37 protein-coding genes and 1 tRNA gene (1 of these 38 running past the window's edge) are annotated in these 57671 nt (G+C 52.0%); 14 read left to right on the forward strand and 24 right to left on the reverse strand.

Annotation, left to right across the window (positions count from 1 at the left end):
• Window positions 1–658: 658 nt before the first annotated feature.
• The gene (locus tag BM477_RS07380) at window positions 659–3163 is read right to left on the reverse strand and encodes a choice-of-anchor M domain-containing protein (protein WP_075362030.1); all 2505 of its coding nucleotides are present in this window, start codon (window positions 3161–3163) and stop codon (window positions 659–661) included.
• A 279-nt stretch (window positions 3164–3442) separates the two neighbouring features.
• Between BM477_RS07380 and BM477_RS07385 the strand changes: the two genes are divergently transcribed.
• From BM477_RS07385 to pulA, 3 genes are all read left to right on the forward strand, one after another.
• Window positions 3443–3718, forward strand: a complete 276-nt coding sequence (locus BM477_RS07385) for a hypothetical protein (RefSeq protein WP_143230249.1) — start codon at window positions 3443–3445, stop codon at window positions 3716–3718.
• Between the two features lie 109 nt (window positions 3719–3827).
• The gene (locus BM477_RS08305; RefSeq protein ID WP_143230250.1) at window positions 3828–3968 is read left to right on the forward strand and encodes an SIP domain-containing protein; all 141 of its coding nucleotides are present in this window, start codon (window positions 3828–3830) and stop codon (window positions 3966–3968) included.
• A 372-nt stretch (window positions 3969–4340) separates the two neighbouring features.
• Window positions 4341–10664 carry a pullulanase-type alpha-1,6-glucosidase gene (gene pulA / locus BM477_RS07395; protein ID WP_158024409.1) on the forward strand — a complete coding sequence of 2108 codons (6324 nt, stop codon included), beginning with the start codon at window positions 4341–4343 and terminating at the stop codon, window positions 10662–10664.
• Window positions 10665–10864: 200 nt separating this feature from the next.
• Here pulA and BM477_RS07400 read toward each other — a convergent pair whose 3' ends face one another.
• From BM477_RS07400 to BM477_RS07425, 5 genes are all read right to left on the reverse strand, one after another.
• Window positions 10865–13150: a DUF7507 domain-containing protein gene (locus tag BM477_RS07400; RefSeq protein WP_143230251.1), complete on the reverse strand. Its 2286-nt coding sequence runs from the start codon at window positions 13148–13150 to the stop codon at window positions 10865–10867.
• Window positions 13151–14181: 1031 nt separating this feature from the next.
• On the reverse strand, window positions 14182–17307 hold the full coding sequence (locus BM477_RS07405; RefSeq protein ID WP_075362034.1) for a type I restriction endonuclease subunit R: 3126 nt from the start codon (window positions 17305–17307) through the stop codon (window positions 14182–14184).
• An 11-nt stretch (window positions 17308–17318) separates the two neighbouring features.
• Window positions 17319–18575: a restriction endonuclease subunit S gene (locus tag BM477_RS07410; protein WP_075362035.1), complete on the reverse strand. Its 1257-nt coding sequence runs from the start codon at window positions 18573–18575 to the stop codon at window positions 17319–17321.
• A 70-nt stretch (window positions 18576–18645) separates the two neighbouring features.
• Complete coding sequence (locus BM477_RS08210) at window positions 18646–19890, reverse strand: restriction endonuclease subunit S (protein WP_084543799.1); 1245 nt, start codon at window positions 19888–19890, stop codon at window positions 18646–18648.
• Window positions 19887–22469, reverse strand: coding sequence for a type I restriction-modification system subunit M (locus BM477_RS07425; protein WP_075362036.1), 2583 nt, complete (start codon window positions 22467–22469; stop codon window positions 19887–19889). The genes BM477_RS08210 and BM477_RS07425 overlap by 4 nt, the downstream gene beginning before the upstream one ends.
• Window positions 22470–22628: 159 nt before the next feature.
• On the opposite strand from BM477_RS07425, the gene BM477_RS07430 reads away from it, so the two are divergent.
• Window positions 22629–23300 (forward strand): hypothetical protein, encoded by a 672-nt coding sequence (locus BM477_RS07430; protein ID WP_075362037.1) that lies wholly within the window; start codon window positions 22629–22631, stop codon window positions 23298–23300.
• A gap of 75 nt (window positions 23301–23375) precedes the next feature.
• Here the strand turns inward: BM477_RS07430 and BM477_RS07435 are convergent, their stop codons facing one another.
• The 6 genes from BM477_RS07435 to BM477_RS08315 form a co-directional block, all read right to left on the reverse strand.
• The gene (locus tag BM477_RS07435) at window positions 23376–24278 is read right to left on the reverse strand and encodes an Abi family protein (RefSeq protein ID WP_245792893.1); all 903 of its coding nucleotides are present in this window, start codon (window positions 24276–24278) and stop codon (window positions 23376–23378) included.
• A gap of 1005 nt (window positions 24279–25283) precedes the next feature.
• A complete protein-coding gene (locus BM477_RS07440; RefSeq protein ID WP_075362039.1) occupies window positions 25284–26024 on the reverse strand; it encodes a hypothetical protein in 741 nt (246 codons plus the stop codon).
• Entirely contained in the window at window positions 26017–26694 is a 678-nt protein-coding gene (locus BM477_RS07445) for an ATP-binding cassette domain-containing protein (protein WP_075362040.1), read from the reverse strand. The genes BM477_RS07440 and BM477_RS07445 overlap by 8 nt, the downstream gene beginning before the upstream one ends.
• Window positions 26691–27464, reverse strand: coding sequence for a site-2 protease family protein (locus BM477_RS07450; protein WP_075362041.1), 774 nt, complete (start codon window positions 27462–27464; stop codon window positions 26691–26693). The genes BM477_RS07445 and BM477_RS07450 overlap by 4 nt, the downstream gene beginning before the upstream one ends.
• Window positions 27442–28410, reverse strand: a complete 969-nt coding sequence (locus tag BM477_RS07455; protein ID WP_075362042.1) for a radical SAM protein — start codon at window positions 28408–28410, stop codon at window positions 27442–27444. Before BM477_RS07455 ends, BM477_RS07450 begins: the two co-directional genes overlap by 23 nt.
• Window positions 28411–28468: 58 nt before the next feature.
• Window positions 28469–28573: an epipeptide YydF family RiPP gene (locus tag BM477_RS08315; RefSeq protein ID WP_075362043.1), complete on the reverse strand. Its 105-nt coding sequence runs from the start codon at window positions 28571–28573 to the stop codon at window positions 28469–28471.
• A 282-nt stretch (window positions 28574–28855) separates the two neighbouring features.
• Here BM477_RS08315 and BM477_RS08660 point away from each other — a divergent pair, with 282 nt between their 5' ends.
• Window positions 28856–29053 carry an Abi family protein gene (locus tag BM477_RS08660; RefSeq protein WP_084543800.1) on the forward strand — a complete coding sequence of 66 codons (198 nt, stop codon included), beginning with the start codon at window positions 28856–28858 and terminating at the stop codon, window positions 29051–29053.
• Between the two features lie 616 nt (window positions 29054–29669).
• Here the strand turns inward: BM477_RS08660 and BM477_RS07470 are convergent.
• Complete coding sequence (locus BM477_RS07470) at window positions 29670–33872, reverse strand: discoidin domain-containing protein (protein ID WP_075362044.1); 4203 nt, start codon at window positions 33870–33872, stop codon at window positions 29670–29672.
• A 306-nt stretch (window positions 33873–34178) separates the two neighbouring features.
• Here BM477_RS07470 and BM477_RS07475 point away from each other — a divergent pair, with 306 nt between their 5' ends.
• The 4 genes from BM477_RS07475 to BM477_RS07490 all read left to right on the forward strand — a co-directional run bounded on the left by BM477_RS07475 (window position 34179) and on the right by BM477_RS07490 (window position 39680).
• Window positions 34179–36248, forward strand: a complete 2070-nt coding sequence (locus tag BM477_RS07475; RefSeq protein ID WP_143230253.1) for a hypothetical protein — start codon at window positions 34179–34181, stop codon at window positions 36246–36248.
• Between the two features lie 227 nt (window positions 36249–36475).
• The gene (locus BM477_RS07480) at window positions 36476–37315 is read left to right on the forward strand and encodes a potassium channel family protein (RefSeq protein ID WP_075362046.1); all 840 of its coding nucleotides are present in this window, start codon (window positions 36476–36478) and stop codon (window positions 37313–37315) included.
• A gap of 464 nt (window positions 37316–37779) precedes the next feature.
• On the forward strand, window positions 37780–38697 hold the full coding sequence (locus BM477_RS07485; protein ID WP_075362047.1) for a sulfite exporter TauE/SafE family protein: 918 nt from the start codon (window positions 37780–37782) through the stop codon (window positions 38695–38697).
• Window positions 38697–39680, forward strand: coding sequence for a hypothetical protein (locus BM477_RS07490; protein WP_075362048.1), 984 nt, complete (start codon window positions 38697–38699; stop codon window positions 39678–39680). Before BM477_RS07485 ends, BM477_RS07490 begins: the two co-directional genes overlap by 1 nt.
• 1644 nt (window positions 39681–41324) lie before the next feature.
• On the opposite strand, the gene BM477_RS07495 is transcribed toward BM477_RS07490, so the two are convergent.
• The 3 genes from BM477_RS07495 to BM477_RS07505 form a co-directional block, all read right to left on the reverse strand.
• Window positions 41325–42320: a DUF5692 family protein gene (locus BM477_RS07495; protein ID WP_075362049.1), complete on the reverse strand. Its 996-nt coding sequence runs from the start codon at window positions 42318–42320 to the stop codon at window positions 41325–41327.
• Window positions 42321–42735: 415 nt separating this feature from the next.
• The gene (locus BM477_RS07500) at window positions 42736–43830 is read right to left on the reverse strand and encodes an AAA family ATPase (RefSeq protein ID WP_222842297.1); all 1095 of its coding nucleotides are present in this window, start codon (window positions 43828–43830) and stop codon (window positions 42736–42738) included.
• A gap of 466 nt (window positions 43831–44296) precedes the next feature.
• Window positions 44297–45868: a YfcC family protein gene (locus BM477_RS07505; RefSeq protein ID WP_075362051.1), complete on the reverse strand. Its 1572-nt coding sequence runs from the start codon at window positions 45866–45868 to the stop codon at window positions 44297–44299.
• A gap of 250 nt (window positions 45869–46118) precedes the next feature.
• Here BM477_RS07505 and BM477_RS07510 point away from each other — a divergent pair, with 250 nt between their 5' ends.
• From BM477_RS07510 to BM477_RS07520, 3 genes are read left to right on the forward strand one after another with little or no spacing between them, the layout of a single operon-like run.
• Window positions 46119–47015, forward strand: coding sequence for an ABC transporter ATP-binding protein (locus BM477_RS07510; protein ID WP_075362052.1), 897 nt, complete (start codon window positions 46119–46121; stop codon window positions 47013–47015).
• The gene (locus BM477_RS07515) at window positions 47015–47812 is read left to right on the forward strand and encodes an ABC transporter permease (protein ID WP_084543801.1); all 798 of its coding nucleotides are present in this window, start codon (window positions 47015–47017) and stop codon (window positions 47810–47812) included. Before BM477_RS07510 ends, BM477_RS07515 begins: the two co-directional genes overlap by 1 nt.
• A complete protein-coding gene (locus BM477_RS07520; protein WP_158024413.1) occupies window positions 47712–49157 on the forward strand; it encodes a hypothetical protein in 1446 nt (481 codons plus the stop codon). Before BM477_RS07515 ends, BM477_RS07520 begins: the two co-directional genes overlap by 101 nt.
• A gap of 15 nt (window positions 49158–49172) precedes the next feature.
• On the opposite strand, the gene BM477_RS07525 is transcribed toward BM477_RS07520, so the two are convergent.
• On the reverse strand, window positions 49173–49553 hold the full coding sequence (locus tag BM477_RS07525; protein ID WP_075362054.1) for a hypothetical protein: 381 nt from the start codon (window positions 49551–49553) through the stop codon (window positions 49173–49175).
• On the reverse strand, window positions 49537–50685 hold the full coding sequence (locus BM477_RS07530; RefSeq protein WP_075362055.1) for an amidase domain-containing protein: 1149 nt from the start codon (window positions 50683–50685) through the stop codon (window positions 49537–49539). The genes BM477_RS07525 and BM477_RS07530 overlap by 17 nt, the downstream gene beginning before the upstream one ends.
• 626 nt (window positions 50686–51311) lie before the next feature.
• Here BM477_RS07530 and BM477_RS07535 point away from each other — a divergent pair.
• Entirely contained in the window at window positions 51312–51758 is a 447-nt protein-coding gene (locus BM477_RS07535) for a hypothetical protein (RefSeq protein ID WP_143230255.1), read from the forward strand.
• A 451-nt stretch (window positions 51759–52209) separates the two neighbouring features.
• Here BM477_RS07535 and BM477_RS07540 read toward each other — a convergent pair whose 3' ends face one another.
• From BM477_RS07540 to BM477_RS07565, 6 genes are all read right to left on the reverse strand, one after another.
• On the reverse strand, window positions 52210–52596 hold the full coding sequence (locus BM477_RS07540) for a hypothetical protein (protein ID WP_075362057.1): 387 nt from the start codon (window positions 52594–52596) through the stop codon (window positions 52210–52212).
• Between the two features lie 357 nt (window positions 52597–52953).
• Window positions 52954–53238: an HNH endonuclease gene (locus BM477_RS08665; RefSeq protein WP_084543803.1), complete on the reverse strand. Its 285-nt coding sequence runs from the start codon at window positions 53236–53238 to the stop codon at window positions 52954–52956.
• Window positions 53144–53899, reverse strand: coding sequence for a DUF2785 domain-containing protein (locus tag BM477_RS07550; protein ID WP_075362059.1), 756 nt, complete (start codon window positions 53897–53899; stop codon window positions 53144–53146). The genes BM477_RS08665 and BM477_RS07550 overlap by 95 nt, the downstream gene beginning before the upstream one ends.
• A 106-nt stretch (window positions 53900–54005) precedes the next feature.
• A tRNA-Gly gene (locus tag BM477_RS07555) sits at window positions 54006–54079 on the reverse strand.
• A gap of 221 nt (window positions 54080–54300) precedes the next feature.
• Window positions 54301–55413 carry a DUF5692 family protein gene (locus BM477_RS07560; RefSeq protein ID WP_245792894.1) on the reverse strand — a complete coding sequence of 371 codons (1113 nt, stop codon included), beginning with the start codon at window positions 55411–55413 and terminating at the stop codon, window positions 54301–54303.
• An 80-nt stretch (window positions 55414–55493) separates the two neighbouring features.
• Window positions 55494–56465: a hypothetical protein gene (locus tag BM477_RS07565; protein ID WP_425425756.1), complete on the reverse strand. Its 972-nt coding sequence runs from the start codon at window positions 56463–56465 to the stop codon at window positions 55494–55496.
• 245 nt (window positions 56466–56710) lie between these two features.
• Between BM477_RS07565 and BM477_RS07570 the strand changes: the two genes are divergently transcribed.
• Window positions 56711–57671, forward strand: partial view of a DUF5692 family protein gene (locus tag BM477_RS07570; protein WP_075362061.1) — the 5' portion only. It continues 401 nt past the right edge of the window; only the first 961 of its 1362 coding nucleotides appear in the window; the start codon lies at window positions 56711–56713; its stop codon lies beyond the right edge, outside the window.

Raw genomic sequence — 57671 nt, forward strand, 5'->3', positions numbered from 1 at the left:
CCGCGGTGGTGTGGGGTGTTGTGCGGGGGTTTGTGTGCTGTGCCGCGGTGGTGTGGGGTGTTGTGCGGGGGTTGGTGTGCTGTGCCGCGGTGGTGTGGGGTGTTGTGCGGGGGTTGGTGTGCTGTGCCGCGGTGGTGTGGGGTGTTGTGCGGGGGTTGGTGTGCTGTGCCGCGGTGGTGTGGGTGCTACGCGGTGATGCGAGTGTGTACTTTAGAGCCGATTGTCTGTGAAATTGTGTGGGATTGTGCCACACAGTTCTGTTTTTGTGTGGGAAAAGACCAGAATTTGCCTGAATTTGGCTAGTTTTTGGTTTTTTTGCACACAGTATCGAAATTGTGTGGGATTTTGCCACACAAAACCGGATGGGAGTGGCTGTTTCGCACACAATTCTGGCCAGGAGGCGGTGTGGGGTAATTTCAGTTTCGTCGAGTGTGCACCTTAGTGTTAATTGTGCACTGTGTAAGGTGCACATTTGTTGCTAACGGTCACAGTCGCTGTTTTGTGTACAGATTTGGTTGAGTGATGGGTGTTTGAGTAGGACAGAATGGTGGGGTGCAACAATCTATTGGGAAAATAGGTCGCAGCACAGATAAAGAGGTGGTGTTTCGAGGACGAACCCCGAAACACCACCTCTTGTTGCTATCTGATCAGATACCTACTAGCTCAGCAGTTGCTTGCGCCGGTAGAACAATGCGCCAAAACCGGCCAACAAAAGCAGTGCTGCCAGACCGCCAACCGTTGAGATGTTTCCGGCGCCGGTCTTCGGCAACCCAGAAGCAGAGCCGCCGGCGCTCACCGGGGACTCGACCGTGGTGGAAGGCTCAGCAGTCACAGTCGAATCCGGTGTGGAACTATTCCCGTTTTCGGGGTTGGTTTCAACTGTGGGCTCGCCGGTACTGTCGGGTGTCGCTTCGGGGTTGGCCTCAACAGTAGTTTCGGCGGTAGCTTCGGGGCTCTCCTCCGGGCTGGCCTCAACCGTGGCCTCGGCGGTCGCTTCAACACTAGCCTCCGGAGTCACCACCGGGTCGCCGACCTTCCAAGTGTAGGTAGCGACCGGAGATCGGACTGTCTTACCGGTGACTAGGTGGACGCCCTCGGCCTGCACCTTCATGACATAGGTGCCAGGCTTCTCGAACAGCCAGTTGACGTGCGCATGCCCGGGCGTGGGCTGAACGATTGAATCTCCCAGGTTGAGTTCGAAGTTACCTTCGGTCGCAGGGACGGAGCGGAAACCCGTCGCCAGCGCAGTAAGTGTCGGGACAATCCCGCCACCCAGCTCATCATTCTGGAACAGGAAGACCCGTCCAGGCCCCTCAACTCCCACAAATTTCAGGCTGATTTTATCGAAGTCTGGCCGCACATCGTTGGTGTCCCAGCCGGGGAATAGCTGCGTGTTCTGCTTGTCGCCACTTTGGGAAAGGAAGTACCCTTCGGGCGCCAGCTGCTGCCGGTAGGCCTCCGGAATCTCCAGCTTGGCGTTCTCACCGACCCGCAGGGTCAGATTCTTGGCCGGCCGAATCATGCCCAGCCCGGTGACGTCCTCTTTGGACTGTAGCTTCAGCTGGCCGCCCTCGGCACTGACATAGAACAAATCCACATGGCCGTGATCCAAAGTGACGGGATCATCCGCTGAGGGCGGGGTTGGTTCCGTGGTGCTTTCAGGGGTGGACGAGGGGGTGTTCCCCGCATCGTCGGTGTGGTCAGAGGCGTCAGCTTCGTCAATCTCATTGCTGATGGTGGATAAGTCAGGCTGATCTTCCTGGTCGGTCTGCGCATACCAGGTGTAGATGGAGGGGCGAGACTCGAACGGTTGGCCATGGTGTTTACCAACCACCTTGACGGTCATCTGGTAGAGACCTGGGTGGCTGAAAATCCAGGTGAAGTGTTTGTGTCCGCTGGGATGAATATCCAGTTGGGAGCCAGGATTGATAATGAAGGAGCCGTCCTGCAAATCTGCGGCAGCAACACCGGGCGTCAAGGTTGAGTGGAACAGCGCCACTTTGCCGCCGGCGGGTGCTTTAATGTTCACGAACTTCAGCGACAAGTCACTGTACCCGCGCCGAGTGTAATCATTACTAGACCAGCCCGGATACAGCATGTAGCGGGCGCTAGTGTTGGGGGAGACATAACCGCTGGAAAGCTCTGCCGGCAGGTTGTTCCACTTGAGCTGGTCGGTGTACCAGTCGCGGCCCATCATTAAAATCGCAGAGTCTGCTGGGCGCAAAACTGAGCGGCCAGTGATGTCTTCTTTCATCTGCAGATTCAAACTGCCGTCAGTATTGGTGTTGACGTAGAAAACGTCCAGGTGGCCGCTGTAGAGCTTGCCCATGTCTTCGGGACGGGTCGGTGTCCGTGGGGTGGCGACGTCATGGTCGTTCCCGTCGTGGTCGTTCCCGTCGTGGTCGTGTCCGTCGTGGTCGTGTCCGTCATTGTCGTGCCCATCATGGTCATCCCCATCATGGTCAGCCGGCTCTCCCTGGTTGTTGGCCGCAGAGACAGTGTCAGCATGGTTTTGAATGACTCGCAGTTCCAGGGTGGAAGCGGCGGATCGGGCGGGATTCTCGCCGGTGCGCTCCACGAACGCTGTCACGTGGTAGTCGCCAGCCCTAGTAAAGAACCAGTCGGTGGCGATGCGTTTTTGTGGGAAAGAGATCGCGGTGCCGGCGGTCATCTCGTATGCGTCGTTGTCTAGGACGGCACTCCTGTCCTCGGTGCTCCAAAGGTAAACTTTTCCGGGCCCGGTGACTTTTGTGATGTTGATTTTGAGGTTGGGTAGGTCCGCGTCGTTGAAGGATTCAGCGGATAGGTCGGGCCAGAAGCTGTCGCCGGTATAGTAGCCGAAAGTCTCCGGGACTTTGGGAAGGTCTAGTTCGTGATCTTCTGAGAAATTTGTGTCGTCGTCGAATAGTAAACGGCTGGCGTCCAGACTGAGTGTGCCGCCTTTGATGGTGGAATGGTTGTGCTCGGCGGTGCGGTAGCCGCTGCGCAAGGCGACTCCGTCACCGTCGGGGATGACGTTGAAGGCTTGGGCGGTTTTGCCACTGGTCGGGGCGATGTTGATGCGGTCCGTGGCGAGGCTTTGGCCCACGTTGGGGCCAGCTAGTGCCAGCGCTACTACGCTGGCGATCGAGGCTGCCGCTAAACGGAGTTTTGTGAGTTTCATTCGTTTTTCCTGCTGGTGAGTTGGAATGGTGCCGAGGGTGTGTTCGGTGTGATTCCTCGACAATAAATACTGCTAACGCTAATGATAGCCATTTTCATTAATGGGTGTCTAGTGGTATCTGATTGTGTGACACTGCAGTCTTTTCGGAGTGACACGCCCTCGGTCCCAAAAATGCAACCAAGGCAACCCTTACTAAAGTCCTATTCTTCTGCCATAATGTGCATAACTGTCTTAACGAATGTGGTGACCGCACGGCCCGACCGGAACGAAAGACAGCCGATGGATAAAGGTGTTAACGGCGTCATGATGAAGCTGCTGTGGGCTGAGGATATCCACTGCATCGTGACAAAAACGGGGATGTATGCGGGGACGATGAATGCGTTGCGTGTGAGCTCGCCGGAGTTTATTCGGCAGGATTGTCCCGCGGAGGGCGACACTTTTGAGGCCGCCTATTACGGCTCGAAACCCTTCGACGTTCCGGAGCTTGTGCCCCACGGATTTGTTTTCGTTGCGGATGCGGTCGGCACCCCCTACCTGAACGTGTTGAGTGTGTAGCTACGGCAGTTCCCCGTCAAAGTGTGGATGCTGGACTGGCATGACAGTGACCATGAGATCCTGATTGAGCCGCGCGAAAACCTGACCGTCGAATGGGTGCCAACCATACCTGATTTGCGAGTCCAAAGTGCTGCTGTCCACCCGTCGCTACCTCTTCAAAGAAGTAGGCGTGGACAAAAACGACATGTACGTGCACGCCTACTGGGTGCAGGGTAAAGCCATGGGTAGCAGCCGCGACACCTCCAAGTAGGCGGGTGCCGTAGCAGCGCTACCCCCTTAGTAACACCAATCGCCGCTCTCGTTCAGTCGTATGTCTTGCCCAGCCCTGTCCCCGCAAATGTTTCCCAAATTGAAACAATAATGCCCCGCAATCTCCTTGCGGCTTCGTGTGAAAACTTCTAAAGTTGTACCTAACCAACTTTACGCAAACGTTTTCGTAACTGGCTTGGCTGTATGGCTGGCCTGTGAAGAAGCAGACCCAGTATCGAGAACCGTTGCGTTAGGAATTACTGCTATTACGGTCCAACGAAGCAGTTGCGACACCCGAGGAGGATTTTCGGTGGAAATCAGTATGCGTGCATTTCACTCCAGCACGCGAAACAACTTAAACGCCTGCCGCAGCGTGAAGAAACTTCTGGCAACCACGATTGCCGGCTTCGCAGTAGTGGCTTCTTTGATTACTCCGACTCAAGCGGCAGCGGCGCCTGGGTCAGTGCTGCTGACCGGTAGTTTTAACAGTGAGCTGACCGGGGATGCCTGTGCGGATTGGACTACTGATTGTGTGGCTTTGGAGCTGGAACCAGCCGACGAAAGCGGCAGTCTCTATGCTTCCACTTTTACTGTCCCGGCGGGCACTTGGCAGTATAAGGTTTTCGCCCAGAATCAGTGGTACACCAATGATCGTGACGGGGTAGCTGGCCCGGACAACAATATGCAGATTAAGCTGGATAATGCGACGCAGTTGATTTTCCAGTGGGATAAGAAAACTGGGCATATTGGTTTGAAGCCGGTCACTCCGGTTGATCGCCCGTACACTCCCGCCGAGGATGACGCCCTGTTCAAATCCCCCACCAAGCAGGGTACTGGCGAAAACTTCTATTTCGTCCTCACTGATCGTTTTGCTAACGGGGACCCCAGCAACGATAAGGGCCAGATTCCTAGCGATAATCCGCTAGAGACAGGCTTCGACCCAACCAATAAGGCCTTCTATCATGGCGGCGACATTAAAGGCATCATTGATCGTTTAGATTATATTCAGAATCTGGGGGCGACCGCGATATGGTTGACGCCCTCGTTCAAAAATGAGCCAGTCCAGGGCGAGGGCGAGGATGCTTCCGCCGGATACCACGGTTATTGGATTACTGATTTCAACACTATTGATCCCCATTTGGGTACGAATGCGGAGCTGAAGCAGCTGATTGAGAAAGCGCATCAGCGCAACATTAAAGTCTATTTCGACATTATCGTGAACCACACCGCGAACCTGATTGAGTTCACTGACCACAGTGGCGACAAGATGCAGGTCCCTTACCGTTCCATTCAGGATTTCCCGTATAAGGATGCTACGGGTCAGGTGTTTGACATTACGAAAGTTGCGGGGGATAAAACGAAGTTCCCGCAGCTTGATCCGGTGGTTTCTTTCCCGTATCGGCCGAAGCGGATTCACCCGATTAAACCCGACTCTCTGTCCGATGTGACCTTGTACCACAACCGTGGCAACGGCACCTGGAAGGGCGGCGAGGATTTCACTTTCGGTGACTTCTACACCCTCGATGACATCATGACGGAGAACCCTAAGGTCGTTGACGCGATGACGGAAATCTACTCCAACTGGGCGAAGTTCGGCATTGATGGCTTCCGGATCGACACCGTAAAACATGTCAATTTTGATTTCTGGAATCAGTGGGGCAAACCGGTTCTACAGGCCGGGCAGCAGCCCAATCCCACTAAATCTGACGACAAGTTCTTCATGTTCGGCGAAGTTTACAATACTGACGTCCAAGATTTATCGCCCTATGCGCGTAACACTCCGATGGGTGCGACCTTGGATTTTGCTTTCCAAAGTTCGGCTCTGGGATTCTTGAAGGGTGGTAGTGCAGAAGGTTTAGCTAACTTCTTCGCGGCGGATGATTTCTACACGACTCAGCATTCTTCCGTTTTAGATCAGCCTACCTTCCTCGGCAATCATGACATGGGCCGGGTCGGCTACCTGATTAAAGACCAGTCAAACCCGGAGAAACGCTCCCAGCTGGGTCATGAGTTGATGTTTTTCACTCGCGGACAGCCGGTCGTCTACTATGGTGATGAGCAGGGTTTTGCCGCGGAAAATCATGGTCAAAACGGCACCGACAAGGAGGCTCGCCAGTCCCTGTTCGCCACGCAAGTGGATGAGTTCGCGAACCAGCACCTGCTCAATGGTGAAGTGTTAGGGAAACAGGATCGTTATGATGAGAACTCCACCCTCTACACCACGATTGCTGAAGTTTCTAAACTCCGCCAGCAGCATCCGGGTTTGCGTAATGGGCAGCAAATCAAACTCTATGCGGATAATGGGCCTGGCGTTTACGCTTTCGCGCGGGTCGAGGGTTCACAGAAACTTGAATACGTGGTGGCGGTCAATAACACTGAACAGGCCAAGCAGGTCAGTTTCAGGACTCTAACGGCAGACGCCTCTTACACTCAGATTTACGGTCCCGCCACGACTTTAACAGCCGCCGGGGAGGACTACCAGGTGACTGTGCCGCCGTTGAGCGCGGTCGCTTTCCAAGCTGATCGGACGGTCACACCAATTTCGGCTGCCGACCTCTCAGTGCAGGTGAACCCTGATAACGGCATGGCCGTGAACGGTAATATTCGCACCTTAGACGGTCAGCCTGACACAAAGTTCAACATGGCGGCAGTTTCGGCAACAGTGCCGGCTCATCGTTGGAGTGAAACCTCGTTCGCGTGGAGAACCCTCGGCTCCGATAACAGCCAGTGGCATGAGCTGGGCACGGCAACCGGGCCGCATCCGCGAGTTTTCCATGACGTGAATGCGCTGCCGGCGGGAACTCTCGTGGAGTATCGTGCGGTGACTCGTGACGCGGCAGGTAACCTAGCGGCGGATTCATCCTACGCGTCGGTGAAACTGGATCAGACCAGCATTGATTTCCAGGTTGAGGAAAACCATGATCTGGTGGTTAACATTCCCGGTTCGCACAGCGATGAGCTAGGCTGCGGCGCAGAATGGAAACCAGACTGTGCCGCTACGCAGCTGCGTTTAGATCCGCTTTCTGGCTGGTTTAAGGGTACTTTCCGGGTTCCGGAGGGCAGCTACCAGTACAAGATCGCGCTAAACAACGCGTGGGACGATGATTACGGTTGGAAAGACGGCAAACGTAACGTCTACAAGGGCGACAATTCGCCTTACACAGTGCCCGCTGGTGGCCGAGATGTCACTTTCTTCTACAACCCGAAGACCCACGAGTTCTATAACACGATGCAGTCGCAGCGGCCTTCATGGACTTTGCCGGGCACTTTCGGGGAGGCTCTGCAATGCCCGAACGGGAACTGGGATCCTTCCTGCCAGGCCACATTAATGAACGACCCGGAAGGCTCAGGTTCTTTCACTTTCCAGACTTTGCAGATTCCGGCGGGGCCGCAGCAGGTCAAGGTAACGAAAGACTTTACCTGGAACGGGGCACCCCGTCCCACGTGTGTGGGCGAGGGCGTGGGCACTTCCTCACCTGACGGCAACTGCACTTTCACGGCGAAGGCCGGTCAGCTGACGGTGTTCACGTGGACGCCGGGGACGAATGAGCTGCGGATTGAGTCTAGTGACCCGACGGAGTACGTGCAGTATCAGGCGCAGTGGCTGGATTTGGCGACTTTCGCCTGGCCGAAGGAGCTGGGAACTGATGGTTCATGGGAGTTGTTCTGGGCTGCGAACGGCGGCATGGTGGCTGCCGGAAACACGGTTTCCGGGGCGGACGGCCATGTGGCTTTGGTGCGGGCCGGCCAGGCTGGGGTGCTTCCGCGAGAATTGCGGGTTCAGGACCCTCATTTGGCTGACTATTACGCTTTGACCCCGGACGCTTCCGCCACCCCGGCAGGTCAGATGGGTGACCCGAAAGAGATGCTGAAGGGGCAGGTCATGGTGTTGTACCGTGACGCGGCTGGTATCCCTAGATATTTCGCGGGCGTTCAGGTGCCGAGGGTGCTGGATCGTCTCTACGCCGAGCAGGCCACCCAGCGGGCTCAAGGTTTGAGTTTTAACGAGGGCGTGCCCAGCCTTTCAGTTTGGGCGCCAACGGCGAAGAGTGTGCAGCTGATGCTGTTTAATGAGCCAGCCCATGATGGTGACGCTGTTTCAGAGGCTGAGGTGCAGCGGATGCCGATGACTCAGGAAGCTGACGGCTCATGGACTGTGACGGGTCAACGTGACTGGTTGAATCGTCCCTATAAGTACGATATTGAGCTGTATATTCCTAAGAATGCGGTCAGTGAATCTGACTTGAAGGCCGGCATTGTGGGTGACCGGGTGGTTCATAATGAGGTCACTGATCCGAATTCGGTGGCGTTGTCTGTGGATTCGACGCATTCAGTGATTGCTGATCTTTCAGATGAGCAGTGGAAGCCTGCCGGTTGGGAGGCGTCGAAAGCTCCCTCGGTCAAGAATTTTGCGCAGCAAAACATTTACGAGCTACACGTGCGGGACTTCTCCATTGCGGATCAGAGCGTGCCTGAGGCGCAGCGCGGCACTTACGCTGCTTTTGGGATGAAGGATTCAGCTGGCATGAAGCATTTGCGTGAGCTGGCGAAGGCCGGCATGAACACGGTTCACCTGCTGCCGACCTACGATATTGGCTCCATCCCGGAGCGTAGGACAGCCCAAGCGAAGCCGCCGATTCCGGCTTTAACTAAGCCCTCCAGCAGTGAGGGGCCGCAGGCGGAAATCGGGAAGGTCCGGGGCCAGGACGGCTTCAACTGGGGCTATGATCCATTGCATTATGGGGCTCCCGAGGGTTCCTACGCTTCGGCAGGTAACCAGTATGGGGCGCGTCGTTCCATGGAGTACCGGACCATGGTGACTGGCTTGCATGAGGCCGGCTATCAAGTGATTTTGGATCAGGTCTTTAACCATACTTTCGATTATGGGCAGAGCGAAAAGTCGATTTTTGAGCGGGTTGTGCCCGGCTATTATCATCGGCTGGATCGTTTCGGTGAAACCATGAAGACGCCGTGTTGTTCAGAGTTCGCTACCGAGCACGCGATGTCCGAGGATTTAATGGTTGACACGATCGTTGATTGGGCGAAAACCTACCATGTTGATGGTTTCCGTTTTGACCTGATGGGTTTCCATTCGGTAGACACCATGAAGAAGGTTCGGGCTGCTTTGGACCGATTGACAGTGGCGCAGGACGGAGTTGATGGGTCCCGCATGTACCTGTACGGTGAAGGTTGGAATTTTGGTTCTGTCGCTAATGATTCGCACTTCTTGCAGGCGCGGCAGGGTAATTTGGTGGGGACCGGGATTGGATCTTTCAATGACCGGTTGCGTGATGGCGTGCACGGTCATGGGGACCATAAGTTCGCGCAGGGTTTCGGTAACGGTCTGGGCACTGACAATAATGAGCATGAAACCCGGAGTCTGGCGGAAACCCAGGCGGATGTGAAGCATAAGGCTGACCTGATTCGGATGGGTTTGGCCGGTAACTTGCGTGATTTCTCTTTCGAGAACTCTGATGGTGTGGTGCGCCGTGGTGACCAGATGAACTATGGTGGGCAGCCGGTTGGTTTCGCCGCGCAGCCTTATGAGTCTGTGAACTATGTGGATGCGCATGACAATGAGACTCTGTATGACATTAATGCGTGGGGTTTGCCGAAGAATAACACGACGATGGACACTCGGGTGCGAATGAACACTGTGTCTTTGGCTCCGGTGGCTTTGGGGCAGTCGCCTATGTTCTGGCATGCGGGTACCGACATTTTGCGGTCGAAGTCGTTGGATCGTAACTCTTATGATTCGGGCGATCATTTCAACCAGATTGACTGGTCGTTGCAGTCAAATAATTTTGGGGTTGGTTTGCCGCCGCGTTGGGATAATGAGAAGTTCTGGAACGATCAGCGTTACATTCTGAACGATGAGCGGATTACTCCTTCCGAGGAGGCCATGCGTACGGCTCACGCGCAGGCTTTGGATCTGTTGCGGTTGCGGGCTTCCAGTCCCTTGTTCACTTTGGGTAGCGCTGATTTGATTAAGCAGAAGGTTTCTTTCCCGCTGGCGGGGGCGCAGTCTGTGCCTGGTTTGATTGCCATGCATATTGCGGATCCTACGCAGTCGTTGCCGGCTGGGACCGGGTTCTCTCTGTTTGAGGCGGTTTCAGTGGCGACCACGGAGGTGTCTTCGGATGTTGATCCGGAACGTGATCATTTGCTGGTGGTTTTCAACGCGTCGCCTGACACCATAACGAAGGCTGTGCCGGAGTTGGCGGGTGTTGAGATGCGGCTGTCCCCGGTGCAAGCTGCCGGTCAGGATGAGGTCGTTAAGGCAACTACGTGGGATGCGGCTTCCGGGACGTTTAGCGTGCCGGGGCGGACCGTGGCTGTGTTGGAGGCCCCGCATGTCGAGGAGCCGACGGTTGAGGGCTCGGTTGAGCCGAGTGCGGAGCCGACGGTTGAGGGCTCGGTTGAGCCGAGTGTGGAGCCGAGTGTGGAGCCGACGGTTGAGGGCTCGGTTGAGCCGAGTGTGGAGCCGACCGTGGAACCGACTACTGAGCCTACGGTGGAGCCTACGGTCGAACCGACTACTGAGCCTTCTCCGGGTGGCACTGACGCTGGTGTTCGTGGCTCTGCTGCTGGCAAGGGTGGCTTGTCTAAGACCGGTGTGGATGTTGCTTTCTTTGCTGGTTTGGCACTGTTGCTTGCTGGTTTGGGTGTCTTGGCGGTTCGTCGCCAGAATGCTTGAGCTATATAGTTAGCAACTAGAAAAGAGTCCCGTCAGCATCGCTCTGGCGGGACTCTTTTGCTGTCACGAGAAATCTTCAACCACTGCTGATCTATCTCCTGCAGACCCCATGCGTTCAACTGGTTTCCTAGTTGTGTGTGGGTTATTCTCTGGAATGGCCCGTCGAGTTCATTGTGAAGACTGCTCAGCTAACTAACTGATTAACTGGCATTACGCCGACGAAACAGGATGAGCCCCGTTCCAATGGTAATCCCGGCGAACACTGTATATAGCGTCGCAGTGAGGCTGGTAGAACCGGTCTTGGGTAGCTGTCCGCCCGGTGCTACTTCTGGGGTTTCCTCAGTGGTGCCTTCGGCAGTAGCTTCGGGGGTGGTGTCCGGCGTCGGTTTCACGGTTGGAATAATCACGGTTGCTTCAGCTGTATCTGCCACTTCAAGGTTGCCCGCGGCCGCGGTGACAGCCGCGGTATTCACCACGGTCTGCGACTGATTCTGCATTTCGATGGCGGAGGTGGTGGAGGCGTTAATGCTCTCGTTCGGAGCCAAAGTGCCCTGCGTAGCGACGTTTGCCCAGTCGTAGGTGATGCCGCTGATGCCGGTCAGGGTGTCAGTAATCTCTACATTGGTGAGAGGGCATTTGCCAGTGTTCGTAATTGCGAAGGTCCAGTTAATCTGGTTTGCGTTAGCATCGAAGGCGCCCTGTTTGGTCAGTTCAATCCTCGCCTTCCGCAGAGGCGCAATCCGCCAGTCGCCGTTACCTGCCTCGTTCCATGCGGCGATACGTACCAAGTAGTCCTTAGCTGGGTCTAGGTTTTCGAGGGTGTAGCTCTTAACGATGCTGCGGTCGCGCTCAATCAGATTCCAAGTAGCGCCGTTGTCTTCAGAAAGTTCAATACTGTAGTCCAGTACGTCTGATTTCGAGTCTGCTGCCCCCGGGGTGTCAGGGGCGTCTACCCAGGTAACGGTCGCCGACTGATAGTTGGAATCAACATACTTGGCGCTGGCCTGATCGATCGGGTTCGGGGTCATGCCGTAGACCTGCACTCTGGCGTTGTCGGTGCCCTCCCCAATGGTCACATACATGAAGCCGTTCTTATCGAAGTCAATGCCACGGGGGATAGCCATGTTCGGGGTGGCAACCGTCTTGCTGGTTTCTTGCTCGTTGGCATCTGCGGTGGAGCCGTTGATCCACTCGCGAATGAAGTTGCCGTCCTTGTCGAATTCTTGGATTGCGCTTTGGCTTTGCGACCAAGCGAACATGTGACGGTATGTCGGGGATCCGGCGACATCGTTTACGAACGGTCCGAAGGTGACATCGCCCTCGTTAAAGCGTCCTTCGCCAACGAACTGGGTGACTGTGGTGCCGTCAGCGGCACGTTTTTCAATGAAGGGGGCCATGGTGTTCTTGTCGTCGTCGCGGAAGTTCACTAGGGATAGGTAAAGCGAGCCGTCCTCGGGGTCGGATGCGACACCGTAGGGATTAATGTAGCGGTTGCCGTTCGCATGGGGCGCGAAGGGGTGAGTGAGCCCGCCGGTCATGGTCGGGTTATCGAGCTTAATTTTTGGCAGCGGCGTGCCGTCAGGTGCGAAGACCACTAGGGTGTCATCCACCTCAGCGTTCGCTAGTACGCTACCGTCGGGGCGGGTCGTGAGTGAGACCGAGTATCCGGAGTTGAAGTTGCCGGGCGTAGTGCTGCCGGTAACCCAAGTGCCGGCCACGCCGGCGCCCGCAATAATGGTGCCATCGGGGGCGTAGCGTTTGATACGGTTCGGGTTTGTCGCATTGTTGGGCTGGCGGGATTCGGAGTCAACAACCCAGGTTGTGCCGTCCTTGGTGAAGGTGATGCCGCGTGGGCCGTGCACTAAGTTCGGGATCTGGGCAGAAACGTATTCGTTCTGGTGGACGGTACGGTTGGCTAGTTCGACGAACTGTTTGCCTATTCCGTAGTTGCGATCTGCTGGTTGGACATTGTACTTGCCGTTGCCTTTGTAGTCAGTGGCATCTTCTTGGTCGGTACCGGTGGGTGCGTACTGGAAGACGCGGGGCGTGCCGGCTTGGCCTTGATTGAGGAATCCGAGGCCGGCAGCGGAGCAGGCGAAGCGCCCGTGGCAGACTTTACCACTGTCGGATACCCAGAGGTCCCCAGTGACGGGGTTGACGCCCACGCCGTAGTTGTAGGTTACGTCGCGGCAGCCTACTGCTCCTTCGCCGCAGGGCCTGACGTCCGCGCTATTGTTGTCAGTTACGTCTCCGTTTCGGGAGATGTAGGTTGGTCTGCTGTTTCGGGTTTTCACGTCACCGATGAGGCCCCATTTGCCGGAGCCTTCAGCTTTTCCGGCAGTGTAGTCGAGGGAAGTGCGCCAGCCGGTTTCTTCGTTGGGTGCGGCACAGGCGGGTTCAGCGAGGGCGGTTGCGACAGGGGCAAGTGCTAGGCCGGTAGCTGCTGTCATCGCGGACAAAGCTATGAGTGTTTTTCTGATATTCAAGATTTTGCCTTCTTAGATTGGGGTTATTCGTAATCATCTGTGGGACGACTTGTTTTGGGTCTGCGTTGGCTTGTGCAGCCTCGGCGTGACACCTTCAGGTGTGGGACGTTAGTCATGAAATTGAGTGAATCCTTAGTGTCAGAGTACATGACAAATGTTGCGCTTGTCTAATTTCTAGGGTAATGAGAAAGGCTTGCAATAGTGTGGGTCTGTATCCAAAAGTGTCAACTAAAAATTTGGGTTGGTTTTGGGGGGGGCGAGGGTGTGCCGCAGTGCTCCAATCAATCTGTGCAAAATAAATGCGCAAAAAATAAAAAATCAGTGGCGCTGGGGTGGAGGGTAGGAAAACCTCGGCAGGGATTTTTCCTAGAATTGGGTTATCCTCCCACCGGGGTGAGAGGATAACCAAGTTAGATATGCAGACAACCACTGCCATCGGAAGCTCAGCCCGAGGCTAAGCTAGGGTACTTAGTTGCTAGCCCGAGGCTAAGGCCAAGTACAGTTGGAGACTATCTTGGCTATTATTCATTGTCAAAATGTTAATTCTATCGGTTCTCGTGTCGTTGAATGAATCTAACATGAGTACGCGACGTAAACGCGCGCTTACCTGAGCTTTGGGTGTATTAATCTTGGAGATAGAGACTCGCGGGTCTTCTCTGAGATGCCGTCTTTCGTATGCTATTGCGCCAGCAACGATATTCGCAAGCTGAAGTAAATCAGTAGCGCGCGAATCGAGTTCATACGCAGTTACGATTTGCTCTCTCCCAGCATTTCGAGAATGTCAAAATAGAACTTTAGTGATGATTTATTGAGACTGGAAAACTTCATTTCCTTGTCGTACTTGTTCATGCCTGAGTGTTTGTCTCTAATGGCTCTGATTTGACGAGCTAATCGGGAGGGTTTTCTCGTTTTTAAGTATGCAATCCCTCACGGCTATTTTTTTGAGCCAGACTCGTCTATGTAGATAGAATTAACAAGACCTTCTTTTAGTTTGATTCGTTCTGCTTCTGCGTGCATTGTTTCTCCGTGTTTCACTGGTCAAACTCTTCTGGCAGTTCCCCTTCTAGCAGGAACTGTTTCAAGATTTTGTCTACTTCAATGTTGACTTTGAAGGGCGGCAGGCTGATGCCGCGTGTTTTGCTGAAGAATTCGCGGGCAGCGGTCTTGTTGACGGTTTCTTTGAGGTCGTCGTAGCGGCCGAATTCGTTGAGGCTGCTGCCGGTGGTGGGTGTGTTCATCAGTTTGGTGAGTTTGTCTTCGTCTATCCCGAAGGCGGCGACTAGCTGTTTGACTTGGTGGTTTTGGTGGGCGTACTGGTATTCGTTGATGTAATCGCGGAAGGTTTTACCTTCTACCAGTTGTACTTCCCCGGCTTCAATGTCGTGGATGAGTAGGCGCGCATATTTTTGCTCTTCCTGGCTGAGTGTAGCGAAGGATGAGAACAGTGGGTCTAGCAGTTCGTCTAGTTCTTCCCTGGTGGCTTTGTCTGTGGCCAGCGCTTTCAAGTATTTTTTGAAGCGAGAGTCCAGGTAGTCGCTGTCGATCCGGTCGGTGTCAATTTCGGTGATGTGCCGTTCAATATCGAATGGGACGGTATCGGGGTCGGACTTGGCGCGGTCTAGTTCTTTGTATCGTTGCAGTAGAATCTGGTAGGTTTCGTAGTCGCATTCGACGGTGATTTCTCTGCGCGGCTTCTTGAACTTGTAGGTGAGTTTTTCCCAGTAGAATCCTTGAATCAGGGCGGCTTCCAGGTGGCTGTGGAAGATGACGAAGAGGCGCGCAAATTCTTTGCAGTCGGTGATGCTTTCCGGCAGCTTTGAGTAATCTGGGATGCCGGCGCTGGTGAAGATTCGTGTTATCTGCCGGAAGCCTTCATTCATGTGCTCTAGGTGCTGGTCTAGCTGTTCCACGAAGATTCCGGGCTTGTTGTTGCCGGAGTATAGTTCGAAGGCTTCCTCGATTTTCTGTTTCATGGTGTACGGCTTGCGGTAGTACACGATGGAGCCGAAGGGTTTCTCCCCGGGCGCGAAGAGCCGGTTTGTGCGGGAGAATGCTTGCACAATGTCCACGTATTCCATGACTTTGTCCAGATACAGGGTATTCAACCATTTGGAGTCGAAACCGGTGAGCATCTGGTTTACCACAATCAGCAGGTCCACCTGTTTTTCGGGTTCGGTTTCGATGCGCTGGTAGGGGCGTTTGTGCGCCAGGCGGGCGGCAACATCTTTTTTGAACCTGTAGTAGCTGCTGATTGTGTAGTCCTGGCCATAGCGTTCATTGTAGTCTTCTAGGATTTCAATCAGGCCGTCTTCTTTGAAGTCGATTTCTCCGCTGTTGTCGATGTTGGCGTCGAAGAGCGCGGTGGTTTTGATGTGTGGGTAGTTCTCTTTGAGGATGCGGTAGTATTCGATGGCTTCGGGGATGGAGCTGACTGCTAGGATGGCATGGAATTTGGAGTTGCGGCTGAGCCGCGCCCAGTTGTCGTTAATGTTTTTGGTGACGGCCTGGTAGTGGTCTGTCTGCTGGTAAAGGTCGGCTTTAACGTAGTCTTCGATGCCTTTAACATAGTCGCCATTATTCATCTGGGTTCCGGCCATGGGGACGGCTTTGGTGTCCATGAAGTGGTAGTAGATTTCCAGCTGGTCCGGGTCGGTGATGGGGGCGTCCTCGTCGCATACTCCGGCCTGGATGCGGGCTACTTTTTCGCGTAGGTCTTTGGAGCGTACCGTTTCGACGAGGGTGGGGTCGAAGCCGAGGACGTTTCCGTCTCTGATGCCGTCAGCGATGGAGTAGCGGTGTAGCTCGTCACCGAAGATGGTGGCGGTGGTGGAGTGCTTCCGCTGGTTTTGCATGTGGATTGGGGTGCCGGTGAAGCCGAAGAAGACGGCCCGCGGGAAGGTTCGTTTGATGATGGCAAGCATTTCTCCGAAGGTGGAGCGGTGTGCTTCATCCACGATGAATACGACACGTTTTTTGTTGATTTCGCGTAGGTCTGAGAGTTTTGCGCTGTCCTCATTGTTGACTAGGCTCATTTTTTGGATGGAGGTCACGATGAGGGTGTCTTGGGGTTTGCTGGATTTGAGTTTGGAGATGAGGACATGGGAGTCTTCGGTTTCTTGGACTTCCTGGGTGGCTGCCGCGAAGCCGCGGTATTCCATGAGGGATTGGGTGCCCAGTTCGATCCGGTCCATGAGGAATACGACTTTGTCGGCGTCTTTGGAGTCTGCGATTAGTTGCGCGGATTTGAAGCTGGTCATGGTTTTGCCGGAGCCAGTGGTGTGCCAGATGTATCCGCCGAGTTGGTTTCCTTCGCCCCATTTGATTTTGCTGACACGGTCGCTGATGCGGCTGGCGGCATAGTACTGGTAGGAGCGCATGACTTTGAGCATACCGTCGGTGTCGTCCGCGACAGTGTATGCGCCGATCAGTTGGTGGACCATGGGGATATATAGGAAGCCGGAGACGATGTCTTCCCATTTGTTGACTGGCTCATTGTTGAAGTCAGCCCAGTGGAAGTAGTAGTCGGGGTTGAATTTTCCGTCTGGTCCGGGGTTGGCAAAGTAGATGGTTTCTTCGGGGCTCATGGCGACGAAGATTTGGACGAGGGAGAATATGCCCGTGAAAACGCCTTCGCGGGAGTATTTGGCGATCTGGTTGGCGGCCTGTTTGGTGTCAACGCCGGTGTGTTTGAGTTCGAGGTGGATGACGGGCATGCCGTTGATTAGTAGCATGAGGTCGCCGCGCCGGTTCGGGAAGTGCCGGTCGGTAGCGAAGCGTGGCTGTTGCACAATCTGGTAGGTGGATTGGCCGCCGGAGATTTCTAGGGGGTCAAAGATTTTGAGACTGATTTCTTTGCCCTGGTGTTCCGGGTCGGCAGGGTTGTCGCGCTGAATGGAGATGGTTTTGCCGTTAATGAAGCCGTTTAGTTTGAGAGGGGTGCGCAGCTGCGTGACTTGTTCAAGGATTTGCGCCATCTCTGTTTCGGTGAGGGGTGCGTCGTTGAGGCGGTCGCGGGTGTTGTTGTTTTGGAACAGGATGTTCGCCCAGTTGTTTATCAGGTCCTGCTCTGTCGGGTTCTGGATTAGTTCTTTCCACCCTTTGGTGAGCAGGGCGGCAACTACCGCATTTTCAAACTCAGCCTCATTAGCAAAAACCATGGCGTTCTCCCTTAAACAAACATTTTCTCAAGCAGGGCTTGCTTCAACTCTTTCAGCTTATCAACCCGCCGGGACTGAAACTCAATCCGCTCATCAAGCGTCTTAAAGAACTGGCCGATAGCCTGTTGTTCCGCCATACTCGGTATGGGAATCTCTATTTGCATGACTTTCGCTTTTGAGATGTTGAAACGAGATATGCCTTGAGCGAGTAAAACTATTTTCTTTCGGAAAGAACTGGAGCGAAGCAAGGGAGCCATAAAGTAGGGGTTGAACTGTCCTGCATGACGGTAGCTGAAGCAGAAACTGTTCAGGTACAGGTGTTCTTGATTCCCTACCCATACGCACGACATCCCAACCTCTTCTGGAACTTCGGAAGAGACGGTAAATAAAATATCACCGTATTTAATCTGGTGTTGGCTATCGTCAATTTCTATGGGTTCTGTACGATTTGGGTCTGCTATAGCGTTGTCGAAAACATTTGTATAGGTAATATATCTACCTTCGCCATGCCCAAAATCTGCTTTGCTCTTACCAGACAAGCCACCGAAAGCCGTTCCGTTATCTCCTAGTGATTTGTATGTCCAAGGTTCGGTGAAGCCGGGGAAGCGGAGTTCGGGGACGGTTTCCCCCTCACGGGGGAACATTTTCTCCAGCATCGCCTGCTTTAGTTCAGTCAGCTTTTCATATTTCCGCTGTGTTTGAGAAATAAGTAAGTCAAGGTGTTTATACGTTTCACCGATTAGGAGTTGTTCTGCGCCAGTAGGAGCATATACTTGTTGATTCTCCAAATCGCGTTTGCTTAGGTTCCCAATAGCACCATTTCCGCCTAGCACATGAGTATTTATGAACTCCGTGTACCAAGGAGAACTCAGAAGCGAGTTGACGAAATATGGTTTTGAGGCCGTTGCTGCTAGCATGAATCCACCGTGGATTGCGCTGTCTCTAGCTAATCCGTTAATTATCGCGTGCTTACCCACTAACCTATTTGATCCGTTGGCAGAGGTAATCAGAATGTCGCCACTTTTTACGCACTCAATGGTGACGCTTTCTTTGGTGACTGTGACATCGTCGTCGTGTAACGTGAAAGTGTCTTCAATGATATTTGAAGAACGTAAAACTCTTACACCCTCAGATTGCACATCGCTCGGTCTGTAGGTTAGGCCTCTTCTGATTTTTGCAATGTCCGAGAACAGTTGTTGCTGCCACGGATTGGTGAAGCCTTTGAAACGGAGGGCAGGAACTTGCGGGGGGGGGGTGCTTATGCTCATACTAGCGTCCTGTATGGTGACAGTCCTGGGTTGTGTCTCCTACTGGGTGCAAAAACCATTAGATTCTCCCTCATACGAACATTTTTTCAAGCAGGGCTTGCTTCAACTCTTTCAGCTTATCAACCCGCCGGGACTGAAACTCAATCCTCTCATCAAGTGTCTGAAAGAACTGACGAATTTGTCTCTGCTCGTTTATGGATGGGCAAGCAATCAGGGTTTTAGCGATATCACTATTGTGTAAGTGGACGACAGATTTTCCTTGAGCCCTTCTTATCAACTGTTTTTGCGGACTTCCCGAAGACAGAGTAATTGCTAGGAATAGTGGGTCAACCTGGCTTCCCGGTTTTAGGATATTCAGGTCGCCTCCAATGGCAGCTCCACTAAGATTCAACATAGATGCAACTGCAATATCTTTTGCAGTTTCTCCAGATGAAGGAATAAGTACTTCTCCGCCTGAGGAGAACACGGCGTTGTCTGTGGGATCCACATAGGTATCTAGTGAAGAAATCTGATATTGATAATTTGTGTACAGCCTTCCATACAGCACCACAGGAATTCCAGAGTCTCTTAGGTCGCTCTTGGAGAATCCTGAACCTTTACTGAAGGTACATAAATCAGAAACTTGATACAAGTCCCACGGATTGGTGAAGCCGGGGAAGCGGAGTTCGGGTACGGTTTCTCCCTCACGAGGAAACATTCTCTCCAGCATCGCCTGCTTCAACTGCACCAATGCTGCATATTTTTCTTTGTTAAGACTTATCAGAAAGTCAAATTGTTTGTGGAGGGTAGATACAAGCTTTTGCTCCTCGTGCGCGGGGATAAGAATAGTAAACCGCTTAATTTTTTCAGCATTTAGATTGGACTGCGTTCCCGTTGAGATCAGAGGTTCCCACTCACTATTCATTGCTGCCAAACTCAAACGAGTATATGCAAAATCTCGTAATACGTGGTCCGAAAACACCATATTAAAAAACGCTTGGCTGGTGGCAAGGTCTGTCTCAGTGATAGCAACTTTCCCGACACTAGCGTACATGGCAAGAGAAATAGATCCTTTGGGAACTATCCAAGCCGCACTGTTCTCTAAACCTGCCTGTGTAATAGTTTTTACGGTTGAACGTACATACCTTCCGGAAATATCCGAGATGCCAAGAAATGGAATTGGTCCACCATAGTAATCGGAGATAGCTGAGGACGGAGTGCCCCCAGAACCCGCAAGGTCGTACAAATCTGAAAGTTTCTTAGAGTGCCATGGCTCGGTGAAGCCTTTGAAACGGAGGGCAGGAACTTGCGGGGGGGGGGGGGGGGTTATGCTCATACTAGCGTCCCGCTCAGCAGCAGCTTCAACTCCTGCAAAGCCTTCATATCGGTCTCTGAACCGGTCAGCATATCCAGCATCCCGGAAAGCTCACGCTCAGTTTCAGCAATCTGAGTTTCCAAATCCGCCAAAGTTGTCTCATACTTCTTCGCTAAAGCCTCGACCCGGCTAATCAGCGCCTTCACCAAAGACTCCGGCAGACTCTCCAAGCCCCGCAAAATAGGGTCAATCCACTTCGCTACCAGCAGCTGCTCCACCTGCTTATCCGACAGGTCTTCAATAGTCTTAACCGTCAGCTCCTCCAAAGCAACCGACTCTGCCTTCAGCCTACGATCAATCTGCTTCTTCAAAGAAATCAGACGCGCAGCCTCCCACAGCGTCCACTCCGGTGTATCCTCTTCCGGCTCCGACTTCCCCAAAGCCTTCGCCGCCTTCAACACTGCAGCATTAACGAAGCCGTCATTACTGTCATTCAAAACCTCAGATAAATCCTCCCTGTCAGACTCAGACAGATCCTCCAACAACTGCTGCAGTTCAGACTCCGCCGCTACACCCTCGGCACCCAAAACAGACAAAGCCTCAGCCTGCTCAGAAAGCAACACACTCTGCACCAGCTCAAACGGGAAAATCCGGCCCACCCAGCCGTCCTGAACCTCCACATCCCGGCCCTGCTTCTTCTTCACCACCAGCCGCGGATCAACCCGACGGAAAACACCCTCGCCCTCCGTCTGAATCATCTCAATATCCACAGCCACCGACGCCAAATCATCATGCAGCAACTGGAAAGCCTCATACGGGTCAACCAACGGCAAACCACCCAAACGAGCAAACAAATCCGCCGTCAACACATCCTCCAAGGTGGAAACCCTCACCCCGGAGCGGCCCGCCACCAGCTCAGTATGCAGATACTGCGGGAAATCAGCGAAAGCCGCAACGAAAACATCATTAAAAGCAGTGACGCTAGGATGCTCGCGGACCAGCGCGGAAACATCCTCAGCCCGCAAATGAGAATAACCATCCGAATCCGCCGCAAACAAAGCCTCACGCAAACCCGGGAACGCCGCCCAATAATCCGAAAGCGCATCCAACTCCGCGGCAGGAACCCCACCAAAAACAGAAGAATAAACATCCCACGACTCCGACGCCGCAGAAGAATCAGCATAGCGCGGAATATTCAGATTATAATCATTCGCCCGAATCTCATCACGAGACACCACCCGCGCAAACTTCGGCACATCCTGGCGGGCAGCCACCGCATCCACCACCCGGCGAATATCCGATGCGCGCAACATGTTATTCTTACCGACCTTCGCGAAACACTTCGACGCATCCACAATCAAAGTATCCGTATGGTCACGCTTCTGCCGCAAAACCATGATGATAGTCGGAATGCCAGTGCCATAGAAAATATTGGCCGGCAAACCAATAATCGCATCAACATGATTACCCTCAACCAGATTCTTTCGAATCTGACCCTCCTCACCGCCACGGAACAAAACCCCATGCGGCAAAATGATCGTCATAATGCCATCCGGCTTCACATGGAACAAATCATGCAGCAAGAAAGCGTAATCAGCTTTACTCTTAGGCGCCAAACCAAAACGAGCATAACGCGGATCGCTCTCCTTATTCTGTGGATCCCACTGCTGAGAATAAGGCGGATTAGAAACCACCGCATCCACATACAACGGCTCATAAGTATTCGTCGGATCAGCCTCATCAAAATAAGGCCAATCCTCTTCCAAAGTATCCGCATTCCGGCACTCAATATTGTCCGGCTTAATCCCGCGCATCACCAGATTCATCCGGGTCAGATTGTAAGTATTCTGCTTCAACTCCTGCGCATAATACTTAATCTTGTCCGCATCATCCATGTGCTTTGCGACCGCGCGGCCAATATTCAGCAGCAGCGAACCCGAACCACTGGTCGGGTCATAAATCTTGATCTCCTCACGGTCACGCAAATGATCCGCAATGATATGGCTCATCAGTAAAGAAACCTCATGCGGAGTGTAGAACTCGCCCGCCTTCTTGCCGGCATTCGCCGCAAAGTTAGAAATCAAGTATTCATAAATGAAACCGAGGACGTCGTAGTCAGACTTCGAATCCATTGGGATCTCATCGATCAAATAGAGCAGATCCCGAGCCGACTTCGTTTGCGAAGCAGCGCTTTCACCCAGCTTAGACAGGCCGGTTTCCAAAGTGCGGAAAACCCCAGAAAACACCTTCTTATAATTGTCCGCCACATTCCGGGAGAAAGCTGAAAGTGCGTCGCGCACATTACTGATATCAAAATCCGGGCCGGACTCAATCCAAGTGGAGAACAAATGCTTATGCTCAATAAAGTAACCGAGGTTTGACTTCACATACTCAACAGTGTCATGCTCAGACTCCAACAGGTAGGTGGCCATATCCGCGTCAGCTACATCCTGCTGGCGCATGAAACGCTGCTCCTGCTCAGACAGGTACTTGTAGAAAATGAAGCCCAGAATATAGTCCTTATACTCGTTAGCTTCAATCTTCGAACGCATTCGGTTCGCTGATTCCCAAATCTTAGCTGCAAGCTGCTGCTTATTCACAGATCCACCCGGTTTCTATTCGCTACATGACTTATTGTGTCGTTCCAAGAATACCGGCAGGGCACCGGGGCTGGCGGTAGGCAGGGCGGATTCATGACTAGTTAAATGTCCCGCGGCTTTCGTAGCATGTAGAACAGCCCTAGTAAAAAGGAGAGTGTCATGTTTGAAAAAAGGATTGACTACCCGTGTGCAATATCGGACTTCACAGAGGAAGGTGAGCAGGCGGCACTGGATTGGACTCTTAGACAACTGGAAGCTGGGCAAAAAATTACATTGTGGGTCAAACAAAAGAACGTGATAAGTAGCAACGCTTTTCTAATTAGATTGTCGCAAGATCCACGATTCATAGTGTCAGTTGCTCGAGGTGGGAGTTTGCATGCAGAGGGGCCAGTACTGGCAATATACCCAAGGTCTACTGATCTAGGGCTTATTGTTAGCGGGCATGGAGTCACGGCGTTATGCGTGGTGACATGGGAGGATAGTCTGGATACTTGGGCGGCAGAAACAAAATCTGAGGTTTTACACTCAGTAGTTTTTGAGCCCGATTACGATGAAGAGGATGAGCCGGAGTTGAATTCGGAAATCACGGAACGATTGGAGAGAATATCGGGAAGACTTAATCTGAATAATTCAATCTTAGGAGGATACAACAAAAAATATGTTGTTGCGGCTCTCCTAGAGTTGCACGATGCAGGGTTTATACTTCCTCCTGGCCGCCTTGCTGAATGGGCGGCAGCTCATGGCTGGGGTGGTGAAAATCCTAAGCGGTTAAAGGAACTTGCTAATAAAATTAACGGTGGAGTACGTCCCAGACCGCAACGCGGCTGGTAGCTTCTTCAACCTCATTCGAGATAACCTTCTGTGAAAACTCAAGCATTTGCGTTTTCAAGAACGACGGGATGAATTCTAGAAACTTCCATTCTGGCTTGAACTAGCTGATTGCCAGAGCGGAGTAGTCTGCCAGTTAGATGGCGCTCCTAGCCGGGAAAACGGGACAAACCTGTTATCTGGGTAGGTTGCCAACAGTGCCGGTAACTGGACAGCAGGGGACAACTCAAGTTTAAGATGCAGGTATTGAATCATACTAAGTTGACCAAACACGCGGTTCTTGGCATCTTCAAAAGTGGTCAGTAAGACGTTAGGATTTGGATCATCTTTTCGATTTAATTTGGGCTTGATGTCGTATACGCGATTGAATACGCGTGCGTGGTGTGCAGAGTAATTACGGAGAATATTCAACGATTTTAGCCAAGACTGAAGCTGAGGTGAAGACAGGCCGCATGAGTTGGCAATACGATTTTGAGTAATGTTAGGCGACATGGCGTATAAATGGGATAGCATCCCCCAGTCCATTACTTCTACAGCCGCCCAAATAGGAAGTTTTCCATCATACTTTTCGTTGTGATGACTCACGAAATCTTCTTTTGAACGTCGAATCTGGGTTCTATATTTCTGTATCCAAAGATCGTAGCGTGTATTCCCCTCTTCCCCGCTGCGCTGTGTTGCTTGAGCGCCCAACAGGTCAGGACACAAGTGAATCGTTGGATTAATCCTACCTAATTCGTGGCCCAGCATCGTTCGTATCGCCATTTCCACGGGCGCCAAAGAAGAAAAAATAGCGTTCCGAAGCTTCTCATCAAAATCATAAAGTTCTGTGACTATACCGAAGGAGGCGCCGTCTTGAAAAGAATCCAGTACTACGCGCCTCTCAGAATCAAATCGTCGCATTGGATGCCAGTACCCTGAAAGGCGATAATAGTTTACCCGACACAAGAATGCCTCTGCTGCGGCAAGATCAGGAATAGTCATCCCTCGATCTTGTAATAGGGCTAGTTGTTCAGAAAAAGTCTTGAACTCTTTTGTGTTGGGCGAAGAATTTCTCATATGACCAATATAAACGAAGACCGGCCCTGGACCCCCATAAATGGGTGGCGGAACCGGTCATGTTGGTTTCATTATATTCAGTAGAGAACTAGTTTTACAAGCGATAAGGCGCTGTTCTGTCCAAACTGATACCTATAGCACTAAGAATTGGTATAGCAGTGTATAGGTGAGTTTTCGGTTTAAGCGGTCGAACAGCTGTTATTAGGAGTGGTAAAGGAAAGGAATCAACTGGCTCGCCGTCAGCCAACACCTTCACTGATACAACCCCGGCATCGGGCTCAATCGTGGGTTCCACACTTAATTCCACTGCGGGTCTCACACTAGCATGTACCTTCAGATTCCAGTACCAGTCACCTTCGGTAAGGGTCATTCACGGGCCCGGGCGGCAATCTGCACGGTTTCTCACCAGCCAGAATCGAGTAGATTCTCGGAGCCGCCACTCAGCCGAAAGATAACCAGCCGGGCTGATTAGCGGCTACTGGTAGAATGCGGTATTCAACCTAGAAACTGAAAGAATCGGAGGAACCCATGGATGATATGGAAGAGTTCAAGTCCAGTCGCCGCTACCGGATGCTTTCCATTGCGCTGGTGGTGTGTGGTGGTGTGGTGTTTGTTGGTGGGTGTGTCGCGTAGTGTTGTTTTGGGGGTGGTTTTTGCGGCACAATGCGTTTTTAGCGCAAACCCATACCAAATCTGCTGTATGTGGTCATCTGTTGTGTGGTTGGGTGTTGGTTTAGGTAGGCCGATTGGGATGCCAGTTTGGTTTTATGGACGGTTTAGCTAGAGTTGAACTAATCCGATCTGCTCGCCCCACCCGTTACGCTGTGGGTTTATCGAAAATGTAATTCTTGTCGGACTTTAGTTGAAAGAGTCGGATAATCTGCGTTTTAACAATCGACAAATGACAGTAAGGGATGATTTTGGCACTCTCTATACGGTGGATTCGATATGTCGGGAGGTGTTGCCGCAAAATGTCTCAAAAACTAGGACTATGATAATGGCGACAACATTGAAACTAAGTGTGATTGCCGTAGCTCCAATTGGTGGGTTCTCGATAATCACAGGGATTGCTGTCACATACAGTGGAAGACCATTATATGCATCGCTAACACCAATAAACCATGAATCTATAGACGTGTGGGCAGCACTAATTAGTGTAATAATGGGCAGCGCAATAACTAAAATCCATCCGAAACCGTAGACTGTGAGTTGGAGTCCAAACCAACGGATATTCCTAACCGATCGTGCCAATACCCAACCCCAGGCAATGAGTGCGGCTACGGATAGTATCTTAACCCCCATGGCGCCGATAGCTTGAGAAAGACTAAGGTGTGCGCTCTGACTACCTCCCCACAGGTATCCAGAAAGTGTCCCCATGCCAATCAACGTGTACCCAGTAAATAATGGTATTATTTTGAGGAGCATCTTCTTCAAAGGAGTCAAGGTAGACAGCTGCAGGAGTGTGTCACCCTTTAGAGCAGCATACGAGAATACCTGACCACAGGAGTATATAGCCCATGCACTTGAGAGCAAGATAACTGAGAAAATCCATACAACATCTGCAATCGAATTGTGACTCCAAGCATGTGTTACCAATGCTGCCCCCAATAGTATGAGGGTTACTGTCATGAACACCGTGTGCTTACGAAACTCTACTGCCCATTCAGCCACCGAGAATCGCCTCCTTAACCATATTTTCAAGATTTGCGCGATCCTCTGCACTTGCGATCTGCTCTTGCAGAATGAGTTTACCGTCATGGAGAACCATGCAGGAATCAAAAAGATCTTGAAGCCCGAAGATAAGGTGGGTGCTCAATATAGTGACAGCACCGGGAGGCAAATATGCTCGGATGATTTTTACAAGTGCGTCACGTGTGACTGGATCGACTGCTGCCAGTGGCTCATCGAAGAGATAAACGTCGTTATCACGCGCAAGCATTAGGGAAAGGGACAACTGCTCACCCATTCCTTTAGATAGTGCATTCACGCGTTTACGTTCGTCCAAGCCTAGTTCATCAATGAGGGTATAGGCGCGCTCAATAGAGAAATCAGAAAAATAGCGAGCCATAAGGGTGATGCATTCTTCAATGCGTAGGAAACCGTATAGGTATGGGGTATCCGGAAGAAACACAGGGGCGGACTGACCATGGCGGCGCCGCAATTTTCCCGATGAGATTGGAGACAGTCCCGCTAAAGCTCGAAGCAATGTAGTTTTACCGGCACCATTCTGACCAAATAGACCAACAATGCCGCTGCTCTGATCTAACGAAAATGATATAGGTGATAGCGAGAACGATCCGCTCTGCACAACGATATTCGAGGCGGCAAATACCTCTCTCATAATCCCAACTCCAGATAGAATGAAATAACCATATAAATACCATAAATTGTAACGATTACCCAGCTTAATATGCGAATGGCTCTAATCCATTTTGGGTTTCGTGTGCGTTCACGAAATTCATTCACCTTACTTAGAGCGAGCAATACGCGAAAGCCGTCAGAACTTAGAACTGGTAACGCGTTTGCCATCAGTGTGACCACAGCAAACTCAAGTGATACATTTATGTCAGCTGATTGCCAGAATCGGTAATTCAGTACAAAAAGAACAACGTTTATTGCAAGATTTATCCAAATGCCGGCACAATGTACAACAACCTTGTCAGTCCACAGCAACAGGTTGGACTTATTCATGCGCACATAGAATGCAGGGAGAATCCCATAGTGTAGTTTAAATCCCACTTTATCAAAAGTTTGCCCGCATATTTTTAGCGCAAAAATATGTGCGCATTCGTGAATAAACACACTCGCGATAATGTAGATAGTGAAGAGTAATGGAAATCTATGAGATACATCTGTGGTTTGACCGAAGAAAGAAAATACCATATTTGTAATAAGCAATAAGATGCCTGAGATTACTGTTCCCCATGCGAAAACGGTAGAAAATCTAGCGATTACATCGACTGCGTTATTGCGTATACCTGCGGGAAGTTTTTTGGTAGGTACTTGAAAGTATCGTCCACTCGCTTTGTCAAAGATGACCGTAATGTCTGAGCAAATCAACAGCTCACCACTATGGTCCCGAATTCTTTCAGCAGTCGGTCGGGCAAACATCAAAGGTACTCATAGTTACGGCTTCGATTACGAACTTAGCAGCCATATTCAATGTTTCAGCATCGCTCAACATCAAGGCACATATTTCACAAGGGGAAACTGCGTTTTCGATTTTTGCAACTTTGGCACGAGGATTCACCCGAACCATAAGATCCCGTAGCCACGAAAGACCAAACTTTTGAATTGCGGCAAGAAGTGCATTACGTTCTAATCTACGAATAAACTCTTCATGAGACACCTCTCCAACTTGACCAAGTGTCATATCCGTATCAAAGATCGGTGGCGAGCAACATGGGTAGACAAAACCATCATGGTGATAAATCAGCTCATATCCAGGGCACCGTAAAAGAAACGAGTCAATAGGACGTCTTATAATCTGATCCGAAGGAATGTTTCTTCCGGTTCCGCATGGAACGACAGGGAATCTAGTAATCTTTACTCCCAGTGTTGCTTCTCCAAGTTGTTTAAGGAGATCAAATCCATCATCATCCCGGGATACACACATGTTCAATATACATGGAATTCGACTCTCTTTAGCTGCCTGCAAGGCATTGCGAATTCGATTTGCCTTAATGTAAGGTGCGTGGTAGCCATCCCAACTTATCGTCAGGTGGCTTAAGCCTGCACTCTCAAGACCTTCAACAACTTCTCGGGCAGAAGATTCGGTAACACCCCAAAATCCATTAGTAGTCAAAGTGGTCTGTTTCCCTGCACTTGAAACAGTTTTAATTAAGTCAAAAATACGTTGCTTCCTAAGTAGGGGTTCTCCGCCCGTGAAACCTACCTCATAGACATCGGCATGTGCGATAAGGTCATCAATGACTTTGTTGACAACGTTGTCTTCGATACTTAGACGATTGGTCGGCGCGCTAGAGACACAGCAGTGGCTGCATCTTGCGTTACACGTTCCAGAAAAATTTATTCCAACGCTCTGCGGTTGTCGCATCAGTTACCTTTAAAATGTCTTCACTTGACGGCTAGTATTTTATTAGTTTTCGGCAACGTTAGCCGCTACCTAGAATCCAGTTTCCTCCCTTCTTAATGAAGTACCAGAGATCGTCAACTACAGCTAGCTCAGCAACGGTTTCCTCAATTTCGATGATCGGCAAGTCTTGGCGACCAATATGACTGACGCCCGGTTCTCTACGTTAGACATCGCATGAAGGGCCGGAGAATGATGCGTTGGGCACTGTACAGAAAGGTCTTTCGGTAGAGGTATGAAAGTAGGGTTAAGTGCCTCCTAAACATAGTTGCGTACCTAGATTTCGCTATCAACTGGATAGAGAGAATACTACGTTTGAAAGACAGATAAGCCGCCCATGTGCTCTATGGGAGTCTACAGAATAAAGTGAAAGACTGGATGAGTTCAAACCACAACCCTCTTTTCCGATATTTCCCGGCTGTACCGAGGCTTACCCTACGACACCCAAAAGCAGATTGCAGAAAAGTTTGGTATCTCGATCAATCTAGATAGCTTCCAGAGGGAGATGCGGAGGGAAGTCATCAGGAAGCGTCCTTTGGCAAACTGGCTAGAGCAACTCACCGTGGTGAGGAATGCCTGTGTGCGCCACTCAAGAGTATGGAATTAATCCTTTGTGCCAGCTGCTATGTCCAGAATCAGCGTAGTTAATAGATTGGAGGCTTTACCATCAGGGCAAAGTGAAAGAATCTACGGTTCCCTAACTATGATCGCGTTTATTCTAGAAACCATCTCTCCGGGAAGTACCTAGAAATACAAGGTAAAAGAACTTCTGGCTGAGAATTTTCTGCGGCTTCCAATGGTTTCGGCGAATAGTTTAGGTCTTCAAGCAGGATGGGAATCGACAGAGTTATGGACAGGCCCACGGGACAGTAAAACTAGAGGATCGGTGTATCTGTTTTGGGAACTTAGGTCTAGAGTCGGCGGCGATAGTTATTCGCGTACTGCTCATGTAACTAATCTAAATGAAGATCGGCCCTGGACCCCCATAAATGGGTGGCGGAACCGGTCATGTTGGTTTCATTATATTCAGTAGAGAACTAGTTTTACAAGCGATAAGGCGCTGTTCTGTCCAAACTGATACCTATAGCACTAAGAATTGGTATAGCAGTGTATAGGTGAGTTTTCGGTTTAAGCGGTCGAACAGCTGTTATCAGGAGTGGTAAAAGAATGGTCCCGCCATCGCTAGGATGACGGGACCATTCGCTATTTGTTAGCTACACCGTTTAGCCTTCGAGACTGCGCTTGCGCAGGTAGACCGCGGCAGTACCAGAAAGTAGGGCCAGCAAACTACCGATAGCCAACAGGACAGTAATGTTGCCAAGGCCAGTATTTACCAGCAGACCGGCGCTTGCTTTGCCAGTCTCGCCGGTTTTGCCCGGAGCAGCAAGCATAGAGCCTCCAAGCCCGCCAGTTTGTGGATTTACCGTGGCACTGCTGCCAGATTCCGGTTTGAGGCTGGGCGAAACGCTCCCCGCTGCCTTCACCCTCCAAGGCAGTTTAATCACCTGAGGAACAGCCGCATCCAACTGGGTGAACTGCAAAGAATGCTCACCTGGAACAAACTTAGCGGCAGTCTCTGCACTGACGGTCAGTTTGGCGCGATTATTCTTAACCGCGACAGTCCCCAAAGTCACAGGATTAGAATGAAGCACAACCGCCCAGGTTGAATCCGCAGGCACATTGGTGAAGACCAGCTCCAAGGAGACGGCCTCACCCTGTGTAAAGGAGTTGACCGGTTTGCCGCCCGCCAGCAGCATTACGGACGCCGTGCTTGCCGAGGGTTCAGTGGTTGCCTCAACTGTCGGCTCTGGAGAAGGCTCCAGCGTGGGTTCCATAGTGGGCTCAACGCTCGGCTCCGCAGTTGGTTCAGCAGTGGGCTCAACGCTCGGCTCCGCAGTCGGTTCCACCGTGGGTTCCACACTTGGTTCAACCGTCGGCTCAACGCTCGGCTCCACCGTATCCGCAACAGCCGCATCCACCGTCAGGTTCCAGTACCAGTCCCCCTCGGCCAATGTCATCCGCGGACCCGGGGCGGCAGCAATCTGCACGGTCGTTTCGCCAGCCGGAATCGGGTAGGTTCCCGCAGCAATCGCGTTACCATTACGCAGGTACTGCACCGCACCGCTGGTATCAGGGATTGTGAAAGTATCGTGGCCGGTGCCCGGCTGATCATCCACAGTCGGAGCTTCAGGCGTCACCATCTGCCAAGCGCCGCGCACATCAAACTCTGCGATAGACGCAAAAGGCCGCCCATTCTGTGCGCTCCGCGCAGTGAAACGAACATAGCCTGCAGCGACCTCATCGAATGGCACGACCTGCGGTTGATTACCGCTGAACTCGCCCTCGGCAACCTGCCGCCACTCTTGGCCATCAGCGGAAACCTCGACCAGATACCCGGCGACAACCCCATTCGCGGGGAAAACATCCTGGCGAGGCACGTAACGAACCCCGTCAATCATCGCATTACGCCCCAAATCAACGGTGAAACTGTGCGGCATTGCGACCGGGCTGGGACTATAGTCCGAATGCCACAAGGTTGAAACATCACCATCAATGGCATGTTCCGGATGCCCCGAAGCGCCACCTTGCTCGCCGTTCTCCTCAAAATCTGAAGCCGAGGCAGTCCAGCCGTCACGCTCCAACCAGAGGGCGCGCCCCAACGTGCCGTACGCGGTCAGCTCCGCGGCAGCCGCGAAAGGCTGGCCGTTAGCGGACTCCAAAGACGTAAAACGGAAGTACTGGAAATCGCGCATCCCTTCAGGAATATCAACCGACTTCGGATCCTTCGACACCGGGAAGCTCCCATTCTCCACGACGGTTGTCCAGTCTGTGCCGTTCACCGAGGTTTCCAGCTTGTACCGTTTCACGTCACCGTTGGTGCCGCCCCCGCCGCGAGGCACATATTCAACCCGCTCCACACTGTTCACCCGATCCATGTTCACAGTAATCGACTGCGGTAGAGTCGGGGAAATGCCGCCACTGTACTGCGTGTGCCAGATCGTGGCAGGATTACCGTCGATTGCTTTCGAGGCGGGAGTCTGCTCTGAGGAGGTTTCCTGAGAGGACGCGGTAGCAGCCCAGCCAGTCTTAGGAATCGGCGTATAGTACGGGTTAAGGACCGGCTTGGTGGACTCTGTTGGCTCATCGGTTGAGGGGGCACCATCAAACAGCATCACCTGGAAAGGCTGCAACTCAATATAGTAAGGAGTATCAGCGTCCGCCACGAACCCAGAATGCTGGCCGTCACGTTCCACAAACTTGAAACGGCTAGCTTCACCGGCGGGAATCTCTAAATCGCGGGCCGCCCGGAACTCCAGGAAAGCCGGCCGCGCACTAGGATTACGAACCATTAAAGTCGCGGCAGTCTCATTATTGTCTGGCCCTGCCTGCTGAGACCATGCGGCAACGCCGTAAGCCTCAGAAGAGTACGGGTCGCCACCCACCCAGTGGGCGTCCGTCAATAAGGCGGTACGCTCCCGCGACCATTTCGCGTTCTTCGCTAATTCGTCAAAGAACCAGGCGGCGTTCTCTTCACCGACGGTCGCCGGATCAACCAAGGTGTTCCGAATATACATTTCCTGCAATCCCAAACCCATTCCGAAGAATCCTCGCAAATCGGCGGCTAAAGCCTGACGCACGCTAGCGGAAGAAAGATCCGTCGGCTGGTTCGGAATCTGACCATCCTTCCGGTCAGAGAAAATCACGCCATGATTCATAATCGTGTTCAAGGGCACCAGTGGAGCCTCGTTAATGAAATTCTTGTAAACTTCACCGTCACGATAGTTCACATACTTTTCCTGAGAGTTCCCCTCACCAACCTGGCCGCTATCGTTACCATCACGGTACAGCGAATCGCAATACCACAGCCAGTATGGGGAAGCCCAAATCCCGATCGTATTATTCACCCACACGTCCGGATTTTTTGCCCGCATCGCATCAATCAGCTCCAGCAGAGCCTCATAGGAGCGCAACTCTGAAGCGGGCGCGCCAGACAGATAAAGCCTGCCGCCTTGCGCAATCCCATCGAACTTGAAACCGCGCACACCCTCGTCAATCATAGAAAGTACGCGACTCTTGAAATATTCAAAATATACGGGATCTTTCAAATGCATTTCCTGGCCGACCGTGGACCAAGGCTTATTCGGATCATTTGCGCGAACCTTATCGTTACCAATATTTCGGCGGCGAGTAGCAGACTCACCGTACCCTCCGAAGGGGCTCATCCAGACGGATAGGTGCGCGTTATGCGTCTTCATGACTTCCTGGTCGCGGGCGAAACCATCCGCGAACTCCACCGGGTCGAACTGCCACACGTTCAAGTTGGACTCATCCGCCTGGGCGGGGTCGCGCAAATAATCCCAGCCATCATCCACCCAATAGGAGTCTACTTTCGCGCCTCGCTTCCCCATTTCTGTGAAGAATAGGTTCTCTGCGTGCAACATTTCGTCATGCGCCATTGTCAGCTTCGTCGCACCCGGCTTCAAATCAAACCAGGATTGGAAATGCAGAAAGGGGCGACGCTGACGGGCTTTCTCACGCTCCACATAGTAGGCGAATGCGCGCCGCAACTGCGCTGGCGGGGTCACCCCGAAAGCGCTGGAAACTTCCCACGGAGCGTCTGCTGTGAGGTCTTTCGCACGCGGTAAGTCCTGAATCGCGCGAGTCCCTGAAATGCTGCTTTGTGTGAGGGGGCTTTCGCCGCCAATCCAGCCGGTTTCTTGGCCGAGGGGTCCAGCGGTGATGACAGCGCCCTGATCATGTCCGGACAGCTGCCCGGTCACTGTCGCTTCAGTGAGGCGAATCTTTGTAATGTCAAGGGCAGTGGCGTCAGGGTTAGTGATGGTGAGACGCTGACGAACATAGTTTGAACCATCGCGAAGCTCTGCCACATAGTTTAGGGTGACGGTTTTGCCGTCTGCGAAAGTTAGCGTGTAACTACGGGTCAGGGCTTTCCCAGAAATTGTGTTCGCCAGCTTACCTGAACGCTGAGTTTCGGGGGTAATATCCGTGACCCTGGGGCCGCCGGCCGGGGTGGCTTCGCTGAGGTGATAGTCGCGGCCACCATAGGTGATGGTGAATGCGTTGCTGAAAGTAATCGGTACTGGCGTGCCGGTTGCAGCATTCGTTAGTTCGGTGAGGGCAACACCGGAAGCTAGGTCCAACACTGCCCGAATCGTGTTGTTTGAAAGTACCGCTTGCTGTCCGTTCAAAGTGATGTTGGAAGCGCTGATCGTGGGCCCCGGGTAGGTGATTGCTTTGGCGCCTGGTTCTGCGGTGGTTGTGATCGCGGGGTTGCTGGCTGCTGCGGTGGCGGTGGTCGGCTGCGTGGCAAAGCTGGAAGTAGCGAAGCTGGCAGGGGTGCCGGTTGCGCCTACTAAAGCTAATGCTAGCGTGACACCGACGAGACGAAATAACCTCGTATTCATATAATCCTCACATGAAGATATAAGTTGTTTGCAATATTCCTTGCCCTTATTTTGGGCGAATAGATTGTGGTGATTCAGTAATTCAGCTAGAACTGCTTTGTTCTGGGAAGTAGATGAACAACCGTCTCCAATTATATTTGGTGTCGGGTGATATGACAACAGTTTCCTAGTTTAGAAAGGGTTTTGTCTTTCTTTGCTGGGGTTGTTTTGGGCTGTGCGCAAAATCGCTTTCGACTGTTTAGAAGATACGGGAAATTACCAATAATATTAATTTAGGTTAGGTAAACCTAACCTAAATTGACTTGCGTGGTTGTCTATATTGATTGGAACATGATGAAGCTCAACAAACATCTGCTCGCTGCTTTCGCTGCGGTATCTCTGATGATTGTCCCCGGGGTAGCGCCAGCCAGCGCTGCAACATCCTCGGAAAATGGATTCTCCATCACCCTGGAAGAAGTGCGTGACGGGAATAGCCGACACCTCGAATGGCGCTACGACCAATGCGTGCCCACCGCTGGAGAAACCGCGAAAGTGACATTCTCCTTAGCCAAAGAGGGAACCAGCATCCCGATTGGGGAGAGCACCCGGCTGGAGCTGGGCGCGGAGGAAGCCGGCACCTACACCTTGAATGCGACCTGCAAATACTCCGCTTGGTTGGCCCCTGAGAAGCGGCGCGTCACCCTCACAATTGATGCCCTGCCCGCGCAGCCGGAAGTTGAACCCGCGCAGCCGGAGGTTGAACCCTCCCAACCGGGGAACAACACCAACGAGAACGAGGGGCCCTTCACCCTCTACTTCGACCAAGCAGGTGAAGCTGACGAAGCGAAACTTACTTGGCGAACAACTGGTTGCCGTGCCCCGCAAGAGCCTGAAATCTCCCTCAAACGTGACGGACAAACAGTAGATATTGTCGGGCTCAAAGAACTCCCACTGAAAGACCAGCCAGCCGGAACCTACACTATGACAGCTAAATGCTCTCCGGAATGGCTGGCACCTACCGTCCTCACCAAATCCGTTACCGTCACAAAAACCGCTGATGAAACCCCAGCAGAGCCGACACCTCCAGCTACCAATTCTGACCTGGTGATCGAATCTGCAGAATTTCAAGAATCCCCCGTGGGTAGAACCTTTTCCTGGAAGGCGACAGGCTGTTCTGCTCAAAACGAGAGGTCAGTAAAAGTCAGCGTCCTCTTTAACGGACATGAAACCTCGTTGCTTAAATCGTCCCGGACGGAAACCGTAAACGCCTCGCAATGGCCCACCGGAAACTACACTGTAGTCGCCAAATGTGTCAGCCTTAAAGACCAATCAGTTTTGCAAACCCTGCAGAAAGACGTCACTTTAGGGCGCTCCAACCTGCCCACAACTTTTGCGGGGAGGGCGCTAAACTACCTGATTCCGCGCCCAGGAGACCGCGTCCAGATTTCCTCATATCCGACCCATAACGCATTAATTTTGAAAGACGGCACCAAAGCCGAACCTTTCAAACCGGGTGAAGAAGTAAAAATCTCCTTCGCTTTCAATGATGCTGAACCCCTGATTGAAGGGCCAACCCTCACCGCAGATCAGGACGGTCACGTCGAAACAGATTTGTGGATTCCGCTGAAAAGCGGCGCCCAGAGCTTCACAATTTTCGCGGTCGGTCAGCAAAGCAACTCCCAGCTTGACTATCGTTCAGTGATTGCGCCGCACTCTGGGCACGGAATTTCGGTTGCCGAGGTTCCCGGTAAACCACGCTCCCTGAAGGTCGTCTCCTACCAGCCCGAGGGTTCTGCTGCTGACAGAACCTTCAGCAAAAACACAACAATTAGCCTTGAAGTAGTGGATTCGGAGGGGAATACTGTTGCGACTATCCCGGTGACCACGACAGCCGCGGGCACCCTCGATAATGAGATTCAACTACCTAAATCGCTGACAGTGGGGCGTTACACGATTTTTGCGCCCACAGTTTTGCAGGCTCGCGGTGATTATGCCGCCTACTTCTATTTCAAGGATGGTAAAGCCTGGGCGCAGTGGGAAGAACCCGCGAGTGAGCCAGCGCCCCAGGTGATTCCGGCTTTGCGGCTGGTTCCAGCGAAGAAGGTGATTCCGGCGCTGGCGCTTACTCCGGCAAAGACAGTCAATCCTGCCGCAGGTCTGGCTCCTGAACAAGCCAAAACTTTGATAGAAAAAACGCCTGCTGCTGTGACTGCGGGGGCCACGGAAACTGCGGAGACTACGACAACCGCGCCGGCCGCAGACGTGCAGACTGCCCCTGTCAATGAGACGGCTTCATCCCAGTTGGCGAAGACCGGTGTGAATCTAGCTGAGGCGTTGGTCTTTCTGGTGCTGTTCGCGGGAGTGGGTGTGGCCTTGACCGGCGTCCGCAGGGCCTAGCGTCCGCAGGGCCCAGAATAAGAAAAAGCCAGAAAAGTTGTGGGAGTGACTCTGTCGCTCCCACAACTTTTTAACCCCCCGATCTTGCTCAGTCGTTAAAATGATTTATCCCAAAGCGGTGTGGGCTTGCGGTGCATCCCTGACGTTCGACCCCTAATGTTCCTTGCCGTCTTGCTTTCTGCCATAATTTGGGTGAATGGTGCGGCGCCAAGCAGGAGGCGAAATTGATGAAATCTCGAAGCAATAGGGGAACTTTTGAGAGCTACGCTCGAAGGTCGGAGCCGCTGCTGTTGGCGGCTGCGGTACTGTTTTGTGTGGTTTATGCGTGGCCGATTATTGACCTTGAGTTGCGGCCTGGGCTGCGTGATTTGTGTTTTTTAACCCAGTGGGTGATTTGGGGTGTCTTCCTGCTGGATTATCTGTTTCGGCTCTATTTGGCGCCGCAGCGTGCCGCTTTCGTCAAAGCGAATCTGTTTGATTTGGCGATCATTTTGTTGCCGATGTTTAGACCGCTTCGGCTACTGAGAGTGCTGGTGCTGTTGAGGTATCTTGGTAAAGAGGCGGAAGCAAACCTGCAGGGGCAAGTCGCTTGGTATGCGGTGAGTTCCGCTTTCATGGTCGTGTTTATTGGGGCGCTTGCGGAGCTTAGCGCGGAGCAGCAGGTGCCTGGTGCGGTGATCGTGGATTTTCCGACCGCGCTATGGTGGGCGATTACGACGGTTACAACTGTCGGCTATGGCGACACGTATCCGGTTAGTCTCGAAGGCCGGATCGTTGCCGTCATGCTGATGCTTTACGGGATTGGCTTGCTGGGAACGGTCACAGGCATGTTGGCGTCGTGGCTGGTGGAGAAGGTTGACGCCGCTGATGCTTTGCGTGATTCTTTCCGTGATGAGGAGATTGCCGAGGATTCGCGCCAATCTATCGCAAAGTTAGAGGCTGAGATTTCGGCACTTAGAGCTGATCTCGCAGAACTGGTCGCCCTTTCTGGAGGCCGAGTGGGCGGCGTCGCCGATCCGAGTGGTGTTGAAGGGTCTGGCTCTGTCGAGAACTCCCCCAAGAATTAGCCCGGCTGCTTTTACTAATCGACAGTCCCCGACATCCAGAGTAGTAGTGTGTTGCAAAGTGTTGTTTGAGGGTTGTTTTTGGGGCACAGTGCGTTTTTTTGCAACACAGCGGTGTTGGGGTAGTTGTAGTCTGGCTGGTGGCTGGTGGCTGGTGGCTGGTGGCTGGTGTGTTGCAAAGTGTTGTTTGAGGGGTGTTTTTTGGGGCACAATGCGTTTTTTGCAACACAGCGATTTGCTGATGCAGCACTGGAGCGGTCGTGGCGATAATCGCACCCCACAGCCGTCTAAGAGTGACAGACCCCTCGGCACCCCGCAAAACTGTGCGCCCCAAAAACCTTGCGAACGCACGGATACCCGCCCGCAACGAAAACTCGCCAACCCGGATCTTTCGGCCGAAACCACCAACAAAACCTCCCACTATAATTTTCTAGTTTGTAAAACAAACTATGAGTGAGGAGACTCCAATGCAATACGTTTTGCTAACCCTCATCGGGGTTGCAAACCTAATTTTCATTGTTGCTTTCGCGAAAGATCTATACCGGAAGCGAGCAACCTTCCTGAAAGAACCCGGAAACCCGGTCGCACAAAGCATTAGTTCCGCGATTATCTACTTTTTCTCAACTTTCGGAATTTCTGATTTTGCGATCTCGACTGTCCTCTACCGCAAAATGAAATGGGTCAGCGACCGTCGTCTCCCCGGCACGCTCAACACTCAGTGCGTAATCCCCGTCGCGGTGATGGCATTCGCCTACATTTCCTCAGTTGAAGTCGGGATGCGGACGCTCTTTACCCTTGTTATCGCCCAAACCGTGGGCGCCTACATTGGCCCGCGCTACGTGGTGAAACTACCAGTGAACGCGATCCGACTATTTATCGCAACCGGCCTAGTGGTGGCCTCCGCGGTCATCACCGCAACCCAGCTAGACTGGATCCCCTCAAACGGTACCGCTACCGAACTTTCACTACCCAAGCTGCTGATCGCAACGATTCTAATGTTCATCTACGGTGCGTTAAACAATGTGGGAATCGGCTCCTATGCGCTCACCATGGTGACTATTTTTGCGCTGGGTATGAACCCTGTCGCAGCTTTCCCCATTATGATGGGTGCCTGCGCGGTATCCGTCCCGATCGGTTCCACCGAGTTCATTCGCCTTGATTCCTACTCTACGAAGATTACGTTCATTTCCGCAATCTTCGGCGTGCTCGGCGTGCTCTGCGCCGTATTCCTGGTGACGTCGTTGCCGCTTTACTGGATTAAGTGGATTGTGGTGGCGGTGCTACTGTACTCTGCTATCACCATGTTCATGGCATACCGAGAGAACCGGGAAACCACCAAATCGCCCGAAACTGCAACCACTGAAACGAAGGAGCCGGTTCTGTAATGATTATCCTCTCCGCAGCAGAGATTGAAAAAACGCTCACCATGGAGTCAGCGATTGTGGCCTGCAAAGACGCCCTCGGCTACCATGCGAAAGGTGAAGCGACTGTACCTTTGCGTGTAAACGTGCCGGTAGAAGCGCACCAAGGCCAGGCCCTTTTCATGCCGGCTTCCGTGCCTGCTGCCGACAGTTTGGGCATTAAAATTGTTTCGGTTTACCCGAATAATGTGGCGCAGGGTCTTCCTGCAGTGCCCGCGCAGGTGATTATGATGAACCCTCGGACCGGCCTGGTTACCGCGATGCTGGAGGGCACTTCCCTCACCCGGATTCGTACTGGCGCGGTGCAGGGTGCGGCCACGGACGTGCTGGCGCGACCGGACGCCAACATCGGTGCGCTGATAGGTACGGGCGGCCAGGCTTCCGGCCAGCTTGAAGCAATGCTGACGGTCCGCGACCTGGAGCTAGTGAAGGTGATGGACGTAGACTTTGCGCGCGCGCAAGCATTCGCGTCGGCAGAATCCACGCGTTTGAGCCGCTTTGGGACGAGGATTCAGGCGGTTGAAACATCCGCGGAAGCGGTGCAGGATGCGGATATTATTACGGCTGTGACGATTTCAAAGACCGCCGTGTTTGATGCTGAGCTGATTAAACCCGGCGCCCATGTGAACGGGATGGGATCATACACGCCGGAGATGTCGGAGATCCCCCAGGCGCTGGTCCGCTCTGCGGGTCTGGTCGCTATCGATACTGCCGATGCTTTAGCTGAATCAGGCGATTTGATTAATCCGATTAATGCCGGTCAGCTCAGCGCGGAGGACTGCGTGCCCTTGGGTGAGATCATTAATGGTGTGCGTCCGGGGCGTCAGAGTGAGGAGGAAATTACTTTCTTCGAATGTGTTGGCTCTGCAGTGCTTGACGTAGTGTGCGGTCAGCGAGTTCTGGAACAAGCCGAAGCGCAAGGCATGGGACAAAACATTCAGATTTAATCAGCTCACCGCCTGTGTGTGCGAAAATGCCGGGGTAGCTTATTGTTCGCTGCCCCGGCATTTGCTTGCTTACGAGACTGGGTTTTAGCTGGCGTAGGATTAGTCTTTAACTTGCAATCTCTATATGGTGCATGTGATTTCTGACATAGCTACCATTGTGGTACTGAAAGCAGTATGTTTGTTACTGGTTTCGGATTACGACTATGATTTGATGACTATATAGACATAATGAACATATGTGTAAAGAATCTATGAGTCTTATACAGGTTTCCGCAAGTGCCCATATTGTTGAGTGGCCATTGAATTAGCAGTGTTGGGCAGGTAATTGCGGAGGTCATCTTGATTGTTGAGGGAAGCTTTATGGTGCATGATAGTGCACTCACTTTACGTTAGATGGATGAGGGTCGGCTGGAATTGGCATACAAAATGAGAGTTTCTCGTTCATGAACGATATTCAACTGCTCATCATAAAGCACAGCTGAGTCATGTTTTCTTTAACTTCTCTTATATTGGTGCTCGCAGTGCTACGTTTTATCTCGGATGAACTGTTTGTTCAGTAAATTTGTGGACCGTGAGTCGTGTTGTTGAGTGGTGCCTTGTCGGCTTACTCGCTAGATTCCATCATTCGGTTGATTGTTTTGTGAGTGGACTCTTGCTTTTCCTGCACCGAAGTCACGTTGGTGATTAGGAGCTGAGAATGTGATGATGTTGATAGGGTACCTTTTCGTTGCCTACCTAGTCTCCAACTATTGTTTTTAGGCCCCGATTCATATAATAGTGTTGTTTTGTTTGGTATTCTTTCGGGTTATGTAGTACCCACATTCGCTGGGCTAGGGTTAATGGTGTCGAATGCTCACTCCACTAACTCTCTATGTCAAAAGCTGCACTCCTTATTAATGCTTGGGCATAGTGTCTGACTGCAACAACATCGATGGTTGTGTTCTTGATTAGGTTATTCCGTTTCCTTGGTTTTAATGTTCAATGGGTAATCGTAGTAAGCTCAAGTGAGGTAGCCGGAACATGTATGCAACACTGTTGCCGATTATGGTGGTTGGATTAAAAGCGGACACCATGAAGGTATTAATGGTTGGGTTATTCAACTTCGTAGTCAGAGTAGTTTATTAATCGGCAGGGTGGATACTATCTGCATGCAGAATCAATTTCTCAGATTAAATAACCACAATTGGCCCTAAATGATAGGTGCTTGTTAACCCGGCTAGTCTGGTTGACTGTTTCGTAAGGGAAAGGTCTGTAATGATGTTGCAGGGTGCGGCCGTGTCGGGACTTGCTGGGATATATTTGAATCCCAATATCGTCGATGAGCGTTACTTCCTAATTTGGATAGCCCGCCAATCTTCGACTCGTGCGGGATTTTATGGTAGATACAACTAATTATGCTTGTCAAAAGGATTTTCCTCTACGGCATTTCCTTGGCAATTGAAACGATCGATGGCGCTGAGACCTCCAATCCGACCAGTTTTCTTCATTCTAGGACACGAAGCGTAGCCACTTGTCAATGAGTTATTCCAGATGGCTGGAACCGCTCAGGTAAGAGCAAATTTCTGACAGCGTACTCTGGCGTGTACACAGCAGGTGAGGTCAGGCTCCACCAATGGTCCTAACCTCACCTGCTTCACTGAAGAACTACCTCTTTAGGTGCTTTTTCTTTTCAATTTCTGGGTATGCAAGCGCGGCGGGCGAAGGGATTCCCTCGACATCAATATTATCCGAGTAAATCTTCTTATAGGAGCGAGAATCTGTGTACAACTCGCCACGGATTGGATTCCGACGAGTCTTCACGATCATCCGAACCTGGTAGACAGCGACAGCGACATTGGATATGAATGCAAGCATTGAGACAATCCAGTACATGGTTGGATTGTGTGTTGAATGGATCGCGTACTGTCCTTCGGTAAAGAAGTTCGGGAAGGTCATTACAATCATCATCCAAATCGCCAAAGTTGCAGCACGGGCTTGCAACCAGCTCCCCGGCTTTATGAAGAAGGCCGGTATTGTGCAAGACAGAAGTAGAACTAGGCCGCCGTAGACCGCCCGGTCGGTGACCACGTTGTACAAGTATGCGAAGTTCCACAAGTCGTACGCTATAATCCAGAACCACATCATATCTGGCCAAATCATGTCTCGCTGACGACCCTTGCTGATAATGATTCCATACCAGCCGCAGATGGTCAGGATGTTAAGAATACCTGCGATACTGTTAAAGAAATTCCAGCCACCGCCGATATAGGTCATTCCATCGATAACTGTTTCTTCCATGCCCATTATCTCAAACTCGCGTACAACAGCTTCCATGATATTGATAGCGAGGATGGCTGGTGGAAGCACATAATACCATTTGAGTTTCTGTACTTTCGGAAAGAATCTTAGTCCCCAGAAGATGATGCAGCCGGCCAGTGCTGAATAGACCTTGGCCCACTGGAACCAGTTTGCTGTACTTGCCCCAGAACTGGGACCTGAGGTGGTAGGCCAGACGAAGACTGTCAAAACTATGGGCAGAATGATAAATATACTTAGGCCTGTCCATTTGTTAAAACGAGCCAATTCGTTCAGAAGCATTAGCAGAATCAAAACTGCTAAAGCCATTCCCCATGCTTGTATTGGAACTGATGCAAATAACATGTCATTTTCCTTTTCCTGAAGATGTGAAACTGTGCGTGATTTACTTCCGCTCTCTTTCGTGCACAACTCGAAAGAGTACTCTGGTCGTCTTTAATCAGAGTGTTTTCAATGTACTCCATAATTGTTAAATAGGACATATTTAAGTGTTGCAAATAGGTGTCAGTTTCTTTTCTGCATATTCTTCGTGGTGGTCATGTTTGTTGAAATATAGCCGAAAAGTGAGGTTTCAAGCAATTTGACAGTGCTTGTTTCTGTGAGAATGGGGGGATTGGGATGGAAAAATGGCGTTAGCGGTAATTAGGAATCGTGAATATAATTAAATTTAGGGGCAAATTACTAGACCAGTGTTCTATCTGTTTGCTGAGTTGTGTTGGAATCTATTCAAATTGGTCCTGTTTATCTCAAAACTGCCCAGTCAGCTGTAGTTTTCCCGCAAATATTCCCGCAAATAGGGCAACGCAAATTTGACTCTGCCGCGCTGAGTGGGTTCAATCATTTCCGCGTCAATCAGGCGTCTACGATAGTTGTTCGCGTACTGGGCTGAAACACCCATCCTGTCCGCAATCTCAGCGACCGCGGAATCTTCCTCGTCCTCGGCCATGAACCCTAAGAAAACCCGGTCCTTTTCGGAGAGGTCCGCCAAGGCCGGCTCGTGCACCAGCTGCCCCAGCTTCGTGCGCGCCCGCGAGATTCCGGCCCGCACGCTGGCCGCCGTGATGGTGTCGCCTTGGCGGGCGGCGAAAGAGTACTGGCCGACCAGCTGAATCATGAAGGGGTAGCCGTCGCAGGCGGTTGCCGCCTCATCCAGCGCATCCTCATCCCAGCGCAAGCCCAGATTTTGGACCGGGACGGCCAGGCCCTCGCGCACAAAATCAGTGTCCACGCGGCCCAGGGTGACCCGGTTGGCGCGGCGCAAAAAAGTGATCGGGTTGCGTCCCGCATTGTCGCCCAGCAGCGGCTTCACCGAGCCGGGAATCCCCGCCATGAACAGCGCAATATTGCGCGATTCGCGGATCAGATGCTGCACCGTGGTGGCCAGTTCAATAATCTCGTCGCGCTGCAAATGATGCAGCTCATCCAGCGTGATGAACAGGCCCGTCTCCTGCCGCAGTTTCGCATCAGTTTCGTCGATTAGGTCCAGTAGTCGGGTCAGGTTTTCACGCAGGGACGAGGGCGAGGCGGTGTGCTCAACATTCTCCCAGTCCAAGCCGCCCGCGCCGGAGATTGACAGTCCGGTCAGTTTCCGTTTCGGCTTTGGCGCTAGCTCCGTGATCTTCGCTTGCGCGCTACCAATCAGGCGCGGCAGGAAGCCTTTGGTGGCGGTTTCAGAGAAATACACCCAGCCGCGCTGGAGAGCTAAATCCTCAATGGCGTTGAGCAGCACGGTTTTCCCAATGCCACGCGGGCCGGTAATCACAGTGACCCGCTCATGCGTGCCGGGGCCGTTATCGAGCGCGAATTGGACTTCATCTAGGATATCTTCACGGCCCACCAGCAGTGGTGGAGTCATCCCCATGGTTGGTTTGAATGGATTCTTGAGCATAACGCCAGTATAGCTATTTATTGTTATTTATTTTATTTAATGTTGTTTAAGGCTTTGTATCCGGGATTATTCGGAGCGGCTGGACACACACAACAGCGCATTGCAGAGCAGCAGATAAACGCCCTCGCCCTGCTTAAACTCTTCCAGATGAAGGCGCATCTGTGACTCAATCAGCGTCTGCGTTGCCGCCGGCCCGGTGTGTAAGTTTGGGGCGCGGGATCTGCTGGCCCCGGTCTGGCCTGGTGTGCTGCTCCATCTTTCGAACCAAACTCTCCACTGTTACGCACTAATGGCGTGTTTGTGTATGGGTTTTTCCCAGATTTGCCCTGAATTTGCCTTGTTTTGGGGAATATCCCATACATAATCGGAGACAAATTAGCCAAACTGTGAAAAATGCGCGGTAGCGTATTGATATAGCACCGCACCAGCCTAATCAGCTGGCGACCAGCACTGCTGTAACCAGGAACAGCGCTCCGAAGCCCATCAAGAATGCGACCATCGGCCAGACGAATCGTAGCCAGTGCGTGTACTTCATGTCCAGCATCTGCATGGTGGCCATCACCAGGCCGGTCGGGGCGATGAACAGCATGCAGTACTGGCCGAACTGGTAGGCGGCAACAATAATCCAGCGGGGCATCCCCACGGTGTCGGCCAGCGGTGCGAAGATCGGCATGGACAGTACGGCCAGGCCGGAAGATGAGGGGACTACGAATCCCAGTACGAAGAACACCAGCATCAAAATCACGATGAACACTGGGCCGCTCATTCCGGAGACCACCTTCGTTAAGGAGTACAAGATGGTGTCGGAGACGTGCCCGTCATTCAAAATAATGTTGATGCCGCGGGCAAGACCAATAATTAAAGAGACGGCCACCAGGGAGCCAGCTCCCTCGGCAAAAGCATCAACTAGCTCTTTTTCGGAAATCCTGTCATGCCCCCAAATCCCAATCAGGATGATGATAATGGCGGCAACCAGGAAGATGGTAGCCATCTCAGGGAACCACCAGCCGGCCAGGATGACGCCGAAAATCATGATGATGAAGGGCGCGACGAACAGGGTCAGGATGATTTTCTTTTCCCAGCCGAAGGCTTTGATGTCTTCAGTGCCGGACTCGACCAGCCACTTGTGACGGAAGGCGTCACGGTCGGAGTAGCTGTAGGAGAACTCCGGGTTGGCTTTCACGCGGCTGGAGTACCAGTACAGGTATGACACCAGCACGGTGCCGGCAATCAGCAGGCCGCCGGCGCGCCACCAGATACCCTCAGTGAACTGGATGCCGGCGGCGTTCGAAGCGATCACGGATGAGAACGGGTTGATGGTGGAGAAGGCTGTGCCCATCGCGCCGGACAGGAAGATCGCGCCCATACAGGTAATGGAGTCGTAGCCGAGGGCCAAGAAAATGGGGATAAGAATCGGGTAGAAGGCGACTGCTTCTTCCTCGAGGCCGAGGAGGGAGCCACCAATCAGCATGAAAATGGAGACGAGGGCGATTAGCGTGAACTCGCGGCCCTTGGTTTTCTTAGTCATCGCCAGGAGCCCGGACTCGAAGGCGCCCGTCGCGCGGACCACCCCAATCAGGCCGCCGAGGACGAAAATGAACACCATGATTTCGACCGCCTCAATGGCGCCTTTCACCATGGCGTGTGGAATAGCTGAGACGCTGGCTGGATTTTGTTCCAGCTGCTGGTAGGTGCCGGGCACGGAGATGGGTTTGTTGAGCGCACCTGACGTGAACTCTTCAACTTTGAGGGAGACACCCAGCTTGTCGAGGGAGGCCTGCTCGGCGGGCAGCTGTTCGGTTTCTCCTTGCGGGCTGGTCAACACCAGGCTGGAGCTGTCCATGTCATACGACAGTTTCGCGTAAGCTCCGGCCGGGATTGTCCAGGTCGCGATGGCCGCAAGGATGGTGAGGACGAACAGCACAGTGAAAGCGCTGGGGATGCTGAGGGTGAATCCTTTGCGACTGCGCGGGAGTTTTTCCTCAGTTACGGTTGCCTCGCTCATGTGATTCCCCTGAATCTCTGGTTAGTGCGGAATGTTTCCGCTCGGATTTTTCCTAGCAATACCACAACAATATACACGTCCCATGTGGATTCTTGAAGAATGAGAATACGGAAAAGTTGGTTTTGCTTTTTGGTTTCGCTCATCAATTCGGCTGTGTCCCATAGGTAGCGTGGATTAGAATACCAGTGTGGGCTTGGTAGCTCACCTGCGACGTGTTCATCGTGCGCACCGTAATCTTGAGGGGCAAATTATGGTTAGATACGCTGTTGAGGCGCAAGACCTGCATGTGACAATCGGGAAGAAAAACCTTCTGCATGGGGTAAACCTTCGGGTTGAGAAAGGTAGCTTTCACGGCATTATTGGCCCTAACGGTGCTGGTAAAACCACTCTATTTGATACGCTGGTGGGCTTTCGGGAAGCAACCTCGGGAACAGTACGGTTGTTGGGGGAAGATCCTTGGCCTCGAAAACCAAGCCTGCTTGCCCGCATCGGTATTCAGCCACAGCATCCCGCATTTTTTGTCCGGATGACGCTCAAAGAACACCTTGACTCGGTGGCTCGTATTTTTGGTGCGGAGCCCTCGTATGTCAATGTTTTGATTGATTCCTTACATCTCGATGATTGCGTGAACACTCGGGTTGAAAACCTCTCAGGTGGTGAACGCCAGCGGCTAGCAGTTGCCTCCGCTCTTGTTCATAAGCCAGAAGTCTTGTTCCTTGATGAGCCTACTTCTGGTCTTGACCCATCAGCACGCAAATCTTTAGTTGAGTTGCTGCACAACTCCCAACTCCTTAATCTGACAACTTTGTACACAACACACTACTTGGATGAGGCAGAGCGCCTCTGTGACGTCATTAGTGTCATTGATTCTGGTGAAATCACCTACACTGATACGCCCCAGCATTTCATTTCCCAGGCTAATCTTGGTTCACGTATTTTACTTCCAGCTGCACTGCCTCAAGCCGATATTGTGCAAAAATTATTTGATTCGGTTGTGGTCACAAATGAGGGTGTTGAGATTTCCACTCATGACACCGCACAGGTGTTTGTAAAGTTGAACGCCGCCGGCGTGGATACCTCTGGAGCATGGGTAAATAATGGACGCCTTGAAGACGCTTTCTTGGCTATGACAGAGCGAGGGCAATAATGAGATCTACTGGTTTGCAGCGGGATACTCAGGCGGAAGTCCGGTCGTCATCATTGGCCACATTCAAAGCGCTAAATCGAGTGCTCCTCATTTCTGATAGTCGTGACATCGCCACCATTCTCTTTACGTTTGTCGTTCCCGTCATATTTTTGGTTGTAATGGTTCGTATCTTCGGTGGTTTTCCTGCACCCGAGGGCGGTGACTCTGTTAATCGCGTAGCAGTCAACGTCATAGCATTTGGGTTAGCATATGTAGGCGTTTTTGCGGGTGCTACACACCTCACGGTTTGGCGTGAGAACGGAATGTTTCAGGTGCTGAAGGCTTTCCCGATATCGACTGGATCCATCCTGCTGTCCCAGGCGTTTGTCGGTGCTATTCTTGCACTGATTCAAACATTGTTGCTGGTAGTCATAGCGCTTACCCCTTGGATTGGCGTTACTTTGGCGCCAGCATCAATCCTAGGGCTCGTGCCTGCAGTGCTTGGATACCTGATGTTCTATTTTATTGGTGTCTTACTGGCCGTCTATGTGCCTTCTATGGCGGCCGTTTCTATGCTTGCCAATCTTATTATTATGTTGCTTGGTTTTGTCGGTGGGGCAATGCTCCCTGTCGAGTTTTTACCTCAGTGGGCTCAAGCAATTGCCCCTTACTCGCCTGTGTTCAACGTCAGGCAGGCTCTTTATGTGCCCATGATTAATGTGGGAGCATGGAGCGATTTTTGGTTCAGTTTCGCTTATCTTGCTGGTGTCACAGGGCTTGGTTACCTCGTCACTCGTAAAATATTCACTTGGAAATAGTCGCGCATTAGCTGTATTGGCGGTGCTGCTGCCCTTGGGGCTGTCGTGGTTGGTGGCTGACCCGCAGAGTTTCGAGTCAGATTATCTGCCCGCTGTTGCCGGTTTGATTCAGTGGATTTATGTGCTTTTGCTGCTGGTGGGGTCGCTCCTCGGCTCTAGGCAGATTAATCACACGCCACCATCGGCTTCTTCTGTTCAGCCTGTTTCCGCAAGACAGTGCTTCGACCATTTCTATTCAGCGACTACCCGAAAACTAGTTCTCTTCGGCTTCATAGTATTCTTCGTTGTTGTTACTGCGCTGGCCGTCGGGTCTGGCAATCATGGGATCGCAGCTGAGAACTATCCGGGTTGGGCTCATCCGTGGGTGGTGTCGGCTTTCGCCTGTTCTGTGGTCGTCACGCTGCTGGAGCTGCTGGTCGTCAGGCTGTCGCGTCCGGGCGCTATCTGGTTGAAACCGTCCGGTCTGCGGTGGAGCACGGTCTTGCTGGTGGCGCTGGCTTGGGCGTGCGTCTTCGCGCCCTCCAGTTTCGTGGTGTTCGCTGAATCGCATTATCGCCGGCAGGGTTATCATTTTCAGCCGTGGCTTCATAATTCTGCTTTGTTGTTTGTGCTGTTTAGCGTCGGGGTTTTCCTGTTGCTGCTTTGGTGGCTGGTGTTGCGCTTAATGGTGGGGATTGGCCGGGGGAAGCATCCGCTGGCGCGGCTGGCAGCTGTCATCCCGGTACTGCTGGGTGGCGCGGCAGTGGCTTTCGGTGGCGTGTTTTTGCTTGTCGCCTTGGCGTTTGGCGTTTTCGATGGTGAGAGTTTTGAGCATGACGGGGAAAGCTACCTGACGGAGCCGGTTTGGTTGGATAAAGCCCACACTTGTTACCGTTACGAGGGCTGGTTTTGGGTGAGAAGAACCGAGTGCGTGGGGCGGTTTGCCCTGCCGTCTGGGGATTTCATGTTGGAGCCGCGTGGGGGAGAGTTGCCTTCGAAGGGTGCCGAGGATGAAGCGGTAAAGACATCCTCCTGTGAGGCCAGTCCGGATGACTGTTTCATGTCAGTGTGGAATGGGGGCTATGTTCGGGTTTCTGATGCTCAGAAACTTATTGACGCCGCGCAGTTGGATGTGCAGCGGATTAATGATTCCGGTTACGGCTGGGTGGTGGTGGATGCGGCCGCCGGTTCGCGCTGGGTCTTTGTGGTGGAAGAAAAGGCGGGGCAGTGGGTGTTTTTGAGCGAGATGCCTTCCACGCATGGTGTTTCAGAGGCGAGCTTTAGCGATGGCAAACTGGTCTTGTCGAATCAAGACGGCGAGTACGTCTTCAATTTGACAGCGAAGATCTGGTCGGTGCCGTTATGAAACCGGAGCGTAATGCTATGGTACGTTAGCGTACCAGTTTCCTGACTGCTCTTTTGACATGAATACGAAAATCTCGACTTCTGGTTTATTGGAGACTTTCAACGAGAAACGGAAATCACGTGGGCTTTCTTCTTTAAGTAGCCCGAGCTGTACTTGTTTGTTGCCGACATCCTTTCGGATTGTTTCGACCGCTACTGGGTTAGTGATCAGTTTTTCCAGCTTTTGGTAATCCTGAGAGTTGATAGTTGAGACTACTTCCTGTGCATGTTTGAGTATCTCGTTGGAAGGCTTATCATGGTAAACAAACCTCCATGCAGCAAGCAGAGCAATTATAACGGCGGCAACTATTATGGCTGGAATCCACAATTTCGCATTAAAACTACGTTCGGTAGGCATAGAAGGTAGCTCCTTTCCAGTCAATGAGAACCTGTTTTAGACTGCGTCGATAGCGATCTGCGGTGTGATAGGTGAAATAAGGCACGCCCTTGTGGTAATACGATACCATCATGGTATGTATCTTCTGGTTTGATTTCTTCTTTGTTACCTGAAGGACGTCGCCTTTTCGAAGATGCCATACGTTTGATAGATTCTTTGTGCGTCCACTAGCGCGCGCAAATGTTGCCCAATAATCGACAGAGGTCCAAGACCGGCTTTGCGTAGCGAATCCGTACCACCAGTAATTTGCGTTTCGGGGCCAACCGTATTTGTCTTTCCAACCACCAGCTCGAAGTGCTTGGCTGACAAAGTTAGTGCAATCTCCACCCTTCTGGTGGAAAGAACGGTATGCAGGATTGTACTTACTCCAATAACGTTCAAGATAATTTGCCATTGCGTTATAGTTATATCCGCCTGCCATTACGGTAGCTTTTTCTGATAATGCTGAGTCAGTAGTACGCTCAATCGAAGCTGGAGTAACGCCTGTAAAATCCGGATTCGAGTCAGACTTTTCAGCTTTGAAATAATCGGAGGTGGGATCGACTAGAGACTCTGCTTCGTCAAGGGGTAATAAGCCGGTAGGTTCGAGGTATTTGTCCTCAACGATTTCCCATTTGCCATTGGCTGAAGGGGCGAATGTGAGCTGATGGCGTGCAGTATAGCCTGTTTCCGTGCCAGCGCCAGCGATTGTCAAATACGTTGTCTCAGTTGCAATTGCCTCGACAGTGCCATTTGGCTGTTTACGGATTGAGTCAATAGTGGTAGTACTGTGCGATGCGGAATACGTTTCGCCCATTGCAGCCAGCTTTTTACGATAGTTGTCAACGGCCTTCTCAAAGCGTTTGTGATTCGCGTCAAAGGTGGTAGCGTGTCTGTCTAGTAAAGAGTCGATAGTTGGGCGGGAATGCAGGCCAGCAACCATGATGTCTGCAGATTCGGTGAATTGTTGTGCCGCTACTTGTGCGAGTGTGTCAGTGTTTACTGAAAGCGCGTCAGCCGGGTATGCAAATGCGGGTGTTGTAGCACCGAGCAAAAGAACTGCAGTACATGCTACGGCTGCAACCCTAACCCTAGATACACTTGTAGGTTTCATGTTCTTCTCCCGATTTGTGTGAGAGGGACAACTATTAACTATTAATCTCCCCAACAAAATGTTATCTGGTGCTATTTTGTTAAAACAAGCGTTTTCGGATTGGCTATGTCCAGAATGTTTCTGATATTCAAATCTAGCCATTTTAATGCGGGATGTTGGTCCTGTGATTTGTGGAAGTGTGCAAAAAGGTGCCCGGTGTAAAGATTTCTTAAACTATCACATTGCGTGATTGGTGGAAACCTATAACAGTGATTGTGAAATTGGCTGTATGGCAGGTCTTATGGTTAGCGGCTCTGAGTAAAAACCGGCTCCCGATATAGTGTTCAGTCTTTCATTAAGTCGTCATGGGGGTCTCCGCCAGTTATCTCACTTTTTCAATCACGCATATTCTGTCTGTAGAGACTACTGTAGAAAGCCTGTGTCTGCTGGCAACGATTGTTCTTTTCTAGTGAAGCTTGCCCAATGTGGCGCGGACTTCATTCCTAGTACTAGAGTCGAGACTAGAAGCAGCCTCGTCAAGTAATACGAGCTGGGCGTCGGATAAAAAAGTGTATACCCTCCATAATTGTCTGCGCAGTTCCAATAAGCTGGTGCCCTGGGCATGGTGAGGGCTAGAGTATTCCTTTGTGAGAACTCCCCTTTGGTATGTGCCGCCTGGGGATTTCATGTTGGAGCCGCGTGGGGAATCTCAGGGTGCCGAGGGGGATACGGTCGAGGATTTTACGGAGAAGCGACTTTACTGTGAGGCCAGTCCGGATGACTGTTTCATGTCAGTGTGGAATGGGGACTATGTTCGGGTTTCTGATGCTCAGAAACTTATTGACGCCGCGCAGTTGGATGTGCAGCGGATTAATGATTCGGTCTACGGCTGGGCGGTGGTGGATGCCGCCGCCGGTTCGCGCTGGATCTTTGTGGTGGAAGAAAAAGCTGGATGGTGGGTGTTTTCGAGCGAGATGCCTTCCACGCATGGTGTTTCAGAGGCGAGCTTTAGCGACAGCAAACTGGTCTTGTCGAATCAAGACGGCGACTACGTATTTGATGTGGCCACTAAAACTTGGTCGCTTCCGTTATGAAAGCGGAGCGTAAAGCTATGGCACGTTAGCGCATCAGTTTCCTGACTGCTCTTTTGACATGAATACGAAAGTTTCGACTTCTGGTTTATTCGAGTTTTTCAGTCTGAAATTATCAGCGCTTTGTTGGGTGCGGGTCTGAAACTGGAGCACTTTTCTGAGGGGAAGGAACTACCGTGGCCGTTGTTACCCATCATGGAAACCGATGATAATGAACAGTGGAGGTTCCCTCCATCTTTGGCTGACTGTGTTCCCTGTAGTTTCACTCTGGTCTGTAGCAAGGAATCTGCGCGGCCAGCGGACGGCGCATAGGAACCAAATCCCTGTTTACGTTTGGGTTATTGCCAGTTAGCGGTGCTGGCAAGATTCTTTTGCTTCTAGTTGGGATTGGATACTCACTCGCGTTGATTCAGAGCTATATTGCAATTCTTATCGCAAGCCCCTCTAACTAAATTTATTTTTTAGATTCGGGCATATATTTAATTACGCCGTCTTCTAACAGTGAGTAGATTGCATCTTCCAGTTTGAATACTTTTGTGCCCACCTTGTAATAGTTCGCAACGATTTTCTCCGAGTTTTCTGTACCAGGCAAACCTTGTTTGATGCTGATATCAACTTTGCCAATATAGACAGCGCCTATAGGCAAATCTGAGATATCGTCATCATACAAATAAAGCGTTCCGCGATATGATATGGCCGGCTTATACGATGCCTCGACTGAATCGGCACCTTCACTCTGCGAACAAGCGGATATTGTCATCGTTAATGCGATAGCAAAAGTTACTAAGATAACGAACTGAAAAACGCTTCGTCTCACCAGTTGTAAATGGTCGTGTCCCATTTAAAAGAGCCTCCTGATACTGACAGAATCTTTATCTTCTTTGATATCAGTGAATAGTATTTATTCCATGATTTCAAACAGAATAAGTTGTGCTGTTATAACCACGCAGAACTAGAGCAAGGCGATCTTTCTTATATGTGCCTTTCCCAGCGGTTCCTAGGTAGATTGGTTTGCCAGCATTAATCTGCTTTCTTAAACATGTCACGGCGACTCCTTCGTCAACCTTTGCTAATTATGGTCAACAATGATACTGCTTGCGACAGTGTAGTTCAGGCAGTTTTTTCAAATCGGATACATGACGTAATCTCATATCACTCGGCGGAAGAGCATGTTCCTATCACTAAGTGAAAACCGTGATTAGTTTTCTCCGTCTATGCCGTCACGGGCGGTTTTGTGTGAGTGGCAGTGCCTGCACAGGGCTGGGAGGTCGGTCTCGTTGTGGGTGCCGCCGTGTTCTACGGGGATGATGTTGTCGAGCCGGGGTGATGCTTCCGGCTTGCTCGCAGTGAGCGCACAGCGGATGAGCTGCGATGAAACGGTCACGGATTTATTGCTTGTAGAGCCAAGGCATGTCGGAGGCGAAAATACCTTTGCACGTTGAACTAATAATTTTCGACTGGGGCAGTAAAAGCGGTTTTTCATCAACTACAACTGGGATAGATGCAGCTGCATAAAGTAGTGCTACCACGGCACGCCGGTTTGTTGCCCAGCCGGCAGTTGCCATATTCATGTTGTGTTTTGTGAGTTCTGGTTCGCTTGGTTTGCTAATGATGCTGAAGAATGAGTCAAGGCAAGCGTCTGGATTTGCCATTAAGGTTCTGCTAACTGCGGCTACAACTCGGGCGGGCTCGTTGTATAGCCAAGGTAATCCGGGGGTCACAACGCGCTTCGCCAATGTTTCAAGCACTTCTTCACCAGATGCTGCGCTAGTTTGTGCGCAAACACCAAGGCAATCCGCTCCGTGCGCTACCGCATGCAACCAGCCTAGTTTTGGATCGTAGCCGCGTGTGTCTGTTTCACGCAGATACCATTTGGAGCACTCATCGTAGATTTCACGGTTTACATGTCCTGCTTGAAGTAGCCAAATTAGGATTAACGGAGCGAACGTTCTTGCTTGGATCTCTGGGTGGCTCAGATGTGATGTTGCAACGGATTGAATATCGTCAAGTTCATCGCTCCACCGGCCAGACAAAATACCTTGTGCCAGAGCTTCTAACGCATAACCATCCCTAATAGAGGGATCAGGGCTAGCCATCAATTCACACAGTTTCTGCCAGCTCATATCGTCGGGGGTTTGTCTCATAATCCTCTCCTGAGAAGCGTCAAACTTTAACTTATCGGGGCTCTTTTCATCTGTATTGACAAACCGCAGTGCGAAAAGACTAAAACTGGAGTTTTATAACTCTGATTGGAGCGGACGACGGGAATCGAACCCGCGACAGCAGCTTGGGAAGCTGCAGTTTTACCATTAAACTACGTCCGCGTGCGCAGGCCTTTCGGCTTTTGCGTACACACCATAATAAAACACTACCCGGCCCGCGTCCACACATGCCCGCCGCGCGGTGGAGTTGGCGGCGCCGAGCCTTGGGGTGTGGTGCGTGTGATGCCGGCGCCGTCGCCCCGCCCCACCGCTCAATTAGCTGGGGCCGAGGATGCCTCCACAGACACACCCTCGGCCCCAAGCCAAAACGAAACTTCCGTCAACTACTCAAGCGGAGGCCTGCCGGCTCGCCCGCCGGAAGCGGGGCCAGAAGTAGCGCCGGCGGCAACTGGACCGTAACCCAATTTCTCCGGAGTGCTGCCCAGGCGGGCGGCGTGCTCCAGCTTGATCTCATCGGTGGCGCGGTCGCGTAGCAGCTCCACGTAAGAGGGCAGGTCAGAGTAAACCTCCATCTTGGCGGGATTGCGATGCAGCTTAAACACCCGGTAGTAATGCCAAATGAAGACGCCCAGATTCCAGGCCAAAGAAGCGAAAGAAATCAAGAACAGGGCAGTGCCATTGTGGGAGGAGCGATGCTCAAAAATAGAGCCGTTCGTGAACGTCGGGAACGTCAGCACGAAAGCCGTCCACAATGTCAGCGTGTAAGCGCGGTACTGAATCCAGGCGCCCTTCGCCATGCCGAAGAAAATCGGGATAGTGCAAGAGGCCAGCAAGGCCACACCCGAGTACCAAGCATGGTCAGAAATACAGTTGTAGACGAACGCCAGATTCCACAGGTCGTAGCCGATGATCCACGGCAAAGTCAGGTCGCCCCAGACGGTGGCCTTCGACTTATCTTTAGCGATGTAAATACCGATCCAGCCGGAGATAGCTAGCAGGTTCAAAATGCCGGCGATACCGTTCATGATGTTCCAGGAGCCACCCCAGGTGACCATGCCGCCCTGGTTCGGGTCGAAGCCCTGCACGCTGTAAACCTGGAAGTCACGAACTACGGCTTCCAGAATGTTTACTGCCAACAGGAGCGGCGGGAGCAGTAGATACCAGCGGTTGCGTAGCTTCGGGAAGTACTGCAAGCCGACCAGGGAAAGCGAACCCAGCAGGGCGGAGTACTGCTTCACAATGGGGAACCAGCCTGCCGTGGTGGTGCCTTCGGTAGAGTACGGCCACCAGAAAATGGTCAGCAGCACGGGGACAGCAATGAAGAAGACAATGACTGCCCACTTGTAGCGTTGAATCAGCCAGGCGCCGCCAGCCAATCCGGCGGTCACCAGAATCAAAGCGAGATAGTCCCACCAGTCTCCCACTTCAAAGAAGAACAAGGAGGGGTAGTCAGGAGGAGTGATTGCTCCTGGCATAAGCGAAAGTAACTGGATCATGAGATCCTCCTTTACCCAACCAAAAGTTGAATGAGGCGGGGCCGCACCGTTTCGCGATAAAGTGCGGCCCCGCAATCTGATTAGTTAGCCTTCTTCTTGCCCCAGCCGGGCAGGTAGCTGCGTTCCATCTTCTGACGGATCTGCTCATCCCAGGAGAACTCGGGCTCTTCCCAGTCGGTGAAGTAGTCCTTATCGACAACATCAGCCCAGGGGGTGCCGGGCGCGGTCGGCGGCCATTCGGGATCGTCGGTGACGGGCGGGCGGATACCTTCAACGGCGGGCGCCATGCGGCCGTACTGGAACCACTGGGTGTAGGTGTCGTCGAACAGCGGGGTGCCGTCCCACTTGCCGGCGGGAGTACCAGTGTTGAAGAACTTGCCGCCCAGCATTCCGCGCATGAACTTGCCGGTGTGCTGCTGCTTCTTGCGGAACTCTGCGACGCGCTTGAAGTAGGCGCACTGCATATTGGTCATGCAGCCGCCAACCAGCTCAATGTTGATCCAGTTAATGGTCTTGGTGAAGAGGTTGCCGGGCTCGTAGCCGATGCGCCAGTGGTTGATGAGGCGGCAACGCTCACCCTCCAGCGGGATCAGGTAGAAGCACCAGGCGGCAGCGAAGTGGGTCATGCCGGGGAAGCGGAAGGCGTAGGAGCCGGGGGCCGAGGGTGGCATCTTCGTGTCGATCCAGGAGACCAGGTACTTGCCGGGAACAACGTCGGTCCATTCCATGGACATGCCGTGGAAGTCGAAGGCGGAAATGTCGCCGGCAACCATGGAGTCGGGCTGTTGGTATTCCTCTTGAATCTCATAGGAGTTGAAGAAAGAGAGGCGAGCGAAGGTGCGCTCTAGGAACTCTGAGGAGAAGGAGCCGGTCTTGTTGGCGCCCAGCTGCTTCAGGTAACGCCAGACCGCGTAGGCGGGGGCGTCAATATTAATGGCGTAGGTGGAGGAGTATCCATTGTCGTAGTTGGCGTCGATTAGCTCATCGCCGGGGTACTGGAAAGCCTGCTCTTCGGGAGTGGCTTTGCCATGTAGCTGGCTGTAGGCAAACATGCCGGCGACGACGCTGGTGCTGAGGCCGGCTCCTACTTTGCACACCTTGCTGAAAGTGCTACTTTTACGTGTCATTTTTTCAACACCTTTGTTCGAATATCTGAATCGGCACCAAAATTGGTACAGGTTTGTATTCTATATGACCTTGATTACATTTTTCTGGACTTATGTCCCAGTTTGCGCTTGGTTGACGGGCTTATCCTGAGTCCTACCAGTTTGCTTCGCTTAACAGGAGATCCGTACCAATGGATACATTCTTAGGACTATGGGAGATAGGTACTCCAAAACTCTACCTAATCTGGTTTGTGGTGTTCGCGGCCCAGGTGATTATCGCCGAAATTAACCGGCGCTGGCTGTGGACCGTAATGGCCCTGTGGATGGTTGGCGGTATTGCTTTGATGCCGTACGCCGCTATCCACGGCACCCCGATGGTGGGATGGTTCCCTTTCGGCAAGTACGTAATCATGGTGTCCGTGTCGATTCTGAACGGTTATCTGCTCTGGTTGGGTCGCAATAATCCGGACAAGTTCCACCGCAATATCTTGATTATTGGGTTTGTTTCCTGGCTGGGCGTTTCCGCCAACATTATGGAAGCCAATATTCGTGACATCACCATTTACCTGCAGGCTGATGTTTACAATGCTTGTGCCGCCGACTGGCAGTGTCTCAAGGAAATCAATGACACTCATATTTTGGACATGATTAATGGCTTGCCGGAAAGCCGCGGTATTGAAGCTCCCATCCACTCGGATGCTTGGTATCAGGCGGTTGCCGCTAACTTCGCGAAAACTAACGTCGGGATTGACCCTTCCACTGGTTTCCGTACCATTGGTGGCTGGTGGAATATTGCTTCCGCTATTGCCGGCTGCTTGAATATCATCACCATGACCGGCTTCGCCAAGATGACCGTTACCACTAACCGCAAGCAGAAGGTTAAGGGTCTGATTTGGCCTGACATGATCTGGCCTTGGGTGATTGCTTACGACCTGTGGAACCATGCTTTCTTGTACAACGCTTTGGCTGACTACACCTGGTACTGCACGCTGGCGCTGCTGTTGGCCGCCACGATTCCGGCTTTCGCCTGGGCGAAGGGGCAGTGGCTCTGGTTCCGTTGCTACACATTAATGTTCTGGATTGCGATGAACAATATTTTCCCGGAGTATCTGATTTCTCCGGCGCAGAACAACTTCGCAACCATGAATCCGA

Origin of the sequence: Boudabousia marimammalium (assembly GCF_001936115.1) — a bacterium.
Lineage (GTDB): Bacteria > Actinomycetota > Actinomycetes > Actinomycetales > Actinomycetaceae > Boudabousia > Boudabousia marimammalium.

Bases quoted from the DNA above. Each gene is read 5' to 3' on its own strand.
- BM477_RS07380 (WP_075362030.1), bottom strand. From the start codon at position 3,163: ATGAAACTCACAAAACTCCGTTTAGCGGCAGCCTCGATCGCCAGCGTA.
- BM477_RS07385 (WP_143230249.1), top strand. From the start codon at position 3,443: ATGGATAAAGGTGTTAACGGCGTCATGATGAAGCTGCTGTGGGCTGAG.
- BM477_RS07405 (WP_075362034.1), bottom strand. From the start codon at position 17,307: ATGGTTTTTGCTAATGAGGCTGAGTTTGAAAATGCGGTAGTTGCCGCC.
- BM477_RS07410 (WP_075362035.1), bottom strand. From the start codon at position 18,575: ATGAGCATAAGCACCCCCCCCCCGCAAGTTCCTGCCCTCCGTTTCAAA.
- BM477_RS08210 (WP_084543799.1), bottom strand. From the start codon at position 19,890: ATGAGCATAACCCCCCCCCCCCCCCCGCAAGTTCCTGCCCTCCGTTTC.
- BM477_RS07430 (WP_075362037.1), top strand. From the start codon at position 22,629: ATGTTTGAAAAAAGGATTGACTACCCGTGTGCAATATCGGACTTCACA.
- BM477_RS07435 (WP_245792893.1), bottom strand. From the start codon at position 24,278: ATGACTATTCCTGATCTTGCCGCAGCAGAGGCATTCTTGTGTCGGGTA.
- BM477_RS07445 (WP_075362040.1), bottom strand. From the start codon at position 26,694: ATGAGAGAGGTATTTGCCGCCTCGAATATCGTTGTGCAGAGCGGATCG.
- BM477_RS07450 (WP_075362041.1), bottom strand. From the start codon at position 27,464: ATGTTTGCCCGACCGACTGCTGAAAGAATTCGGGACCATAGTGGTGAG.
- BM477_RS07455 (WP_075362042.1), bottom strand. From the start codon at position 28,410: ATGCGACAACCGCAGAGCGTTGGAATAAATTTTTCTGGAACGTGTAAC.
- BM477_RS07470 (WP_075362044.1), bottom strand. From the start codon at position 33,872: ATGAATACGAGGTTATTTCGTCTCGTCGGTGTCACGCTAGCATTAGCT.
- BM477_RS07480 (WP_075362046.1), top strand. From the start codon at position 36,476: ATGAAATCTCGAAGCAATAGGGGAACTTTTGAGAGCTACGCTCGAAGG.
- BM477_RS07485 (WP_075362047.1), top strand. From the start codon at position 37,780: ATGCAATACGTTTTGCTAACCCTCATCGGGGTTGCAAACCTAATTTTC.
- BM477_RS07490 (WP_075362048.1), top strand. From the start codon at position 38,697: ATGATTATCCTCTCCGCAGCAGAGATTGAAAAAACGCTCACCATGGAG.
- BM477_RS07495 (WP_075362049.1), bottom strand. From the start codon at position 42,320: ATGTTATTTGCATCAGTTCCAATACAAGCATGGGGAATGGCTTTAGCA.
- BM477_RS07500 (WP_222842297.1), bottom strand. From the start codon at position 43,830: ATGACTCCACCACTGCTGGTGGGCCGTGAAGATATCCTAGATGAAGTC.
- BM477_RS07505 (WP_075362051.1), bottom strand. From the start codon at position 45,868: ATGAGCGAGGCAACCGTAACTGAGGAAAAACTCCCGCGCAGTCGCAAA.
- BM477_RS07510 (WP_075362052.1), top strand. From the start codon at position 46,119: ATGGTTAGATACGCTGTTGAGGCGCAAGACCTGCATGTGACAATCGGG.
- BM477_RS07515 (WP_084543801.1), top strand. From the start codon at position 47,015: ATGAGATCTACTGGTTTGCAGCGGGATACTCAGGCGGAAGTCCGGTCG.
- BM477_RS07520 (WP_158024413.1), top strand. From the start codon at position 47,712: ATGTGGGAGCATGGAGCGATTTTTGGTTCAGTTTCGCTTATCTTGCTG.
- BM477_RS07525 (WP_075362054.1), bottom strand. From the start codon at position 49,553: ATGCCTACCGAACGTAGTTTTAATGCGAAATTGTGGATTCCAGCCATA.
- BM477_RS07530 (WP_075362055.1), bottom strand. From the start codon at position 50,685: ATGAAACCTACAAGTGTATCTAGGGTTAGGGTTGCAGCCGTAGCATGT.
- BM477_RS07540 (WP_075362057.1), bottom strand. From the start codon at position 52,596: ATGGGACACGACCATTTACAACTGGTGAGACGAAGCGTTTTTCAGTTC.
- BM477_RS08665 (WP_084543803.1), bottom strand. From the start codon at position 53,238: ATGAAAAACCGCTTTTACTGCCCCAGTCGAAAATTATTAGTTCAACGT.
- BM477_RS07550 (WP_075362059.1), bottom strand. From the start codon at position 53,899: ATGAGACAAACCCCCGACGATATGAGCTGGCAGAAACTGTGTGAATTG.
- BM477_RS07560 (WP_245792894.1), bottom strand. From the start codon at position 55,413: ATGATCCAGTTACTTTCGCTTATGCCAGGAGCAATCACTCCTCCTGAC.
- BM477_RS07565 (WP_425425756.1), bottom strand. From the start codon at position 56,465: ATGTTTGCCTACAGCCAGCTACATGGCAAAGCCACTCCCGAAGAGCAG.